Raw genomic sequence first — 52,951 nt, 5'->3', positions numbered from 1 at the left:
CGCGACGTGCTTGGCATCCCCCAGCCCCGCATCGGTCTTCTCAACATCGGCGAGGAAGCCTGCAAGGGCAATGAGCTCACCCTCAAGGCCTACGCCCTGCTCGCCGCCGAGAAACGGCTGCGCTTCGCCGGCAACTGCGAAGGCCGCGATGTCCTCTCCGGCCGCTTCGATGTGGTGGTCTGCGACGGCTACACCGGCAACGTGCTGCTCAAGTTTCTGGAATCGGTGGGCAGCGTGCTGCTCGACGTGCTGCGGGCGGAGCTGCCCCGGGGCAGGCGCGGCAAGGTGGGCTCGGCCTTCCTGCGCAGCAATCTGGTACGGATCAAGAAACGCCTTGACCATGCCGAGCACGGCGGCGCCCTGCTGCTCGGCGTCAATGGGGTCTGCGTGATCGGCCATGGCAGCAGCAAAGCGCTGTCGGTGGTCAGCGCGCTGCGGCTGGCGCACCTGGCCGCCAGCCATGGGGTGATGGACGATCTGCACAAGCTCAGCAGCGAGGAGAGGTCCGTTCCTGCCTGTGGTTGACTGAGCCGAACCGTGGGTGAGTCGGTGGCGCTTGGCCGGATGGGCGCAGGCATGGCGCTGGTGGGATGCGGCAGCTCGCTCCCCGCTCTGATCGTCAGCAATGACGCGCTGAGCCAGCGCGTCGACACCAACGACGAATGGATCCGCAGCCGCACCGGCATCGCGGCGCGCCGGGTGGCCGGGCCCACGGAAACGGTCACTTCGATGGCCACCGCCGCGGCCCGCTCCGCCCTCGCTCACGCCGGCTGGTCGGCGGATTCAGTGGATCTGATCCTGCTGGCCACCTCCAGCCCAGACGACCTGTTCGGCACCGCCCCGCGGGTGCAGGCGGGCCTGGGGGCCACCAACGCCGTGGCCTTCGATCTCACGGCCGCCTGCAGCGGCTTTCTCTTCGCCCTGATCACCGCAGCGCAGTACATCCGCGCCGGCAGTGCGCGCAAGGTGCTGGTGATCGGGGCCGACCAGCTCAGCCGCTGGGTCGACTGGGACGACCGGCGCACCTGCGTGCTGTTCGGCGACGCCGCCGCCGCCGTCGCCGTGGAAGCCTGCGACGGCGAGCGCGATGGCCTGCTGGGCTTCCGCATGCGCTCTGACGGCCGGCGGGCCGCCTGCCTGACGCTGGCGCAACGGGAGGAGCGCCAAGTGCTGCTCGACGGCCACACGGCCCAGCGCGGCGGCTTCGCGCCGATCCACATGAACGGCCAGGAGGTCTACAAGTTCGCTGTCAAGGAAGTGCCGGCGGTGCTGCAGGAGCTGCTGGCGGCCACCGGCACCGCCGCTGCCGAGCTCGACTGGCTGTTGCTCCACCAGGCCAACCAGCGCATCCTCGATGCGGTGGCCCAGCGTTTCGCCATCCCCAACGCGCGGGTGCTGAGCAACCTGGCGGCCTACGGAAACACCTCTGCCGCCACAATCCCGCTGATGCTCGATGAGGCGGTGCGTGATGGCCGCATCCAGCCCGGCCATCTGATCGCCAGCAGTGGCTTCGGTGCCGGGCTGAGCTGGGGGGCAGCCCTGCTCCGCTGGAGCGGCCCCGCCCTCTGAGCAGAACCAGCCTGGGGGCGGCCTGGGTGGCGCAAGGCGTCGCCGTAATCTCGGCTGCGGTTCAAGGTGAACAGGATGGGCATTGCCTGGGTGTTTCCCGGCCAGGGATCGCAGAAGCTGGGAATGGTGGGGGATCTGCTCGAACTGCCTGGGGCGCGCGCGCGATTTTCCGCCGCCTCGGAGCTGCTGGGCAGGGATCTGCTGGCGATCTGCGCCGGTGAACCGCTCAGGGATCCCCAGGCGCCCGCCGACCTGAACGACACCCGCAACAGCCAGCTGGCCCTGTTCGTGCTCGAAAGCCTGCTGGTGGATGCCCTCAAGGAGATGGGCCGCAGCGCCCACCTGGTGGCCGGCCACAGCCTCGGGGAGCTGGTGGCGCTCTACGCCGCCGGTGTCTTCGACCTTGAGGCGGGCCTGGCCCTGATGCGGCAGCGCAGTGAACTGATGGCCACTGCCGGTGGCGGCTCGATGACCGCCGTGATCGGCTTCGACCGGGCGGAACTGGACGAGCGCATCGCTGCCAGCGAAGGGGTGGTGATCGCCAACGACAACAGCGCCTCCCAGGTGGTGCTCTCCGGCAGCTCTGAGGCGGTGCAGGCCCTGTGCCAGAGCATCAGCTGCAAGCGGGCAATCCCCCTGGCCGTGTCAGGGGCCTTCCATTCCCCTTTCATGGCCGAGGCCGCCGCCGCCTTCCGTCACCTGCTGGAGCAGGTACCGTTCGCCCATGCGGCGATTCCAGTGCTGAGCAACACCGATCCCACGCCAGCCACCGATGGCGCCCTGCTCAAGGAGCGCCTGAGCGAGCAGATGGTCACAGGGGTGCGCTGGCGCGAAACCATGGATCAGTTCCCGCGGCTGGCGATCGACACCGTGGTGGAGATCGGCCCAGGCAACGTGCTGAGCGGCCTGCTGCGCCGGGCAGTCCCCGACCTCACCACCGCCCAGATCGGCGCGGCGGCGGACCTGGCGCTTTGAGCGAATCCGTGGCGCTGGCCCCCTCCGATCCGCTGGCGCTGCTGACCCCCCGCCCCAGCCTCACCTACCGGGTGATCAGCTATCTGCTGGTGTTTCCGCTCTACCGGATCCTGTTCCGCGGGCGCACCAACGGCAATCGCAACGTGCCCACGGAGGGGGCCCTGGTGGTGGTGGCCAACCACGGCTCCCACTTCGACCCGCCGCTGCTGGGCCACGCCCTGGGCCGCCCGGTGGCCTTCATGGCGAAGGCGGAGCTGTTCCGGGTTCCCCTGCTGGGCCCGATCATCCGCGCTTGCGGGGCCTACCCGGTGCAGCGGGGCGCCAGCGATCGCGAAGCCATTCGGGTTGCCACGGCACGGCTGGCCCAGGGGTGGGCCACCGGCGTGTTTATTGATGGCACCCGCCAGCAGAACGGCCGCGTGAACCAGCCCCAGGCAGGCGCGGCCCTGCTGGCGGCACGGGCCGGGGTGCCGCTGTTGCCGGTGGCGATCGTCAACAGCCACCGGGCCATGGGGGTAGGCCGCAGCTGGCCGCGCCTGGTGCCGATCCATATCCGCATCGGCCAGCCGATTCCGCCACCCGCCTCGCGCCGCCGCGAAGACCTGCTGGCCACCACCCAGGCCTGCCAGGACCAGATCAATGCCTTGCTGAACGAGGGCCTGATCAGTCCCGGCCCTGAGCGAGCCGCGCTTGCGCCCAGTTCTTCAGATCCCGCCCGCTGAGCACCCAGACCACCGCCCGCAGACCATCGCCCCAGCGCTTGGGCAGGCTCTCAGGGAAGCAGTGGTCCCCACAGGGCACCGCCACGGGCGTCAGCTGGATGCCGCGGCTGCCGGCCACCACCCGGCCCACCAGCAGCGCCCGGTCCATGTGATCGCTGCTGGTGACCAGCAGCACGTGGCGAATGCCGCTGCGGCGCAGATCATCCACCACGGTGGTGAAGTTGGTGAGCGTGTCGTGGGCGCGGTAATCCAGCCGGTATTGCTGCTGCCGCAGGCCTTCCTGGTCGAACAGCCAGCGGGCGTATTCCGGGTTGCTGCCGCCGCTCACCACCACCGGCAGGCTGTACTGGGCCGCCAACCGCCCTGCCGCCTTCTCGCGCTTCACATCGCCTCCCAGCACGAGGATGAGCTGGGGGGGCGAGGCCGCCGCCGGCGCCAGCAGGGAGCGCCCCAGCCAGAGGGAGCCCGCCGCCAGCAGCGTCAGCAGCAGCAGGCGGCGCTTCAACCCTCCGCCCCCACAGGACTGGTGGGGTAAAGCGGCAGCACGGTGGCCCAGGGCGCCGGCCCGCCGGCCGCCGCTGCCGCCTGGCTGAAGGCGAGCAACTGGGCCACATCGGCGCCGGCCTCCACCACCGCCGGCAGCTGCGGGCCAGGAGGCACGGCAGCGGCGGCGGCAAACAGGCGCGGCGGCTGGCGCTCCACCACCCCCCCGGGAGCGTGGGCATCAAGCGCGTAAGCCCCCGCCACCACACCTCGGCGTGGCAGCTCCTGCAGCAGCCAGAACGGATCAGCGGTCGTCAGCGGCTCCCCGGCCTGCCACAGGCGCCTCGCCACCAGCAGGAAACTGCTGACACCATCAAGGGGAAGGGCCAGCTGCTGGGCCAACGTGCGGGCCAGCACCACGGTGAGCCGGGTGCCGGTGAAGCCACCGGGCCCGGTGGCCACCGCCAACCGTGCCAGCTGCGGCCAGCTGGAGGCCGGCAGCACCTCCTCCACGCAGGCGAGCAGATCGTTGGAGAGCCGGCGGCCCAATGGGAAAGTGCGGATCAAGGGCGGCGCCTCCGGCTCCAGCAGCGACTGCAGCGCCACCCCCAGCACCTCGCTGCTGCTGTGCAGGGCCAGCCTCCATGCAGGAACTCCTGTCACCGCGGTACCGCCGCCAGGGGGCGCAGCCGTTGCCAACGGCCGGGCTCGGCCGTGAAGCTGGCGCAGGAACGCACATCCCATTCAACGCCCACGCGGTTCTCCGGCAGGTCCAGCACCTGCACGTGGATGCGCGGTTCGATCGGGCGGAAGTCGGGGGCAGCGGCAAGGTGCTCCACACCGTGCTGGCGCTCCACCGCGTGATAGGCCTGGCAGCGGTCCACCCAGTGGCAATCCACGCAGATGCACATGCCTGAGTGGTCTCCGAATCCCCCCATTCTGGCGGGCCAGGCCAGCGGGCCTGCGGATCTGGCCGCCGCCACGGCTCTGCTGCGCAGCCGCCTGGCGATGGAACGCTGGCCGGTGCCGGCGGCGGCCTTCCCGGCAGGCACCGCCCTGGTGGGTGGCGCCGTGCGCGATGGCCTGCTCGGGCGGCTGGGGGAGCGGCCCGACCTGGATCTGGTGGTGCCAGTGGAGGCCATCGCCCTGGGCGAGCGGCTGAGCCGGGAGCACGGTGGGCGCTGCGTGGTGCTGGATCGGGAGCGCTCGATCGCCCGGCTGGTGATCCGCGGCTGGAGCGTGGATCTGGCCCGCCAGGCCGGGGCGGATCTGGCCACCGATCTGCTGCGCCGTGATTTCCGCCTCAATGCCCTGGCCCTGCCCCTGCCGGCGGGCAGCGAGCTGCTCGACCCGAGCGGCGGCCTGGCCGACCTGGCGGCGGGGCTGATCCGGGCCGTGAGCGAGCAGAACCTGCTGGACGATCCGCTGCGACTGCTGCGGGGCGAGCGGCTGGCTGCGGAGTTGGGATTCCGCCTCGACGCCACCAGCGAAGCCTGGATCCGGCGCCATCACCGCCGGATCGATCAGGTGGCACCGGAGCGCGTGCGGGTGGAGCTGGAGAAGCTGGCGGCGTGCGCAGGCGGAGGCGAGGGGTTGGCCCGGGTGCAGGCGACCGGCCTGCTGGACGCCTGGTGCCGGCCGGCGCCGGTTGGCGAGGGAGCCGCCACCGCCGTCAAGGCAGCAGGCGGAGCAGCGCTGAGGCAGATCACCCCGGCCGCGGCCGAAGCCCGGGGTCTGAGCGAAGACGAAGCGCTCGCGGCCCTGCCCCTGGCGCGCCTGGCCACGCTGCTCGATGCCGCCAGCTGGGGGCGGCTGCATGCCAGCCGCGCGCTGCAGCGGCGCTGCGGGCAGCTGCGCAGTTGGCGGGCGCAGCTGCAGGGGGCAGGCGGGACCGGGGATCCCGCCAAGCCCTTCGCCACGGAACGGGAGCAGGTGCACTTTCACCGCGAAGTGGACCACGACCTGCCCGCCCTGCTGCTCATGCTGCCGCTGCCGTTTGCGCGGGCATGGCTGCCGCGCTGGCGCGAGCCGGGTGACCCGCTCTTTCACCCGAGGCCGCCGCTCGACGGCAAGGAACTGCAGCAGCGGCTGGGACTGGCCCCGTCACGGCGGCTGGGCGAACTGCTCGCCCACCTGACGATCGAGCGCGCCTTCGGCCGCCTGAAGAGCAGCGAGGAGGCCCTGGTGGAAGCGCGCCGCTGGCTGAAAGGACCCGCGCCGTGATTGACTGCTCGGTGTACAGGCATCTTCCATCGCTTCATCGAAGCCCGAACGGCAACGGTTGACGTTCAATTCCTGAACTTCAGAAACACCTCCCCGATCGCTCTTTGGCGCCTCCTGCGCTGCCCTGCGTTTCGCCGGTGCGTTCACCCGATGGCGCAGGCCGCCACCTCCCTTTCTCCCCCCTCCTCCCATGAGTGTCCGTCTTTACGTCGGCAATCTGCCGCAGACTTTCGATGCCGCCGAGCTCGATGCTCTGTTCACTTCCATCGGCGAGGGCGTGCGCTTCAAAACCGTTCAAGACCGGGAAACGGGTGCCTGCCGCGGTTTCGGTTTCGCCAATGTCGAGGATGAAAAGCTGGCCGACACCGTGATCGAGCAGCTCAACGGCCACGATTTCGGCGGCAACAGCCTGCGCATCGAGCGCTCCGAGCGTCGTGACAGCCGCCCCGGCACCGGCGACCGCCGGCCCGCCGCCGCCGGTGCCGCTCCTGTGGCGGCCCGTAAGGCCGTCAACAAAGTGGTCCACAGCGACACCATCACCGAAGGCGCCCCCGATCCCCGCTGGGCCGGTGAGCTCGCCAAACTGAAATCCCTGCTGGCCAACCAGACAGCCACCACGGTCTGAGCCAGCGCCCTGTGCCGCCGGTCGGCGGCGATGCTGCCTTGACCCACCCGCCGGCGTTCTCCACCAGCGTTCCTGCCTCGTCCAGCTGGACCTGGCGGGGGCACACCATTCGCTACCACTGCCTCGCCGGCCCCGAACCGGCGGACTTTCAACGTGTGGTGCTGATCCACGGTTTTGGCGCGAGCCTGGGCCACTGGCGCCACAACCTGCCGGTGATCGCCAGCCGCTTCTCTGCCTGCGCCATCGACCTGCTCGGCTTCGGCGGCAGCGACAAACCCCGCTCCCGCCTGGCCGATGAAGCCGAACAGCCTGGAGCGGTGCGCTACTGCTTCGATCTATGGGCGGAGCAGGTGGCGGATTTCGTGCAGCAGGTGGCCCTGCAGCACGCCCCCTCCGCCCGCGTGCATCTGGTCGGCAACTCCATCGGTGGCGTGGTGGCCTTGCGGGCGGCCCAGCTGCTGGTGGCCCGCGGCGTTCCGCTCGTCCAGGTGATCCTGATCGACTGCGCCCAGCGCACTCTCGACGAAAAGCGCGTGGCGGACCTGCCGCAGCTGGAACGCTGGAGCCGGCCGCTGGTGAAACAACTGGTGCGTCAGCGCTGGCTGGTGGGCCCCCTGTTCCGCGCGCTGGCCCGGCCCGCCTTCATTCGTCAGGTGCTGGGGCGGGCCTACCCCAGCGGCGCCAACATCGACGACGCCCTTGTGGAGCTGCTGCACCGGCCCAGCACCGATGGGGGCGCTTCCGAGAGCTTCCGCGGCTTCGTCAACCTGTTCGACGACCACCTGGCCCCGGAGCTGCTTGCCGAACTGACCGTGCCGGTGCGGATGCTGTGGGGAGCGGAGGATCCCTGGGAAGCGCCGGCAGAGGCCGAACGCTGGGCGCGCAGCTTCGCCTGCGTGCAGGAGCTGAAGGTGCTGCCGGGGTTGGGGCACTGTCCCCACGACGAAGCTCCCGAGCGCGTCAATCCGATCCTGCTGGACTGGCTGCAGGCCGGGGCCGACGCGGCAGCAGGGGCTCAGCGGGCCTGGGAAATCACGTAGGAGAGCGGCAGGTCGAGCAGCTTGAAGGGCTTGGGAACGTAAGCCCGGTGGTTGAAGACGTCGTAGTTGAGCCGCTCAATCACCGTGAGAATGCCGCGGTAGAGGCGCAGCGAAGCCCAGACCGGCCAGCGGGCATCCGCCGCCAGCCAGCGCACGCCCGCCTCGGAACGGCCGAACCAGTAGCGGGCGCGCTGCAGCTGAAAGGCCATCAGGGCCCGCCAGTTTTCATTGAGCAGGCCCGCCATCAGATCCGCTTCCGAGTAATTGAAGCGCTGCAGGTCTTCCTGGGGCAGATAGATGCGGCCGCGGCTGCGGTCTTCGCCCACATCGCGCAGGATGTTAGTGAGCTGGTTGGCGATGCCCAGCGCCACCGCCGCCTCTGAAGTGTCGGGCCGTTCGCTCCAGGGGGCCGTGGTGTAAGCCGGATCGAGCCCCATCACTTCCTGGGTCATCAGGCCCACGGTGCCGGCCACCCGATAGCAATAGAGCTGCAGCTCATCAAAGCTGGCGTAGCGGTGGCAGACCAGATCCATGCGCTGCCCCTCGATCATGTCGAGGTAGGGCTGGAGCGGTTGGGGATAGCGCTGGAAGGTGTCGACCATGGCCAGATCGAGCGCATCGTGCACGTCGCCGGCGAACAGGCGACGGGTGCGGGCCTCCCAGCGATCGAGCCGCTCGGCGAGTTGCTCGGTGGGCAGCCGCTGCGCCTGGGGGCTGTCCATCAGCTCATCGGTGCGGCGGCACCACACGTAGATCGCCCAGATCGCCCGCCGCTTGGCGGGGGGCATCAGCAGCGTGCCGAGATAGAAGGTCTTGGCCCATTGGGCGGTTTCCTGGCGGCAGGCTTCGTAGGCGTGCTCCAGGTTCAGGCCAGAGCGCAGGGAAGCAGTGGTGGGTGTGGCGGCCAGCACGCTCACACCGCCACCGGCTGCGCCAGCGCGGACGCCTGCCGGCTGACCGCCTCAGCGCAGAGCTTGCCGCTCAACACCGCCCCCTCCATCGACGCCAGGTAACGCTGCATCGTGTAATCGCCCGCCAGGAAGAAGTTGGCGATCGGCGATTGCTGCGACGGCCGCAGCTGCTGGCAGCCCGGCACCGTCTTGTAGACGGAGAGAGGGGTTTTCACTACCCGGGCCTTGCGCAGCTTGGCCTGGTCGTCGCCGGTGAAGTGGTTGGGGAAGAGGCGGCGCAGCTCCTCGAGCGTGGCGGCCACGATGTCGTCGTCGCTGCGGCCAATCCACTCCGCCGCAGGGGCGAAGACCAACTCGAGCATGGAGCGCTCGGGATCGGCGTACTCGCGGCAGGTGTTGCTCATGTCGGCGTAAACGCTGAGCAGGTCCGAACGACTGAACAGAAGATGGTCGATGGCGGTGAGTTTTCGATCGAACCAGAGATGAATGTTGATCACCGGCACCCCCTTGAGCCCGTCGAGCTTCTGGAAGTAGGGCAGCTGGCGCCAGGGATCCGGCAGCAGCAGCTTGAGCGGATCCACCGGCAGGGCGCTCACGTAGGCATCCGCCTCCACCTCACGGCCTGGCTGGCCCTGGATGCCGCCGATCCGGAAGCCGCGCACGCTGCCATCGTCCGCCAAACGGATCTCGCGAAGGGGGCTGTCGAGGTGCACCTCGCCGCCGCGCTCCCGAATCGAGGCCACGATCGGCTCACAAAGGCGCTCGGGAGGGTTGCCGTCGAGGAAAGCCATCTTTGAGCCGTTCTTCTCCTGCAGGAAACGGTTGAGAGCCGTGAGGATCACCGTTGCGGAGATTTCGTCGGGGTTGATGAAGTTGAGCGCCTTGCTCATGGCGATGAACACCTCATCGTTGACCCGCTGCGGGATGTTGTGAATCTCCAGCCATTGCGACCATGAGTATTTGTCGCAATCCTCGACGTAGTCCTGGCCGCGGAGCATGGCGGGCACCAGGCCGAGCCCGAAGGCGATCTTCTCGGGCCAGGTGAGCATGTCGTTGTTGCCGAGGATGGCGGCGACACCGTTCAGGGGGGCGGGCAGGTCGGGAAAATCAAAACGGCTGTAGGTACCCGGCGCCTCTTTCTGGTTGAAGATCATCGCGTGATCCTTCCATTGCAAGCGATCCTCGATGCCCAGCTCAGCAAAGAGCTGCAGCATGTTCGGGTAGGCCCCGAAGAAGATGTGCAGGCCGGTTTCGTACCAGTCGCCGTCCTCGTCCTGCCAGGCCGCCACCTTGCCGCCGAGCACGCTGCGCCCCTCGAGCAGCACCGGAGTATGGCCGGCATCGCAGAGGTATTTGGCACAGGACAGGCCGGCGAGTCCTGCTCCGGCAATAGCGACGCGCATGCAAAGACGAAAACCAGCCGCCAACCTAAAAGGATGCCCCCTGCCAACGTCGGGCGCCGGTCAGGCTCGGGGGCCCTCGCCGCGCTGGCGGTTCCTAGAGTTCCGTTGGCCCATCTCCGCCCGTTCGCCTTCGTTCCATGGCCGACGACCTGCTGCTCAAGTCCACCACCCGTCATGTGCGGCTGTTCACGGCGCGGCTGGAGGAGGGCGAACTGGTGCCAGACCCGCACCAGCTGACCCTCGACCTCGACCCCGACAACGAGTTCCTGTGGGACACCACTGCGCTTGAGAAGGTGCAGCAGCGCTTCCGTGATCTGGTGGCCGGGTTCGCCGGCGCCGATCTCACCGAATACAACCTGCGCCGCATCGGTTCGGAACTGGAGGGCACGATCCGCCAGCTCCTGCAGGCCGGCGAACTCCGCTACAACCCGGACGCCCGGGTGCTCAACTACTCCATGGGCCTGCCCCGCAGTGCCGCTTCCGCATGACCCGCTCCCGTGATGGCGGCAGCGCCTTTCCCAATGGCAATGGAAGAGGCAGCCGCAGCCGCCCCAGCGCCGATTACGCCAGCTCCGCTGACGCCTACGACCGGCGCAGCTCCCGCTACGACGCCGCCCGTTACGACGACGATGAACGGGATCCGGGCGAACGATCCCGCTCCGCACGCCCCACACGCAACGGTGGGGGCGGCGGTGGCGGTGGCACGCCCCCCGGCGGCCCTGGCAAGCCCGGTGGGGGGCCGTTGGTGTTCAACGTGGCCACCATGGCCGTGCTGGCCGGGGTGCTGGTGATCGGCATCGGCATCGGCACGGCGCTCTCCAGCAACACCGCTGGCAGCCAGGGCAACATCGCCAGCAGCCAGCAACTCGATCTGGCCGTGCCCGACCCCGAGTTCTGCAAGCAGTGGGGCGCAAGCGCCTTCGTGATGGATGTGGAGCTCTACACCACCATGAACCCAAGCAGCAGCTTCGTGACCCAGCCCACCCTGCAGCCGGGTTGCGTGATCCGCCGCGAGAACTGGAGCGTGCTGCAGAAGGAGGGGGCCGTCACCTCCGAGCAGATGCGCCAGTGCAAGCAGCGCATGAACACCTTCGCCTACATCGGCTCGATCCGCGACAAACCGGTCGTCCGCTGCGTCTATCAGACCGACATCAGCGGCAACAAGTTCCAGACCCGGGGCATCGCCGGTGCCGCCGATGACGCCGTGGGCATCACCCCGGAAGGCGACCAGTTCTAAGGCTGAGTCCAAGGGCCCGCCTGCAGGAGCCTCCGGGCTCGTGCAGGCGGGCTCAAGGGGCAGGCTGAAGCACCGTGGTGGCGGCTTCGGCGGGCGGGCTGGTGCGGGGGGCCTGGCGCAAGGGGCTGTCGGGGCTGGCGAACACGGGCAGCACCTCGCGGCGGAAGGCTTCCGAAGCCCTGGAGCAATAGCGGGCCGGATGGGTGATCAGCTTCAGCTGGCGGCGCACCAGCAGGTCGGTCACGTTGGGGCGATGCAGGGATCCTGCCGCCAGCTCCCGCTCGATCGACACCACCGGCAGGAAGGCGGCACCCAAGCCCGACTGCACGGCGTTCTTGATCGCTTCGAAGGAATTGAGCTCCATCTCGATCTTGAGCCGCTGCACCTCAAGGCCGGAGCGGGCCAGCAGCTGGTCCACCATCTTGCGGGTGGTGGACTGGGCATCGAGGCAGACAAAGCCGAGCCGGTAGAGGTCGTCCTTGTGGAGCTCCGGCAGGCGGGCCAGGGGGTGGTTCACCGGCAGCACCAGGGCCAGTTCATCGCTGGCGTAGGGAATCACCTGGAGCAGGTCGTTGAGCTCGCCGGGCAGCTCACCGCCGATGATCGCCAGATCCACCTGGCCGTTCGCCACGCTCCAGCCGGTGCGCCTGGTGCTGTGCACCTGCAGCTGCACTGACACATCGGGATACTTCTGCCGGAACAGGCCGATCATGCGCGGCATCAGGTAGGTGCCGGTGGTCTGGCTGGCGCCCACGATCAAAGACCCACCCTTGAGGTTGTGCAGGTCGTCGAGGGCGCGGCAGGCCTCCTGGCACTGGCCCAGGATGCGGTCGCAGTAGCTGAGCAGCAGGTGGCCGGCCTCGGTGAGCTGGGCCTTGCGGCCGCCCCGGTCGAACAGGGAAACATCGAGCTGCTTCTCCAGGTTCTGGATCTGCAGGCTCACCGCCGGCTGGGTCACATAGAGGCTGTCGGCCGCCTTCTTGAAGCTGCCTTCGCTGGCGATGGCCCGCAGAATGCGCAGCTGATCGAGGGTGAACGGCAGATCAGCCATGGAACGACCCCGGGGCTGGACGCCGGCATGAACGGCGAACTTTAGGAGCAAACGCCGGACCCCCGGCAGCGCCGTGCTGCGGCGGGCGGAGCAGAATCACCGCTGCAGCGCCCGACCCGTGCTTTCCCCGCTCCACCACACCAGCCTGGTGATGTTTGCCCTGCTGGTGGCCTTCGCGGTGTTGCACAGCGGCGGGGCCGCCCTGCGCGTGTGGGGGGAACAGCGGATCGGGGCCCGGGCCTGGCGCCTGCTGTTCGCGGCCCTGAGCATTCCCGCCGCTGTGGTGGTGGTGGGCTATTTCCTCGCCCACCGCTACGACGGCGTGCGGCTCTGGACCCTTCAGGGCACCCCCGGCCTGATTCCGGTGATCTGGGTGGGTACAGCGATCAGCTTCTTCTTTCTTTACCCCGCCACCTACAACCTGCTGGAGATCCCGGCGGTGCTACAGCCGCAGGTGCGCCTCTATGAAACCGGCATCATCCGCATCAGCCGCCACCCCCAGGCGGTGGGCCAGATCCTCTGGTGCGCCACCCACCTGCTCTGGATCGGCAGCAGCTTCATGGTGGTTACCTGCGCCGGGCTGATCGCCCATCACCTGTTTGCGGTCTGGCATGGCGACCGGCGCCTGCGGGCCCGTTTCGGGGAGGCCTTCGAGCGGCTCAAAGCCCGCACCTCCGTGCTGCCTTTCGTGGCGGTGATCGACGGGCGCCAGACCCTGGAACTCACTGAATTCCTGCGGCCTTCCCAGCTGGGGATCGCCCTCGCCATCGGCCTGCTCTGGTGGAGCCACCGCACCATCGGGCTTGCCGCCAGCGCCTTCCTGGCCGGGCCCCTGGGGCGGGCGCTGGGCTGATCGCACACCCACACACAGGCCGGGCGGGCCCGGGAAGCTGCCTACACTCGCTGGGCCGCTATCTGGAGCTGGATGACATCGGCCGCTGAAATCGCCTGGTTGATTCCTGTTCTGCCCTTGGCGGGGGCGGCGCTCACCGGTCTCGGGCTGATCAGCTTCAACCGCACCGTCAACCGGCTGCGCAAGCCCGTTGCCCTGTTGCTGATCACGCTGGTGGGAGCAGCGGCTGTGCTGAGTTACACCGTGCTGGCCGAGCAGTTGGCCGGGGCCCCACCCACTGAAGTGCTCTTCAACTGGGCCAGCGCCGGCACCTTCAATCTGCAGATGGGCTTCCGGGTGGATGCCCTCGGCGCCGTGATGCTGTCGTTGGTCACCACCATCGCCCTGCTGGTGATGGTGTATTCCGATGGCTACATGGCCCACGACAAGGGCTATGTGCGCTTTTTCACCTATCTGGCCCTGTTCAGCAGTTCGATGTTGGGGCTGGTGATCAGCCCCAACCTGCTGGAGATCTACGTGTTCTGGGAGCTGGTGGGCATGTGCTCCTACCTGCTGGTGGGCTTCTGGTACGACCGAGAGGCCGCCGCCCATGCCGCCCAGAAGGCCTTCATCGTGAACCGGGTGGGCGACTTCGGCCTGTTGCTCGGCATCCTCGGCCTGTTCTGGGCCACCGGCAGTTTCGGCTTCGAGGAGATCGGTGCCGGCCTCACCGCCGCTGTGTCGGAAGGTTCGCTCTCCAACGGCGTGGCAGTGCTGCTGTGTCTGCTGGTGTTCATGGGCCCCATGGCCAAGTCGGCCCAGTTCCCGCTCCACGTATGGCTGCCCGATGCGATGGAGGGTCCTACCCCGATCTCGGCCCTGATTCATGCCGCCACGATGGTGGCCGCCGGGGTGTTCCTGGTGGCACGGCTTCAGCCCGTCTACGAACCCTTCCCGTTGGTGCAGGCGGTGATCGCCGTGATCGGCACCATCACCTGCTTCCTGGGGGCCTCGATCGCCCTCACCCAGATGGATCTCAAGAAGGGCCTCGCTTACAGCACCGTGTCGCAGCTGGGCTACATGATCCTGGCGATGGGTTGTGGGGCGCCCGAGGCGGGCATGTTCCACCTGGTCACCCATGCCTTCTTCAAGGCGATGCTCTTTCTCTGCTCCGGCTCGGTGATCCACGCCATGGAAGAGGTGGTGGGCCACGAACCGGTGCTCGCCCAGGACATGCGCCTGATGGGGGGGCTGCGCCGCTTCATGCCGGTCACCTCCACCACCTTCTTGATCGGCTGCGTGGCGATCAGCGGCATCCCGCCGCTGGCGGGCTTCTGGAGCAAGGACGAAATCCTAGGCCAGGCGTTCAACGCGTTCCCGCTGCTCTGGGCGGTGGGCTTCCTCACCGCCGGCATGACCGCCTTCTACATGTTCCGGCTCTACTTCCTGACTTTCGAGGGCAGCTTCCGCGGCGGTGACCTCAGCATCCGCGGCGCCCTGCTCCAGGCCGCCGGCAAGGCCCCTGAGAGCCACGAGGAGGGCCATGGCTCCCATGCCTCCCATCCCCACGAGTCGGGCTGGCAGATGGCTGCACCGCTGGCGGTGCTGGCGGTGCCCTCCGTGCTGGTCGGCCTGCTGGGCACGCCGTGGAACAGCCGCTTCGCCACCCTGCTCAATCCCAGCGAGGCCGCCGAGATGGCCGAGCACTTCAGCTGGGGCGAGTTCCTGCCTCTGGCAGGAGCTTCGGTGACGATCTCCGTGGTCGGGATCACCATCGCGGTGCTGGCCTACGCGCTGCACAAGCTGGATCTGGCCACCGCCGTGGCGGCCCGCTTCCCCACCATCAATGCTTTCCTGGTCAACAAGTGGTACCTCGATGCGATCAACGACAGGTTGTTCGTGAAAGGCAGCCGCAAACTGGCTCGCCAGGTGCTGGAGGTGGACGCCAAGGTGGTGGACGGTGTGGTGAACCTCACCGGCCTGCTGACCCTCGGCAGCGGCGAGGGCCTCAAGTACTTCGAAACCGGCCGCGCTCAGTTCTATGCGCTGATCGTGTTCGGCGGCGTGATCGCCCTGGTGCTTCTGTTCAGCAGCTTCTGAGCCCGGCTCCTCCCCTGCCGGCGGGCTCTGTGTGTCATCCCATATCTGGGAGGGCCCGGGCAGTTGAGCATTTCTACACTCCGTCCAGACCCGAACTCCCTGGCCAGTGCCGCTTGACCCTGCCGTTGCTCCAGAGGCCCTCGCAGCCCTGGGCACAGCCTCCACCGGGGCCTTCCCCTGGCTGAGCGTTTCGATCCTGCTGCCGATCGGAGCGGCGCTGCTGATCCCCTTCATCCCCGACCCAGGCGACGGCAAGACAATCCGCTGGTACGCCCTCGGCGTGGCCCTGATCACCTTTCTGGTCACCGTCGGGGCCTACCTGAACGGTTACGACCCCTCGGTGGCGGGTCTTCAGCTGATCGAGCGGGTGGAATGGCTGCCCGATCTGGGGTTGGCCTGGTCGGTGGGCGCCGATGGGCTGTCGATGCCACTGATCCTGCTGACCAGCTTCATCACCGCCCTGGCGGTGCTGGCTGCCTGGCCCGTCACGTTCAAGCCGCGCCTGTTCTTTTTCCTGATCCTGGCCATGGATGGCGGCCAGATCGCCGTGTTCGCCGTGCAGGACATGCTCCTGTTCTTCCTGGCCTGGGAGCTGGAACTGCTGCCGGTGTACCTGCTGCTGGCCATCTGGGGCGCCAAGAAGCGCCAGTACGCCGCCACCAAGTTCATCCTCTACACCGCCGGCGGCTCGGTGTTCATCCTGCTGGCGGCCCTGGCCATGGGCTTCTATGGCGGCGGCACGCCCAGCTTTGAATTCACCACCCTGGCGGCAAAGGAATTCGGCACCCGCTTCCAGCTGCTGGCCTACGCCGGCCTGCTGATCGCCTTCGGCGTCAAGCTGCCGATCGTGCCGCTGCACACCTGGCTGCCGGATGCCCACGGCGAGGCCACGGCGCCGGTGCACATGCTGCTGGCCGGCATCCTGCTCAAGATGGGTGGCTACGCCTTGCTGCGCTTCAACGTTCAGCTGCTTCCCGAGGCCCATGCCCAGTTCGCGCCGCTGCTGGTGGTGCTGGGGGTGGTGAACATCATTTATGCGGCACTCACCTCCTTCGCGCAGCGCAACCTCAAGCGCAAGATCGCCTACAGCTCGATCAGCCACATGGGCTTCGTGCTGATCGGCATCGGCAGCTTCAGCGCCCTCGGCACCAGCGGCGCGATGCTCCAGATGGTGAGCCACGGGCTGATCGGCGCCAGCCTCTTCTTCCTGGTGGGCGCCACCTACGACCGCACCCACACGCTCCAGCTCGATGAGATGGGCGGCGTGGGCCAGAAGATGCGGAAGATGTTCGCCCTCTGGACGATCTGCTCGCTCGCCTCCCTGGCCCTGCCGGGCATGAGCGGTTTCGTTTCTGAGCTGATGGTGTTCGTGGGCTTCGTCAACAGCGAGGCCTATTCACTCAGCTTCCGCATCGTGATGGCGGCCCTCGCAGCGGTGGGGGTGATCCTCACGCCCATCTACCTGCTCTCCATGTTGCGCGAGATCTTCTTCGGCAAGGAAAACATGGAGCTGGCGGCCCACACCCGCCTGGTGGATGCCGAGCCTCGGGAGATCTACGTGATCTCCTGCCTGCTGGTGCCGATCATCGGCATCGGCCTTTACCCCCGCCTGGTGACGGACAGCTACCGCGCCTCCATTGAAGCGCTCGTGGCCCGCGAAGACGTCGCGCTCACCAAGGTGGTGGGCCCCACGCCCAAAGGCCTGATCCGTGGGGCGGTGGGACAGGAGCTTTCCTTTGCTCCAGCCTTCCTGCACGCGCCGGCCCTGGGCGGAGTGGGCTGAGCCCCTGCCGGCTCCACCAGCACCAGCAGCACTGTGCGAAGGCTTGCGCCCAATTCCGCTCAAGTGCCGCAAACTGGTCGGCGGGATCCCCTGGCGGTGGCCGGCACCGGCCATGACCCTGTGAGATCTCCATCCAGAGCCCCGACCCACCACGAGCCATGCGACAGCTGAATTTTCTGCTGATCTTCAGTTTCGGCCTCGCCACGGTGATGTTCACGCTGGAGAACACCGAGCCCACCACCGTGCGCTTCCTGCCAGGAGCTGCGGTCACCTTGCCGTTGGCAGCCCTGTTGCTGGTGGTGTGTGGCGTCGGCGCCGCCGCTGCCTGGGTGTTCGCCGTGTGGATCGGCGTGGTGAAGAAGGTGGAATTGATGCAGGACCGCACCGAGATCGATGCCCAGCAGGTGCGGATCCGCGAGCTGGAGGACGACCTGCAGCGCTATCGGGCCACGGTTGATGCCCAGCTCGCCCTGTTGCCGGCCGCCGGAGAAAGTTCAGGGGCAACGGCCGCGGCTGATTCTGCTGGCTGAGCAACCTCAGACCGGGTACGTTTCCGGCAGATCGGGGGAAACTGTGCCGAACGCAGGCGCCAGGCTGGCGATCCGCCTGCTTCAGGAGGCGGCCGAGCGGGGTGACCTCGACCCCTGGGATGTCGATGTGATTGCCGTGGTGGACGGCTTCCTCGATCAGCTGCGTCAACGCATCGAGGTGCCGCGCCTGGTGGCCCTCAACGCTGGCCAAGGCGGAAGCTACGAGCAGGATCTCGCCGCCACCAGCGAAGCGTTTCTGGCGGCGTCGGTGCTGGTGGGGCTCAAGGCCGAGGTGCTGGAACGTCAGACCTTTCCGCCCATTGCCCTGATCAACGATCCCTGCGAAGGCGAAGATCCGGGCGAGGAGGGCTGGTTGCTGGGCATCCAGCTGCCCCACCGCCTGGAGCGGCACCTCTGGCGCCGGCCGGTGGCGCCGCCGCCGCTGCAGCGGCCGGTGAGCCTCGGTGAGTTGATCCGCCAGCTGGAAGATATCGCCGAGCGGCTGGAGAGCGACGGCGGCCAGCGGCGCCACAAGCCGCGCAGCCGCCCTTACAGCGAACGCGACGCGATCGAGCAGGTGAGCGCGCTGGCCCACCGGGAAAAACTGCCGGAAACCACCGCCGCCCTCAGCCTTTTCCTGCAGCGATGGCCAGTGGCTTTGGAGTGGGTGAACTTCGAGGCGTTGGTGGAGGCCTGGAAAGGCGCAGCGCCGCCCGATCTTGATCACGACCGGGTGGGGGTGTTCTGGGCGCTGTTGTTCCTCTGTTCGCAGGGACACATCGATCTGCAGCAGGAGGAGGGCCTGTTCGGGCCCCTGCACCTGCGCCGTGCCCTTGAGGCCGACGGCGCCCTCCCCGCCGAAGCCATCGCCGCGCATGGTGTCGAACCAGCTGCCGCCACAGCCACCTGGCCGGCCGTGCCAGCTCCGTTGCCGGCTCGGCCAGCACTGGCAGCCTGACACCCTTACTTAAGGTGCATGCAGAACCAACCGAGCAGTAAAGCGCCCATGAAGGCGATGATCCTCGCAGCCGGCAAGGGGACACGGGTGAGGCCCATCACCCACACGATCCCCAAGCCGATGATCCCGATCCTGCAGAAACCCGTGATGGAGTTTCTGCTGGAGTTGCTCCGGGAGCATGGGTTCAACGAGGTCATGGTCAATGTGTCGCACCTGGCGGCAGAGATCGAGAACTATTTCCGCGATGGGCAGCGCTTCGGCGTGGAGATCGCCTACAGCTTCGAAGGCCGCATTCAAGACGACGGCGAACTGATCGGCGAAGCGATGGGTTCTGCGGGCGGCATCAAGAAAATTCAGACCTTTCAGCCCTTCTTTGACGACACCTTCGTGGTGCTTTGCGGTGACGCCCTGATCGACCTCGACCTCACGGAGGCGGTGCGGCGGCACAAGGAGAAAGGGGCCGTGGCCAGCCTGATCACCAAGCGGGTGCCGAAAGATCAGGTGAGCAGCTACGGCGTGGTGGTCACCGACGACAACTCGCGGGTGCTCTCTTTCCAGGAGAAGCCTTCTGTGGAAGAGGCTGCCAGCGACATGATCAACACCGGGATCTACATCTTTGAGCCCCAGGTGCTCGACCACATTCCTGCTGGCGTGCCCTTCGACATCGGCGCAGATCTGTTTCCTCGCCTCGTGGCAGCAGGGGCCCCGTTCTACGCCCTGCCCATGGATTTCGAATGGGTCGACATCGGCAAGGTGCCGGATTACTGGCAGGCGATCCGCAGCGTGCTGCTGGGCAAGGTTCGCAAGGTTTCAATCCCAGGCCGGGAGGTGCGGCCCGGGGTGTTCACCGGCCTGAATGTGGCCGCCGACTGGGACAAGATCAACGTGCAGGGGCCGATTTACGTGGGCGGGATGAGCAGGATCGAAGCGGGGGTCACGATCATCGGCCCGGCCATGATCGGCCCGAGCTGCCACATCTGCGAGGGGGCCACGATCGACAACTCGATTATCTTCGATTACTCCCGCATCGGGGCCGGGGTCCGGCTCACCGAAAAGCTGGTGTTTGGCCGTTACTGCGTGGATCGCAACGGTGATCATTTCGACCTCCAGGAGGCCGCCCTCGACTGGCTGATCACTGATGTGCGCCGCCAGGACGTGGCCCTGCCCTCCCCTGAGCAGAAGGCCCTCGCCGATCTGCTGGGCAACGATCTCACCGCCAGCCAGCGCGGCGACTGAGCCGGAGGCAGAGACGGAGACGGAGGCGCCAACCTCATCAGGCACCAGCGGCCAGGCCTCCAGCCTCAAACCGAGCCCCCAGCCTCAAGCCGATGGGCAGGCCGTGACCGGGTCGATCGCCTCGATGCCGGCGAGGCTGAGGATGCTGGGGATCCGCTCTTCGGCCTTCACGGCCATCAGGTGGACCCCTTGGGCGATCTCGCGGAAGCTGGTCACCTGCTCCGCCGCGATTCGGATCCCCTCGCTGGCCGGATCGGCCGCCGCCGCCAGACGATCGATCACGTGCTGGGGGATAGAGGCGCCGGGCACCACGCGGTTGATGAATTCGGCGTTGCGGGCGGATTTGAGCAGGAACACCCCTGCCAGCACCGGCAGGCCCAGCGGCGCGGCGATCTCGTCGCAGAAGCGGCGCAGCACACTGGCCTCCATCACCATCTGGGTCTGAAGAAACTGCGCGCCGGCAGCCTGCTTGCGGCCTAGGCGACGGCGCAGACCGCTCCAGCTGGGGGACTGGGGATCGGCGGCGGCACCGGCGAACAGGGCGGTGGGGCCATCGGGGAGTGCGCCCCCCAGCGGGTCGCGGCCAGCATTGAAATCACTCACCTGCTGCAACAGCCGCACCGCCTCCAATTCATTCACCGGCCTTGCCTTCGGCTGATCGCCGGCCCGCACTGGGTCGCCTGTGAGGCAAAGCAGGTTGCGGATGCCCAGGGCATGAGCGCCCAACAGCTCCGCCTGCAGGGCAATGCGGTTGCGATCCCTGCAGGCCAGCTGCAGCACCGGTTCGAGCCCCGCATCGAGCAGCAGCCGGCAGAGGGCCAGGCTGCTCATGCGCATCACCGCCCGGCTCCCGTCGGTGACATTGACCGCATGGACCCGCCCCTTCAGCAGCTTGGCCACCGCCAGGGTGCGGCTGGGATCTCCGCCCCTGGGCGGCATCACTTCCGCCGTGACCGTGAACGCTCCACGCGCGATGGCCCGTTGCAGCAGCACGACAACCGGGAAACAACCAGCGCCCATCATGCGTGAGGGGAGGCCCGTCAAGGGCTGTCTAGGATGTGTCCAATCAGGCGGAGTGCGTTGATGTCCGTTCGAGACGACCTCAGCGCACCGCGATCCGGCTTATCCGAACGGGAGCTCGAGATCATCAGCCTGGTGGCCACCGGCCTCACCAATCAGGAAATCGGTGAGCAGCTGATGATCAGCAAGCGCACCGTCGACAATCACGTCAGCAACATCTTCACCAAAACCGGCGCGAAGAACCGGGTAGCGTTGCTGAACTGGGCGATGGACAACGGCAAGATCTGCCGGGACGGCTTCAACTGCTGCCACCTGCCGGTCCCATCGCCGGGTCACTGAGGTCCATCGCCACCAGCACGGCCCGGCGCTCGGCCGCAGGCCACTGCGACAGCGGGGTGATCGACAGGGAGGCATTGCTCAGCTCCAGGCGGCCAGTGACTTCCAAGGAGCACCAAGGCGGCACCACAAGCGGTTGATCGGCCCGCTCCAGCTCTACTTCCGCCAGCACCAGCGGTGCATTCGGAGGCTCGAAAACATCCACTACCCAGTCACCGCCAGGCAGATCAAGGCGATGGCGGGTCTTGCTGAGGCGGTGGGCCGCCAAGGCCAGCAACGCCTCCCCATCGGCGGCAGGAATCGGGTATTCGAACTCATGGCGGGCGATGCCGGCGGCCGCGGCCTTGATCGTCAGGCGGGCCTGGCCGCTGCCGGTGTCTTCCCCCAGGCGCACCCGCACGGTGACACCCGCAGCTGCTCGCGTGAGGTACCCCTGTTGCAGCTGGCGGCTCCAACGCAGCTGATGCCGCCAGCCGTCGCCACGCACCAGGAAGCGCCGCTCGATCTCCAGGGCCAACGCTGTGCTCCGGGGCCAACGCCTCCAGCATGGGCCGCCGCAGGCACTTTGGGCGATCCTCTCGTTGGACGGCGGCCTGGTCGGGCCGCCACCAGGTGGAGCGGCGGCCTAGTTCGGCGAGGGCTCCGCAGCGGTGAGGTCGCCGGCCCAGTGCAGCTTGTGGCTGAGGGTGCGGTAGTAGGAGGGGCTCTGATCGAGCACCACCATCAGCGCGTCGTGGCTGGAGCGCTGCACCACACAGCGGTCGCCGGGCTCAAGCACGGTGGCGTGGGCGCCGTCTTTCCACAGCTTCACCCGCCGGCTGGTTTCCCCCAGCGGCCACACCGCCAGCAGCGCCCGTGGCGGCACCACGATCGGCCGGCTGGAGAGGCTCATCGGGCAGATCGGGTTCACCACGATCACATCGATGCCGGGATGGAGGATCGGGCCGCCGGCCGCCATCGAATAGCCGGTGGAGCCGGTGGGGGTGGCAATGATCAGGCCATCCCCGCGGAACTGGTCCACCACTTCGCCGTCGATCTCCAGCTCCAGGACGCAGGTGGGCGACACCTCATCGAGGCTGGGCCGGAAGTAGAAGTCATTGAGGGCGCGGTGCGTCGGGTCGCCATCCACGCTGCCGTCGCTGCGCACCACCCGGCCCTCCAGCATCATGCGCCGCTCCATCGCGAAGCGGTCGTCGCGGAGCCGCTGCCAGAGGCTGTCTTCGCTGGGGACAGAGCTGAGCACCAGGCGCTTGCGCTCGTGGGTGAGGAAGCCGAGGTGGCCGCCGATGTTGAAGCTCAGGATCGGCACCTGCATGGGCGCCAGATGGCGGGCCGCTCCGAGCACCGTGCCGTCGCCGCCGAGCACCACCGTGAGGTCGGGCAGGTGGGGTTCGGTGGCCAACAGACCGGGAAAGGGGTTGGTGGCCAGGCCGCTGGCGGCCACTGCCACATGCACGCCCTGGTTGCGCAGATCCTCCGCGCACATGCGGGCCTTGCGCTGAGCAGCCTGGCTGCCGGCACGAACAATCAGCCAGACCCGCTGGAGCTCCATGAAAAACCAGCCGTTACCAGCGCAGCAGGTTGAAGCGCTCCATGTCGACGGTTTCGCGGTTGCGGTAGAGGGAAAGCAGGATGGCCAGCCCCACCGCCGCTTCTGCGGCTGCCACGGTGATCACGAAGATGGCGAACACCTGGCCACGGATTTCCAGGCCATCGATGTAGCTGGAGAAGGCCATCAGATTGATGTTGACCGCATTGAGCATCAGCTCGATGCTCATCAGCACCCGGACGGCGTTGCGGCTGTTGATCAACCCCCACACCCCCGTGCAGAACAGAACGGCCGCCAGCACCAGATAGGCCTGAAGGGGAACGTCGATGGGCGTTTCGATCGGCATCAGATGGTCTCCTGCAGGGCGGAGGGGGATGGGGTGGTGGGATCCAGGAGCAGGGGGGGGCGCACCTTCTCGATCAGCCCCTGATCCACGTCTTCGCCGGTGATCAGATCGCTGCCGAACACATCGCGGCGCGCCAGCACAATCGCGCCGATCATCGACATCAGCAGCAGCACCGAGGCCAGCTCAAACGGCAGCAGGTAATCGCTGAACAGATGCTCGCCGATCCGGATCGTGGCGCCTTCTCCAATCCCAACCGGACCGGGAACGGCCCAGGGGGTGGTGAGGTCAACCCGGAGCAGCAGCAGGAAAAGCCCGAGGCAGACACCACCGGAAAGCAGGCGCCTCAAGGCAAGACGGGGAATCTCGGCCAGATCTTCCTTCTTGTTGACAAGCATGATCGCGAACAGGATCAGCACATTCACCGCGCCCACGTAAACAAGCACCTGGGCGGCGGCCACGAAGCTGGCATTCAGCAGCAGATAGAGACCCGCCACCGACAGGAAGACACCGCAGAGCAGGAAGGCGGAATAAACAATGTTCGGCAGCAGGACCACGCCGAGGGAGCCGACCACCAAGGTGATGGAGAGCGCCGCAAAGCAGATCAGCTGGGTGAGGGAGGCGATCGTCATCAGATCCCCTCCTCGCTGGTGGTGGCGGGGCTGGACGCGGCCAGCACCTGCTCCGGAAGTTTTCCTGCCCGGGGGCTGGCGGCATCCACGGTGTGGGGGTCAAGCTCGCCGGCGGGCAGATAGGCCAGCTCACGGAGGGCCACCACAGCAGGATCACTGGTGACGCTGGTGGGCAGGCGACCGAGCGCGACGTTGTCGAAGTTGAGGCTGTGGCGATCAAACGCCGCCAGCTCATACTCCTCGGTCATGGAGAGGCAGTTGGTGGGGCAATACTCAACGCAATTGCCGCAGAAGATGCAGACTCCGAAATCGATCGAATAGTTGCGCAGTTCCTTCTTCTTCGTTTGCTTGTTCATCGCCCAATCCACCACCGGTAGGTTGATCGGACAAACCCGCACACACACTTCGCAGGCGATGCACTTATCGAACTCGAAGTGGATGCGGCCGCGGTAGCGCTCCGAGGGAATCAGCTTTTCGTAGGGATACTGCACCGTGATCGGCCGCCGGCGCAGGTGATCGAAGGTGACCGAGAGCCCCTGGCTGATGGCGCTGGCGGCGCCGACGGCGTCCTTGGCGTAGTCGCCGACCTTTTGGAGAAAACCGAACATGGTCGTGGCGGAATTCGAGGGGGAGGGACGGAGGAGAAAGCGTTGGGCCCGGCGGGCAAGGGGCCTGGATCAGGGCATGAACCCGGTGGACCCATGATGGACCGCCCCAGGCTCAACCGCCGAAAAAGCCAGGGAAAGCGAGCTTGAGGCCGGCGGTGGCCAGGAGATTGACCAGGGCGATCGGCAGCAGGAACTTCCAGCCCAGATCCAGCAGCTGGTCGATCCGCACGCGCGGCAGGGTCCAGCGCAGCAGGATGGCGGTGAACACCAGCAAATAGGCCTTCAGCACGGTCATCACGATGCCGACCGAGCCGGTGATCACCTGCACCAGCGGAGCCTCCACCGACTGGCCAAGGGTGCCGGCCAGCCATTCGACCGGGACAGGGAAGCCCCAGCCGCCCAGGTAGAGCACCGCCACCAGCAGGGCGGAAAGCACCAGGTTGATGTAGCTGCCCAGGTAGAAGAGGGCAAACTTCATGCCGGCGTACTCGGTTTGGTAGCCGGCCACCAGCTCCTCCTCCGCCTCGGGAAGATCGAAGGGGAGGCGCTCGCATTCCGCCAGGGCACAGATCCAGAAGATCACGAAGCCCACTGGCTGGCGCCAGATGTTCCAGCTGAGGATGCCGGCGCCGCTCTGCTGGTTGACGATATCGACGGTGCTGAGCGAATTGCTCATCATCACCACGGCCAGCACGGCCAGGGCGAGGGGGATCTCATAACTGATCGACTGGGCCGCCGCCCGCAGGCCGCCCAGCAGGGAATATTTGTTGTTGCTGGAGTAGCCGCTCATCAGCAGGCCGATCGGCTGGATGCTGCTGAGGGCGATCCAGAGGAAGATGCCCACCCCCACATCGCTGATCACCAGGTTCTGGCCGAAGGGCACCACCAGCCAGGAGAGGATCACGGGGATCAGCACCAGCACCGGGCCGAGCGTGAACAGCAGGCCATCGGCCCGCTTGGGGATCACGTCTTCCTTGAAAAGCAGCTTGAGGCCATCGGCCAGGGGCTGCAGCACCCCGAGGGCGCCGGCGTACTCCGGGCCGATGCGCTGCTGAACGGCGGCGGAGATCTTGCGCTCCAGCCAGACGTTCACCAGCACACCCACCACGGCGGCCACCAGCACCAGCAGCATCGGCAGGGGCAGCCAGATGAGATGGGCCGCAGCGGGGCTGAGGCCGAAACCTTCCAAGATGGTGGTGAAACCGCTCTGCAGGTCGAGGCCGGGGGTGACCGCCGCCTCAAGAACCGGGGGAGGCGACAGGGTCGCGGCTGTGGTCATGATCTCCACGGCGTCCGAACTCGAAACCGAACCGACGAGGGCAAGTTAAGCGCCCCCACCGCTGGATCGGGTGTCGATGGGCAGCCAGGTCCTGCCGGAGGCCCCCGTGTAGATCTGCGTGGGCCGGTAGATCCGGTTGGCACCGAGCTGCTCCTTCCAGTGCGCCAGCCAGCCGGCCACCCGCGCGATCGCGAAGATCGGCGTGAACAGGTCGCGGGGGATGCCGAGCTTGCGATACACCAGCCCGGAATAGAAATCCACGTTCGGGTAGATCCCCTTGGCGCCCAGGCGGCTTTCAGCCGCCTTCTCGAGCCGCCGGGCCACGTCATACATGTGGTCGTGGCCGAAGCGGTCGAACAGCTCCTCGGCCAGCTCCTGCAGGATCACGGCACGGGGATCTTTGACGCGGTATTCGCGGTGGCCGAAGCCCATGATCTTCTGCTTCTCGGCCACCGCCCGCTCCAGGTAGGCCTCCACCCGGTCTTCGCTGCCGATCTGGTCGAGCATGGTGAGCACGTCCTCGTTGGCGCCGCCGTGCAGCGGGCCGGCCAGGGTGCCCACCGCCGAGGCCACCACCGCATAGGGATCGGTGAGGGTGCTGGCGGTGACCCGGGCACTGAAGGTGCTGGCGTTGAGCGAGTGTTCGGCGTGCAGGATCAGGCAGGCATCGAAAATGCGGGCCGCCATCGGGTCGGGCACACGCTCGGTGATCATGTACAGGAAATTGGCCGAATAGGACAGATCGTCGCGGGGCTGGATCGGGTCCTGGCCTTTGCGGATCAGCTGGAAGGCCGCCACCATCGTGGGGATCTTGGCGATCAGCCGCACCACCGCCCCTTCGATGTACTGGGGGTCGTCGAGGGCGCGGCGCGAATAGAACAGGCCCAGCGAGGCGGCGCTCGACTGCAGCGCGTCCATGGGGTGCCCGTCGGCCGGGAAGCACTTCATCATGTCGCGGATGCGGAAGCTCACCCGCCGGTGCATCTGCACCTCGTACTCGAAGCGCCGCAGTTGTTCCCCCGTGGGCAGCTCGCCCCAGATCAGCAGGTAGGCGGTTTCCAGAAAGCTGCTGTGGTTGGCGAGCTGCTCCACCGGATAGCCGCGGTAGGTGAGCACGCCGTTGCGGCCGTCGATGTCGCAGATGGCGGACTGGGTGGCCGGCACCCCTTCCAGACCGGGGCGGAACGCCGGCACAGCCTGCTGGGCCACAGCGGATTCACTGGCCGTGGCAGTGACCGCCGGGGTGGCCGCCGGGGTGGCCGGAGGCTCTGCGGCCGCTGAAAAATCCGTGACCGCCGGCGCCCCATCCGTTGCCATGCCGAGCTTCCACGCTGTTGAGCGAAACCTAGATCCATTCATTGCCGCCGCGCCGTAACACCGCCGACCGGCCACCCGAGCCGCCTGGGGCAGCGGTCGCCGCGCCTCAGATTTCCCCCAGCAGGGCGCGCGGCGAGAGCAGCAGGCTGAGCCGCGTGCGGCCCAGGGCAGCCTCCCAGCCGCGCGCTTCCCCAGAACCCCCCGGCGGCACCGGGGCCTGCCAGGGCAGCGCCAGCAGCACCACACCGGCCTTGCGCAGGCGCAGGGCGCCGGGAGGGGCGCCACAGAGGCGGCAGGCCAGCAGGCTGAGGTCGGGTTCATGCCCCACCAGCGCCAGGCGCCGCCAGGGACTGGGCCGCCCGCCGCCATCGCCCCCGGCTGTGAACCAACGCTCCAGCAGCGGCGCCGGATCACCGCCCGGGGCCAGCTCCGGGCAGACCTCGAAGCGGTGGGGGGCCAGCCCGCCCTCCCGGGCCAGGTCCGCCGTCTGGCACGCCCGCAGCAAGGGGCTGGTGAGCAGCGGATCCACGGCCAGTCCGAGCGCCTGAAGGCGGCGCACCACGGCGGCGGTGCGCCGGCGACCGGCGGCGGTCAGCGCACGCTCTTCGTCTGCCAGGCAGCGATCCGCCGCCAGCTGGCGATCGAGCGCAACGCCGTGACGCAACAGCAGCAGTTCGGCAGTGGCCATGCCCTCAGCCCAGCTCCAGGCGCCCATGCAGGCGCAGCGCCGGGGCCGCCGGCGCTGTCGCGGAATCCTCCTCCAGGCTCAGAGCCAGGCCCTGCACGGAGGGCGCAAGCGACTCGCCCGCCAGGCCGGTGAGCAGCTGCCAGGGGTCCCAGCGGGCCAGCAGGGAGCGGGCCGGCGCTGCCGCCATGCCCCACTGCAGCGGAGCGGCCCGATCCTCCAGGCCCTGGAGTTGGGCCAGTCGCTCGCTGGGGGGCGCGGCCTCCTCCAGCAGACCGCTGAGGGCGGTGATGCCCTCACTCCACCAGGCCACACCGCGCTGGTCGAGGCGGGCGCCGGCGATCGCGGCGTCCAGTTGATCGGGATGGCTGCGGGAACTGCCGGCGGTCAGCCTGGTCCAGAGCTGCAGCGTCTTGCCGTTGCGGCGGAGCGGCGCAGCGATCAGGCCATCGCGCGCCACCACGTCGCTGAGCGGCGCGATCGCAGGGGTGTCAGGAGCGGTGGCCAGCAGCCAGCCGCGGGAGCTGTGGCTCCACAGCAGGGGGCCGGGATCCTGAGCGATCACCAGCGCGGGCAGCACCCCCGGCAGGGTGGCGACGGTCGGGGCGAGGGCGGGGGCCACCAGCTCCGACCAGAGGTCTGGAACGTCCTCTGGAACGTCGTCGGGGACGGTGGTGGCTGCGCGCCCAGGTGGGGCCGCCGTGAGCAGGGCGGGGTTCTGGATCAGCGCCAGGCTGTCCGAGGGGCCCTGCAGGCCCGCCAGCAGATCCGGCGTGGATTCCAGCACCAGTGCCGGCGGAGCATGGCGCAGCTCGAGGCGGGCGTTGAGGTCGAGGGTGCGGCCCCGGGGCGCCAGAGCTGCCACCAGGCCGAGCACCTCCCGCTGCGCCGCCAGGGCAGGGGAGGCGCCCAGCCAAGGCGTGAAGCTGTCGGGGCGGGCCGCCACCAGGGCCACACCCTGGCCAAGGGCCGCCACCGCGGTGACGAGGCGGGGATCACCGGCCTGGTTGAGTTCATCGATCTGGGAGACATCCAGCGCCTGCTCCAGCACCCCCCGGCCCGAGGCGATCAGCACCAGCCGGTCGTCAATCAAGGCGGTGGCCAGCGGCAGGGCGTTCTGACCCAGCAGGGCACCACGGCCGCTGATCAACCCCATGCCCCGATAGGTGCTCACCTGCAGTTCGTTGCCGGCCAGGCTGCGGGTCTGCCAGAAGCGCTGCAGAAAGCGCCGAGCCCCTTCCGACTCACGGCTGCGCAGGGCCAGCAACCAGCCCGCCGGCTGGGCCGCTCCAGGCGGGGTGAGCAGCGCGAAGCTGGACTCCTCTCCCACCCAGCTGGCCAATTCCTCGGTGTAGTCGAGGCCGGCAGCGGCGAAGGCTCCATCGCGCAATTGCTCAAGGGCAGCGGCGGCTCGGCGGCGTTGACGGGGGGGCGCCACCGCCCGGGCGTAGGCACCGAGCTGGTCGGGCGGGATCAGCAGGTGCAGGCTCAGCGAGGCCTGCCGGGGGATGAAGCGAGCCGCCAGCGGCAGCGTGAGGGGCTGGTGTTGCAGAGCGAGCGGGCTGCTGCGCCAAATCACCACCCATCCCGCCGCTCCGATCAGCAGCAACGTGACGGCCACGGCCAGGATCGCCGCCAGGAATGGGCGGATCTTCATGCGTAGCGCGCAGGAATGGCCTCATCCTTATGCATGGAGCCGCCTCCGTGCATCGTCAACGCACACCCAGCCAGCCACTACACCCATGCCCGCGCCCATGACCCAGGAACACCCCACTCCCCCGACCCCGGCCCCGCTCCAGGCGCGGGAGCTGCTGCAGCGGCTCAGCGAGGGTGCCGATCTGCAGCTCGTGGATGTGCGGGAACCGGCAGAGCTGGCCATGGCCGCACTGCAGCAGCCAGTGATCCATCTGCCCTTGAGCCACTCCTCTGAATGGGTGAACCGGATCGATGCGCTGCTCGACCGCGACCGCGAGGTGGTGGTGCTCTGCCATGCCGGCATGCGCAGCTGGCAGTTCGGCTGCTGGTTGATGGAGCAGCAGGGTTTCGAGCGGGTGTGGAACCTGGAGGGGGGCATCGACGCCTGGAGCGTCAAGGCCGATCCTTCGGTGCCGCGTTACTGAGCCTGGGTTGGTGAACGGATTCAGCGCCTGCCTGACCCCGAGGATCCGCCCCAGATCCGCTGCCAGAAGCCAGGTTCCTTGGCAGCGCCAGGGGCTCTTGGACGCTTTGACCCCGGTCGGGCTCCACTCCAGAGGCGGCTGAAGGGCGAGGGTGTCCTGGACCCGGAGGAGCGGGGCGGAGCAGAGGAGGGAGAGGCCCAGGCGGCTCGCTTCGAAGCCAGCGGTACCACCAGGTCGGCGCGGAAATAGGAGCGGGCGGCCCGCCCGGAGGCCCGGATCGGCTCCAGCACCTGGGCCCTGAGCAGGTTAAGGAACGTGGCCGTGATGGTGGTGAGCAGCACGGTGAGCACGGTGCGGCCCACCAGACCGGTGCGGGCCCCGCTCATCTGTTGGCCTTGCTGGCTCTGGAGATCGGTAACGGCGCGGTCGAGCGTGCCGGTCAACGACTGCTTGATCTTGTCGATCGAATCGCTCTGATTGATGCGGGCGTTGATGACCGGAAACTTCTGAAGCGCCGTCACCAGCTGGGGAATCGTGGTGACGGGCTCGATGGCCGTCAGCACTTGCTGACGGAAAGCGACCGCCTGCTCCAGCCGGGCCGCACCCTGTTGATCGGCACCCTGGTAGACACGCAGGGCATCGGTGATCACCAGAGGGCCCAGCAGGGCATAGCCGAGCACGAGCGGGAACAGCAGGGCCTTGAGGGCCACCAGCGGAGCCACTTCAAACCTGCGGCGCTTTCCATTGCCGCCCAAGAAGATCAGGCCGATGGCGATCAACAGGAACGGGGCCGTGTCGCTGAGCAACGTGGCCAGCTCGAGGCGTCGCAGCGGCACCGTGGCCATGGCCGGCGACAGACTGGTGCCCAGCCGGGCGGCCAGTAGCAGCAGCAAGGCATATCCAACGAGCCGCATGGGCCCGCTGATCGGCGGCGTCGCGGCGATCCGGGGTGCGCTGGAGCTCGTCGGGGCCAGACCGGATTCGCTGCCGGCATCGGCATTCGCCGGCGTGTCACTGGCTATTGCCATGCAAGCGATACGCAAATCGGCCCGAATCTACGCGCAGCAGTTTGTTTCCCAGGTGGTTTTGGTGATCCTGCTGGCCAGTGCCACCGCGGGAATCGGTTACGGTTCGCGGACTATCCCTTGACTTGGCCTGTCGTTGCCTCACCTCAGCCGCCGCCATCAGCAGGTGTTGCAGGCAACGGTGCAGCATTACGTGGACACGGTCGAACCTGTCGGGAGCCGCACGTTGGTGCAGCGCTTCGGCTTCCAGGCCTCGGCGGCCACAGTGCGGTCGGCGATGGGGGCACTGGAGCAGCAAGGCCTGCTCGTTCAACCCCACACCTCCGCTGGGCGCATTCCCAGCCAGCGTGGCTACCGCCTCTACGTGGACAGCCTGCTGCCACCGCCCGGTGCCGGGGCCCTGCAACTGGAGCAGGAACTGCTTGGGCTGAGCTTGCGCTGGGCCGCCCTTGACGACCTGCTGCTGCATCTGACGCGGCGCCTGGCCGATCTCACCGGCCTGCTGAGCCTGATCACCCGCCCCCAGGGCGACCGGTCCGCCCTCCAGGCCGTGCGCCTGGTGCCCAGCGGCGACCGTCTGCTGGTGTTCCTGGTGGAGAACGCCGTGATGACCAGTTGCCTGAACCTGCACCTGCCACCGGAAGCGGCCCCAGAACTGCTGCCGCTCGAGCGCTGGGTGATCGATCAGCTCGCCCTGCACCCAGGCCAGCCGATCCCCTGGAACGCCCTGCCGCCCCAGTTGCAGCGCAGTGGTTGGCTGCTGCGCGAGGCCCTGCGCAGCCACCGCATGGCCCGGCCGAGCGATGCCGAGGGCGCCCTCGCGCTCGGATTGGGGGGATTGCTGGGCCAACCGGAATTCAGCCGCACCGCCACATTGCGGCCGCTGGTGCAGCTGGTGGAGGAAGATCCCCATCTGCTCCTGCAGCCCGACGGCGTGCCGAGCCGAGGCGTGTGGATCGGTGCCGAAAACCCCCATCCCGCCCTGCAGGACTGCGCCTTGGTGCAGGCCACCTATCGCACCGGCGATGGCAGCAAGGGGCATGTCGCTCTGGTGGGGCCGATGCGGATGGCCTATGCCACCGCCCGGGCGGCGGTGCGCTCGGTGGCCGCCAGCCTGCAGCGGTTGCTCAGTTGAGCTGCCGACGGCTTGAGAGCATGGCGTCATGACTTACTGCGTCGGTTTCCTGCTCAAGGAGGGTCTGGTGATGTGCGCCGACTCCCGCACCAATGCGGGGGTCGACTACATCTCCAGCTACCGGAAGCTGCACGTGTTCCAACCGGCTCCTGACCGGCTGTTCATCCTGCTGGCGGCGGGCAACCTGGCCACGACCCAGGCGATTCTCAACTGGATCCGCCGCGACCTCAACGCCGCCGCTGACGGCCGGCCCGCCGGACCGGATCTGCTCACCTGCAGCCATCTGTTCGAAGCCGCCGCCTACATCGGCCGCCTGAGCGTGGCGGTGCAGAACGAGAACGAGAGTGCCCTCAAGCAGGTGGGCGCCAGCGGCGAGGCCACCTTCATCCTTGGCGGCCAGATCGCCGGCCACGACCACGGCCTTTACCGGATCTATGCCCAGGGCAACGCGATCATGGCCACGCCGGAAACCCCGTTTCTGCAGATCGGCGAGAGCAAATACGGCAAGCCTCCCCTCGACGTGGTGGGCCACTACGAGATGTCGCTCGAAGATGCCACCCGCCTCTGCCTGATTTCCCAGGTGATCACCCGGCGCTCCAACCTCACCGTGGGGCCGCCATTTGAGGTGGCGCTCTATCCGCGCAATTCCCTGGCCATCTCCCAGCACCTGCGGCTGGAGCGGGGCTCCAAACTGCTCGGCGAGATGGCCCGCATCTGGGCGGACAGCCAGCGCGAGGCGCTCAGCAGCCTGCCCCGGCTGCCCTGGGAGCCTCAACCGCTCAGCTGATCCCCCAGCCGGTCGGCCACGGTGTTGACGTCCTTGTCGCCGCGGCCGGAGAGGTTCACCACCACCTCGGTACCCGGTGCCAGGGTGGGGCAGAGCTGCTCCAGCCAGGCGAAGGCATGGGCGGTTTCCAGCGCCGGGATGATCCCCTCGAGTTCGCACACCAGGCGCAGGGCAGTGAGCGCCTCGTCGTCGGTGACGGCGGCATACTCCGCCCGGCCCACATCACGCAGGTAGCTGTGCTCAGGGCCGACGCCCGGGTAGTCGAGGCCGGCGCTGATCGAATGGGCCTCCTGCACCTGGCCTTCGCCGTCCTGCAGCAACAGGCTCATGGCGCCATGCAGCACGCCGATCCGCCCTTCGGTGATCGTGGCGGCATGGCGGCCCGTGGCCACGCCCTCGCCCGCCGCCTCCACGCCGATCAGCCGCACGCCTGTGTCTTCCACGAACGGGTGGAACAGGCCCATGGCATTGGAGCCACCACCCACGCAGGCCAGCAGCACATCAGGCAGGCGGCCGAAGGCCTCCAGGCACTGGCGGCGGGCTTCCTGGCCGATCACGGCATGGAAATCACGCACCAGCATCGGGTAGGGGTGCGGCCCGGCCACCGAGCCGAGGATGTAGTGGGTGGATTCCACATTCGTGACCCAGTCACGGATCGCTTCACTGGTGGCGTCCTTGAGGGTGGCGGTGCCGGCGGTGACCGGCTGCACCGTGGCGCCCAGCAGGCGCATGCGGAACACGTTGAGCGCCTGGCGGCGCATGTCTTCGGCGCCCATGTAGACCACGCACTCGAGGCCGAAGCGGGCACAGACGGTGGCGGTGGCCACGCCATGCTGGCCGGCACCGGTTTCAGCGATGACCCGCTTCTTGCCCATGCGAAGGGCCAGCAGGGCCTGACCGAGCGCGTTGTTGATCTTGTGGGCACCGGTGTGGTTGAGGTCTTCGCGCTTCAGCCAGAGGCGCGGGCCGCCTTCCGGACGGGCGTAGTGGGCGGTGAGCCGCTCGGCTTCGTAGAGCGGGGTGGGGCGGCCCACATAGGTGCGCAGCAGGTGGTCGAGCCGGCTGGTGAAGGCGGGATCGGCCCAGGCCTCCGCGGCTGCCTGCTCCAGCTCCGCCAGGGCGGGCATCAGCGTTTCCGGCACGTACTGCCCGCCGAAACGGCCGAAGCGGCCCTGGGGGGTGGGCCGCACGGACACCTGGAGATCGGCGGGATCGGGCCGGGGCGTCCCCGGCGCCGCGGCCTCCGGCGTGGCGGAATCAGACGAGAGCGGGGAAAAGGTACGGGTCACCGGTGCCGGGCGGGATCGGGCCAGCCTAGGAAGCGGGCGCCGTCGTGCCCGGCAGGTGCGCTGTGATGGGAGCGTCGCCACCACGATCGCCATGGCCAAGGGAAGCTGGCAGGAATTCAGCCGCGCCGAAAGCACCGCACGCCCCGCGGGCCCGGCGGCGCCGGCCACCACCCGCAGCCAGCAACGGGTGCGGGTGCAGCGCACCAAGGCGGGCAAGGGCGGCAAGACCGTCACCGCCATCACAGGTCTGGAGCTGCCGGAGGACGACGCCCGCACCCTGCTGAAGCAGCTCAAGGCCCGTGCCGGCACCGGCGGCACCCTCAAGGACGGTGTGATCGAACTGCAGGGCGATCAGGTGGCGCCGGCGCTGGAAGCGCTCACGGCAGCGGGCTTCCGGCCGAAGCAGGCGGGGGGGTGAGCGGCTGGGGCTCCGGCAGCCCCAGCCGCCGGGCCAGTTCATCGAGAAAGGTTTTCAGGCAGCTGGCCACCGGCACCGCCAGCAGCAGGCCCAGCAGCTCGCCGAGCCCGAGCAGGCTGCCCACCCGGGCGCCCACCGGCAGGCTGAGCAGCAGCCAGGCGGGCTGCAAGCCCACGATCTGGCCCATCAGGCGAGGCTGAATCACCTGATCCACCACCTGCCCCACGCTGATGGCCGCCACCAGCACTTCCACACCCGTGCGGGGGTCTTCCAGCACCAGCAGGCCGCTCACCAGCAGGATCGTGAGCGCGCTGGCATAGGGAATCAAGGTGGTGAAGCCGATCGCCACGGCGAACAGCACGCCATAGGGAATCCCCAGCAGGGTGAACACCACGATCTGGGCGGCGCTGAGGATCAGGGCCAGCACCACCTGGCCGCCGAAGTAGCCGCGGAACGTGGTGGCCAGGGTGTTCAGCACCATCGCCCGCCAGCCGGAGGGCAGCCAGCGGGCCAGGCCGCGGGGGATCGCCTCGCCGCCCACCAGCAGGAAGATCGCCAGCACCACCACGATCAAGGTGTTGATCGTGAGGTTGAGCGTGGCGCCGAGCAGCCCCAGCAAGCGCTGGCTGAGCTGGCTGGCGACCCTGGTGGAACCGGTGAGCAGCTCGCTGCTGAAGGTGCTGAAGTCGGCGGGCAGGCCATGGGCAGCGGCCCACAGCTGGGTCTGGTCGAGCAGCATCTGCCCCTGCGCCAGCCAGCCCGGCAGGGCATTGAGCAGATCGCCGAGCTGCTGCACCAGCCGCGGCAGCAGCCACAGGCTCGCCAGCACCAGCAGCGCCAGCCCCAGGCCAAGCACCAGCAACAACGCCAGCATGCGCGGCATGCCGCGGCGGGTGAGCCAGCGGCTGGGGATGTCGAGCAGAAAGGCGATCAGGGCGGCGCCCAGGAACAGGGAGGGGAAGGGCGCCAGCGGCACCAGCACCTGGCGCAGCACAAACACGTTCAGCACCAGCAACGGCAAGGTGAGCCCCAGGCGGACCCAGATCGGCAGCAGCGCGGCGAATGGTGCGGCCATCATTCAGCTCCCCATGCCCTGCAGGTAGGCCGCGCTGCCCAGCTCCTGCAGACGTTGATCTTTGGTGGTGACCTGGTCGCGAAGGGCGCGGCGATGCTCTTGCAGACGGCCCGCCAGCTCGGCATCGGCGGTGGCCAGGATCTGCACCGCCAGCAGGCCGGCGTTGGTGCCGCCACCGATCGCCACGGTGGCCACCGGAATGCCGGCCGGCATCTGCACGATCGAATGGAGTGAATCCACCCCAGACAGGGCGCGGCTGTGCACCGGCACGCCGATCACCGGCAAAGGCGTGAGCGCCGCCACCATGCCGGGCAGGTGCGCGGCACCGCCTGCGCCGGCAATGATCACCTTGAGCCCGCGGCCGGCGGCGGCTTCAGCGAACGCCACCATCTCCAGCGGCGTGCGGTGGGCGGACAGCACCCGCACCTCCACCGCCACCTTGAACTGCTCCAGCACGGCCACCGCCTGCTGCATGGTGGGCAGGTCAGAGTCGCTGCCCATCACCACGGCCACCCGAGGGCAGGCGTCCTCCCCGAGGCCGGCGGCAGCAGCGAAGGCAGAGACGGCAACCAAAGGGGAAAGGGCAGCGAGGATGGCATTCTCCCGCCGACCGCGGCCCGCCGCTGACGTTGATGCGCTGGCTCAGCAACGTTCGCCTCCCGGAGGCCGTACTGCCCTGCAGCGCGAAGCGCTGGCGCGTCGGCGTGGACACGGCCGATACGATCGCTGGCCTTGAACCACTGGAGGCCGGCAGCGCCGCCGCCGGCGACGACTGGAACGGCGACTGGCTCAGCCCGGCCGGGGTGGATCTGCAGATCAACGGCGGGCTGGGGCTGGCCTTTCCAGAGCTCACCGACGCGGATCTGCCCCGCCTGCTGGAGCTGCTGGAGCTGCTGTGGCGCGATGGCGTGGAGGCGATCAGCCCCACCCTGGTGACCTGCGCCGTGGCGCCGCTGCGCCAGGCACTGGCGGTGCTGCGGGCGGCCCGCTCCCAGCCCGCCCCTGGCCGGGCCCGGCTGCTGGGGGCGCACCTGGAAGGTCCATTCCTGGCGAAGGCGCGGCGGGGCGCCCACCCGGAGGCACACCTGGCGCCGCCCAGCCTCGCGGCTCTGCAGGAGCGAATCGAGGGGTTCGAATCCGAGATCGCGCTGATGACCCTGGCGCCGGAGCTGGCCGGGGCCGAGGCGGTGATCGCCGCCCTGCGCACGCAGGGGATCGTGGTGAGCCTGGGCCACAGCGAAGCCAGTGAGCAGCAGGCGCAGCGGGCCTTCGAAGCAGGAGTGGGCATGCTCACCCATGCCTTCAACGCCATGCCCGGCCTGCACCACCGGGCGCCGGGGCCGGTGGCGGCGGCGGTGCACCGTGGCGACGTGGCCATGGGCCTGATCGCCGATGGGGTGCATGTGGCGCCGTCGCTGGCGGTGCTGCTGCAGCAGCTGGCACCCCAGCAGGTGGTGTTGGTGAGCGATGCCCTGGCGCCCTACGGGCTGCCGGAGGGGCTTCACCGCTGGGACAGCCGCAGCCTGCTGGTGGAAAACGGCAGCTGCCGGCTGGAGGACGGCACCCTGGCCGGCGTGACCCTGCCGCTGCTGGAGGGCGTGGTGCGGCTGGCGGCCTGGAGCCGGGCGCCGGGTGCGGCGATCGCGGCGGCCACCGTGCTGCCCCGGCGCGTGCTCGGTGATCACCGCCCCGTGCGGGAGCTGCTGCTGGGCCAGCCGCTGGCGGAGACCCTGCGCTGGAGCGGCGGCGACGGGGATCCCCTGCGCTGGTGCCGCGCCGGCGGCGCCGCCCGCACTCCTTAGGATCCGGCCACCCACACCCCCCCTGAGCGCATGGCCGCCGAACCGCTGCTGGACACCGACGCGGCGCCCACCACCAGCGAGAAGGCGGCCGAAAAGCTGGAAGTGCGCGACTACTTCAACAGCTCCGGCTTCGAGCGCTGGAATCGCATCTACAGCGACAGCGACGACGTCAACAAGGTCCAGCGCAACATCCGCATCGGCCACCAGAAGACGGTGGATCAGGTGCTGGCGTGGCTGCAGGAGGAAGGCGACCTGGCGGGCCGCAGCTTCTGCGACGCCGGCTGCGGGGTGGGCAGCCTCAGCCTGCCGCTGGCCCGCCTCGGCGCCGGCCAGATCTCGGCCAGCGACCTCTCGGACGCCATGGTGCAGGAGGCCAGCCGCCGCGCCGCCGCCGCCGGCATCGACCCCGCCCGGCTGACCTTCCACGCCTCCGATCTGGAGAGCCTCACAGGCCGCTACGACACGGTGGTGTGCCTCGACGTGTTCATTCACTACCCCCAGGCCGCCGCCGAGGAGATGGTGCGCCATCTGGCCGGCCTGGCGGAGCGGCGGCTGATCGTGAGCTTCGCCCCCTACACCCCCCTGCTGGCGTTACTCAAGGGCATTGGCCAGCTGTTCCCCGGCCCCAGCAAGACCACCCGCGCCTACACCCTGCGGGAAGACGGCATCGTGGCCGCCGCCGCCGCCGCCGGCTTCCAGCCGCTGCGCCGCAGCCTCAACCAGGCACCCTTCTACTTCTCCCGTCTGATCGCCTTCGAGCGGGCATGAGCGCCGCCGGGGCCGCGCCGCCAGCGCCGCCGCTGGAGCCGGTGGCGTTCATCGGCCTCGGCGCCCTGGGAGCGCCGATGGCGGCCCGCTTGCTGCAGGCGGGCCACCCGCTCACCGTGCACAACCGCAACCGCGAGCGGGAGCTGCCGCTGGCGGCCGCTGGGGCCCGCCGGGCCGCCTCGGTGCCGCAGGCGGTCGCCGGCACGGCGGTGCTCTGCCTCTGCCTCAGCGACGACCGGGCCGTGCAGGCCGTGCTGCTGGAGCAAGCGCTGGCGGCCCTGGCCCCCGGCGCGCTGGTGATCGACTTCTCCACGATTGCCCCCGCCACCAGCCGCGCCCTTGCCAGCCACCTGGAGGTCGCTGGGATCACCTACCTCGACGCACCGGTGACCGGCGGCACTGAGGGGGCCCGCGCCGGCACATTGGCGGTGCTGGTGGGCGGCAGCGGGGCGGCGCTGGAGCGGGCCCGGCCGCTGCTGGAGGCGGTGGGCAGCTCGATCAGCCATTTCGGGCCCGTGGGTGCCGGCCAGCAGGCCAAGGCGGTGAACCAGGTGCTGGTGGCCGGCAGCTATGCCGCCGTGGCGGAAGCGATCGCCCTGGGCCACCGGTTGGGGCTGCCGATGGCGCAGGTGTGCGCCGCGCTCGAAGGCGGTGCGGCCGGCTCCTGGGCCCTGCGCCACCGGGCCGCCAACATGCTCAGCGATCACTTCCCGCTGGGCTTCCGGCTCGCCTTGCACCGCAAGGATCTGGCCATCGCCCTGGCGGAAGCGGCCGCCGCCGGGCTGGAGCTGCCGCTCACCACCCAGGTAGCCGCCATGGAAGACACGCTCATCGCCGGCGGCCATGCGGATGAAGATGTGTCGGTGCTGGCCCGCTGGTTCGAGGCCGGCCACTGAGCACCGGCCACTGAGGATCAGCCGCCCGGCTCCAGCTCCAGGGCCGGCGGCAGCGGCGCCTCCAGCTCCAGCCAGGTGCCTTCGGGCCGGGGCAACACAAGCCGGTGGGCATGCAGCTGGTAGCCGCCCAGGCCCGGCAGGGCCTCGGGGCGGGCCAGGCCGCCGGGCAGGTAGAGGGGATCACCCAGCAGGGGCGTGCCGATGCAAGCGGCATGGATGCGGATCTGATGGGGGCGGCCGCTGCGGATCGCCACCTCCACCAGATGGGCCTGGGGGCGCACCTGCAGCAGGTGCAGCTCGCTCCAGGCCGGCAGGGGTGCCGCGGCAGGGCCCGAAGAGGCGGCGCCAGGGGCCTCGCCCGCAGGGGAAGCGGCCGCCCACACCTGGCCCAGCAGCGGGTGGGGCCAGCGGCCGATCGGCGTGTGAATCTCCAGCTGTTCGCCCGCCGCGATCGGCAGGGGGCCGGCCTGGGTGAGCGCGCGGTAGAGCTTGCGACAGCCATGGTTGCTGGCCGTACCATCGGCCGCCGCTGAGCCGGCCGGCGCCGCGGTGCTCTCGCGCAGCAGGGCGCTGAGCCAGGCGCGGGTGCCGGGGCGGCGGGCCAGCACCAGCAACCCGGAGGTGAAACGGCCGAGCCGATGAACCGGCCGGGGCACGCCGGTGGTGGCAGTGGCGGCCGCGTCCCGCTGTCTCCGCTCGATCAGACGCAGCACGGTGTGCTCAAGGAAGCCGCCCGCCGGCAGCACCGGCAGGCCGCTGGGCTTGTCGATCACCAGGATGTCGCCGTCGTCATGGACGACCTGCCACTGATCCGGCACCGGCGGTTCGTGCCAGGGGGGCCGATGCCACGCCAGCCGATCCCCCGGCGCGAGGCTGCCATCGGCCCGGAGCTGCTGGCCGTTCCTGTGGATCTCGCCGGCCTCCAGCCGCAGCTGCCACACCCGCCGCTCGGAATGGCGGTAGCGGGCGGCGTAGAAGGCGGAGATCGTCTGGCCCGCTGCGGCGCTGCCGGCCCGGTCGGTGTAGATCCAGCCGTGGTTGAGCGAGCCTGCAGGCACGGGCTTGCGCGATTGAGGAGAAGGACACCCTGCCCGGGCCACGGGCGGTGCTGGAGTGGGCGGTGCTGGAGCTGCCGATGCTGGAGCGGGCGGTGCTGGAGCGGCTGGTGGCGATCTATTCCACCAGGTTGTTTTCGAGGGCGTAGCGGACCAGTTCGGTGCGGCTGGTGGTGCCGGTCTTGGTGAACAGGCGGCTCACGTACTTCTCGACGTTGCGGATCGAGGTTTCCAGCCGGCGGGCGATCTCCTTGTTCATCAGCCCCTCGGCCACCAGTTGCAGCACGCTCGCCTCGCGGGGCGTGAAGTCGAGCCTGACGCCGGTCGGCGCCTTCTTGGCGCCACCCACCTGCAGCAGCGAGCGGATCTCGGTGATCTGGCGGGCCATCTGGCCGATGTCGGCGTCGGCGTAGCGGGCGGCTTCGGCCAGCAGCCGCTCCTGGCGGCGCACCATGTTGCGCACGCGGGCCACCAGCTCGTCGGGATCGAACGGCTTGGGGATGTAATCGTCGACGCCCGCCTGAAAGCCCTCGATACGGTCGGCGGTCATGCCCTTGGCGGTGAGGAAGATCACCGGCGTGCCCCCCAGCCGCTCGTCGCCCCGCAGGCGCTTGAGCAGGCCATAGCCATCGAGGCGGGGCATCATCACGTCGGTGAGCACCACATCCGGCACCATCTCCTGGGCCACTTTCCAGCCCTCTTCGCCGTCGTTGGCGGTGACCACCTCGAAGCCCTCGTCCTGCAGGTAGGCCTGCACCGCCGTACGCAGTCCCGGTTCGTCGTCGACGAGCAGCAGGCGCGGCGGCTGGACGGGCACCGGGGTGGCGGAGCCGGCCTCGCCGGTGCTGAGCTCGCCGCTGGGGGTGGACTCCTGACCCTCCGCCAGGTGTTGGTTCGGGGCTTGGTCCTGGGCGGCGTCGCCGTCGGGTGAGGCTGCTGGGATGGCTTGGCTCATGGACCCACCGATGGTGCCGGAAATCTATCCAGGGCCGCCAACCCGGCTGCGGCGTGGCGTCAGAGCGATCCAGCCGGCAGGAATTGCTCCCGTTCCTGCAGGTTGCCGCTGTAGCCCAGCTGCAAGGCCACGGCACGCAGCCCGGCCGGGTCCTGGCCCGCGTGCTGCGGGTGGCAGGAGGCCCACCAGACCAGATGGTCTTTGCGGTTGACGCTGCTGATCGCCCCACCGGGATTGAGCTGGCGCAGGATCAGCTGGCGGCCGTCGTTGGTGACCCGCATCGGCGCGGTGGTGGTGCAGCCGATCGTTTCGGTGCGCACCTTGACATCATTGGGCAGCTCCTCCCACACCTTGATGCGCAGCAGCTGGGGCCGGGCCGGATCGGCGGTGACGGCATAGACCCCCAGCGCCTGCACACCACCAGGCACCACCCGTTCGAACACCAGGGCCATGCCCGGCGGGCGGTTCTGGGAGGGGATCAGCACCGGCGCCCCCTGGCCGTGGGCCGCACTCGCCAACAGGAACACGGAGCTGAAAGCCAGTGCGCAGCGAGGCATCACAGAAGAGCGCAGGGGCAGGACAGCAAGCCAAAGGTCTGGCGCCTGCCGCCATTCTCCACGCTTCTTCCCGGCCAGCGCGCCCACACCGATGCAGCGGGCTCGCTGTGATCGTGCGGTGCCACTGCTACAAGGGAACAGGGGCCGCAGCAGCGCCCCGACCCGTGTTCCCAGCCCCAGGCGATCCCGTGACCCATCCCTACCTGGACTACCAGGCCACCACCCCCTGTGAGCCGGCGGTGGTGGAAGCGATGGCGCCTTACTGGAGCGAGCTGTTCGCCAATCCGTCGAGCCGCCTGCATCGGCCGGGGCTGGAGGCGGCCACGGCGGTGGAGCGGGCGCGCGAGCAACTGGCGGCGCAGCTGGGGGTGGCCATTGAGCGGGTGGTGTTCACCAGCGGCGCCACCGAGGCCAACAACCTGGCCCTCAAAGGGCTGGCGGAAGCGCGGCAGCACCTGGGCCGCCACCTGATCACGGTGGCCACCGAGCACAAGGCCGTGCTCGACACCATGCGCGAACTGGAGCGGCGCGGCTTCGATCTGACTGTGCTGCCGGTGGGCGCCGATGGGCTGCTTGATCTGGGCGATCTGGTGGCAGCGCTGCGCCACGACACGATCCTGGTGAGCGTGATGGCCGCCAACAACGAAATCGGCGTGCTGCAGCCGCTGGCGGCGATCGGGTCGCTCTGCCGCGCCAGCGGTGTGGCGTTTCATTGCGATGCCGCCCAGGCCTTCGGCCACCTGGCCCTGCAACCCGACGCCCTCAGCATCGATCTGCTCAGCATGAGCGCCCACAAGTTCTACGGGCCCAAGGGCATCGGCGTGCTGGTGGTGGGCGAGGGGATCACGCTCAACCCCCAGCAGCACGGCGGTGGCCAGGAAGGGGGCCTGCGGGCCGGCACCCTGCCGGTGCCGTTGATCGTGGGCATGGCCAAGGCCGCCACACTCGCCCTGGCTGACCGGGAGGAACGCGAGGAGCGGCTGGGGGCCCTGCGGCAGCGGCTGCTGCAGGGATTGCTCGCCATCGAGGGCGTGGCGGTGAACGGCAGCCTCGAGCAGCGCCTGGCCCACAACCTCAACGTGCGCATCGCCGGCGTGGATGGCAACCGGCTGCACAGCCTGCTGCGGCGCCAGCTCACGGTGAGCGGCGGCTCGGCCTGCAGCGCCGGCAGCCCCTCCCATGTGCTCGCCGCCCTGGGGCTCGACCGCGCGGCGGCGGCGGCCTCGGTGCGCTTCGGGCTGGGCCGCGGCACCACCACGGGCGACATCGATCAGGCGATCGCCGCCGTGGCTGCGGCCGTGGCGGAGCTGCGCCAACCGCCCGCCGCCCCCGCTCCAGCACCACCGCCGTTGGAGGTGGAGGCGCTCAGGGCGCCAGCACCGTGCTGAGCAGCACGAAGCCCGCCACCCCCAGCAGCGCCAGCAGGAACTGAGCCGCCCGGCTCACAAGCATGCCGGCCACCACTGCCAGCCCCACCAGCAGCGCGCGGCGCAGCCGCTCCAGCCCCAGCGGCCCCAGCGCCGACGTCGCCGATACCAGCTCGCCAAGGGTGGCCCCCAGCAGCGGCCCCACCAGAGCACCCAGCAGCGGTCCGCCCACCGGCAGGGCGGGCAGCAGCCCCAGCAGGCCCACCACCAGCCCGAGGCCGGCGCCGATGTAGGCCCAGCGGGTGGCCTGCAGCCGGGCCGCCCCCAGCAGCACCCCGAGCGCGTCGGCCACCCAGCCCAGCAGCAGGATCAGGCAGGCCAGCAGCAGGGTGGGCCAGGCGGTGATCCAGCCCGCCGCCCACACCCACAGGCCGGCCCCGAGCGGCAGGAAGATCAGCCCCGGCAGCACGGGCAGCAGGGTGCCGGGAATGGCCACCAGCTGCAGCGTGAGCGCCAGCCACCAGAGCGCATCGAGCGAAGACATCAGCGCCGTGCCGCCACCCGCAGCTTGGCGGAGCGGCTGCGGGGATTGGCCTCCTGCTCTGCCTCCGTGGCGGTCAGCGGCTTGCGCGTGCGCCGCTCCAGGCGCTCATCGCCCAGAAAGGCCGTCTTGACGCGGCGATCTTCGAGCGAATGGAAGCTGATCACCGCCAGCACGCCGCCCGGCAGCAACCACTGAGGTGCCTGCTGCAGGAAGCGCTCGAGGGCGCCAAGCTCATCGTTGACGGCGATGCGCAGGGCCTGGAAGGTGCGGGTGGCGGGATGCAGGCGGCCGCGCCGTGCCGCCGGTGGGTAGCAGCCGGCCACCAGGTAGGCAAGGGCGCTGGTGCCGCCGCCCGTTCGGTCAGCGGGGCTCCAGGGGCGCTGCTCGACGATGCGGCGGGCGATCCGCCGGGAGAGGCGCTCCTCCCCGTAGGCATAGATCAGATCAGCCAGCGCCTTCTCCTCCAGGCGGTCGAGCAGCTCGGCGGCACTCTCGCCGGCGCTGGTGTTCATGCGCATGTCGATCGGCCCGTCGGCGCGGAAGCTGAAGCCGCGCTCCGCCACATCCAGCTGCGGGCTGCTCACCCCCAGATCGGCCAGCACCCCATGCACAGGGGCGGCGGGAGCGAAGGCGGCGAAATTGGTGGCGATCAGGCGCACCCGCTCGCCGAACGGGGCCAGCCGCGTGGCGGCGGCGGCCAGGGCGGTGGGGTCCTGATCCAGGCCGATCAGCTGCAGATCCGGGTGCGCCTCCAGCAGCAGGGCGCTGTGGCCGCCGCCGCCCACGGTGGCGTCGATCACGGTGGCGCCGGCGGGCAGGCCGCTGAAGGCCGCCAGCACGGGATCGGCAAGCACCGGCAGATGGTGGAACCCGGGCGAAGCGTCTGGCGGCAAAGGCCCTTGTTGCGGCCATCCCTTCCTAAGATCCGGCGGACCGCTCGCCCGCCCCGGCGCCATGACGCAGCTCGAAACACGCACCGAGCCGATGGTGGTGAACTTCGGGCCCCACCACCCTTCGATGCACGGGGTGTTACGGCTGGTGGTGACCCTCGACGGCGAGGACGTGGTGGATTGTGAGCCGGTGATCGGCTACCTGCACCGCGGCATGGAGAAGATCGCCGAGAACCGCACGAACGTGATGTTCGTGCCCTATGTGAGCCGGTGGGACTATGCCGCCGGCATGTTCAACGAAGCGATCACGGTGAACGCCCCTGAGAAACTGGCCGACATCCCGGTGCCCAAGCGGGCCAGCTACATCCGGGTGCTGATGCTGGAGCTCAACCGCATCGCTAATCACCTGCTCTGGCTGGGCCCCTTCCTGGCGGATGTGGGCGCCCAGACCCCGTTCTTCTACATCTTCCGCGAACGGGAGATGATCTACGACCTCTGGGAAGCGGCCACCGGCCAGCGGCTGATCAACAACAACTACTTCCGCATCGGTGGCGTCGCTGCCGACCTTCCCTACGGCTGGCTGGAGAAGTGTCTCGACTTCCTCGATTATTTCGGCCCGAAGATCGATGAATACGAAAAACTGATCACCAACAACCCGATCTTCAAGCGCCGCATCCAGGGCCTCGGTGTGATCAGCCGTGAGATGGCGATCAACTGGAGCCTGTCGGGGCCGATGCTGCGCGCCTCCGGGGTGCCGTGGGATCTGCGCAAGGTGGATCACTACGAGTGCTACGACGACTTCGAGTGGGACGTGGCCTGGCGCACGGAAGGCGATTGCTATGCGCGCTATCAGGTGCGCATCGAGGAGATGCGGCAGTCGCTGAAGATCCTGCAACAGGCCTGCAAGGCCATCCCGGGCGGCCCCACCGAAAATCTGGAAGCCAAACGCCTGAGCGAAGGCAAAGGGGGTGAATCCTTTGGCTTTGATTATCAGTACATCGCCAAGAAGGTGGCTCCCACCTTCAAGATTCCCGGCGGTGAGCTCTATGCGCGGCTGGAATCAGGCAAAGGGGAGCTGGGCGTGTTCATCATGGGCAACGACGATGTCACCCCCTGGCGTTGGAAGATCCGCGCCGCCGATTTCAACAACCTCCAGATCCTGCCCCACATCCTCACCGGGGCCAAGGTGGCCGACATCATGGCGATCCTCGGCTCGATCGACGTGATCATGGGCTCGGTGGATCGCTGAACGCCTCCCGCCGCCGTGATCCCCAGCGGAGCCGGCGTCAGCGCTGGCTCGATCAGTTGCGCCGTTGCGGTGTGGCCCTGCCGGCGCTGCTCACCGGCTACCTCTGGCTGAAGGGTTGGCACGGCGGCCTGCCGGGGTTCTCCTGCCCGCTGCGGGAGCTCACGGGTGTTCCCTGCCCCACCTGCTTCCTCACCCGCGCCACGGCCCAAGCCCTCAACGGGCAGTTCGCCGCCTCAGTGCAGTTGCACGCTTTCGGGCCGATCGCCGCGGCCGCCCTGGTGGTGTGGTCGGTGGCGGCGTTGCGCAGCGGCCGGCTGGTGCCCTGGGATCTAAGCGGGCGCCAGCTGGTGCTGGCTGGCGCCGCCTTGCTGCTCTATTGGGCCGGGCGGATGGGGCTTGCTTACGGGCTCGGCCTGCCGGCGTTTCCGAGCGGTTAGGCCGCCTCACCTCAGCGGGTGCGTGCGTGAGGCGGTTGTAGGCGCGATGACGTTCCGGGTCTAACTGATGGCTCCCTGGTGATAAGCGGAGTTCTGGATGTAGAAGGTGGCCACCGGCACGGCCACCAGGGCGCCAAGGCCGCAGGTGCAGACGGAAACGACGACCACCACCAGCCAGGTAAGCAGCTGAATGCCGGCAAAGGTGCGCCCGCGCGGTGAGCGATACACCGCCTGGAACGAGGCCGTGAACGCCTCCACGATCGGCTGATCACTGAGGAAGATCCTGTTCACGAAGACGGGCGTCACCAACGCCACCGCGATGCCGGGCAGGATGCAGAGCAGGAAGCCCACGGTGGTCACCACCGAGAACAACACACCGGCAAGCAGATAACGCAGAGGCCGCTGCAACAGGGCACGGAAGGCCACCTGGGAGGAAATGTTCTCGCCGCTGTCGTAATGCATGGCGGGCACGGCCACGAACAGCACCCCCACCAGATTGGAGAGGATCGCAAACGGCACCTGCGAGAGGTTGCCCAGCCACACCGCCAGTGTCCCGACGACTTCGGCATCGGTGTTGCCGCCGGCCAGACCGATCCCCACCAAAGAAAAGATCACCGACACAACAAAGCCGATCACGGCGATGACGATCGTGGCCACCCAGATCAGCAGGATGGTGGGGATGTGAGCCACAAAGGCAATCCAGGCCTTGTTGATGCTGGGCGGCTCGTAAGCGATCTCGGCGGCCAAAAGAAAAACAACGCACTGGAGGAAACGTAGTCGTGGAGACCACGGCCGACAACAGACCTGTCATGAACGCCGGAAATCTCCGGCCAGCGAGCGAGCAAGGGGCGGTGCCGCAGGGCGGCCCACCAGGATGGGCAGATGGCGGGAAGGCGGGAGGAAGGTGATGCAGCCAGGGGATGAGGCGATCCGCCTGGAGTTGGGGCACGTGGCCTGCGGGCAGGGGCTGGAGGGAGAGCCCGGCGCTCCCCCGGATCCCGCCGACTGGCTGGTGCTGCGGCGCACAGTGCGCTTCGGCGACACCGATGCCGCCGGCGTGATGCATTTCCATCAGTTGCTGCGCTGGTGCCACGAAGCCTGGGAAGAAAGTCTGGAGCGCTTCGGCGTTCCGGCCGCAGAGATCTTTCCAACCCCCGCCGCCATGCCCGCCCGCGCCCTGCCGGTGGTGCACTGCGACGCCGACTACCGGCGGCCGCTGGTATGCGGCGCGCCCCTGACGATCAGGCTGGAGCCGCAACGCCTGGAGCCGTCAAGCCTCGAAGTGGGGTATCGCTTCCATTGCGAGGGGCGTGAAGTGGCTCGAGCCCGGCTGCAGCACGTGGCGATCGATCCAGCGACCCGGCAACGGCAACCGCTGCCGGACGTGATCGAACGGTGGCTGGTGGCCTCAGCTCCGGATTAGCGGCCGAAGACCCACAACAGTCCCGCCAGCTGCAGTGGCAGCAGGGAGGCAAACAGCGTGAGGGGGTGGAGCGGTTCCAGCGCGAGGCCGGGGGCCAGGCTGACGCTGGCCACGCCGCCCACACCGAGCACCACGAGCAGCAGGGCTCGACGGACTGCGCCGGCGCGTTGCGGCGCCATCAGAACCACTCCTTCTGGGCGTCGATGTAGGAGGCCTTGAAATCCTGGGGGGTGGCGGCGAGATAAATGATGCCTTCGATCAAGCCGATCACACCCATCACAAAGCCGCCGAAGCCGCAGGTGAGCACGGTGACGAGCAGCATGATGATGCCGGCTTTGGTGTAACCGAGCACGAACTTGTGTATGCCCAGCGCACCGAGAAACAGCCCCATCAGCCCCGCGACCAGTTTCTTGTTGGCGATTTCGGAATCGGTCAGTTCGGCCATTGGGGGCAGTCAACGCGCACCCTCTTTAGCGGGGTTCGGGGTTGATTTCATGCTGTTGCCGCAACCATTCATGCCAGCGCGGCCGCTGCCACTTGCCCGTGTCGGTGCGCGCCAGTGAGGAGCAGGTCCACCAGTGCAGCGGCCGCTGTGCCGGCGGCAGGCGGCGGGCGAGCGCGATCAGGCCCTCGCGCAGCGGCGGATCAGCTCCGGCAACACCTGAGCTGCCCCCATCACCGCCTTCGGGCAGAGGACGGAACAGAGCCACCAGCCGCTCGCCCCAGAGCGGTTCGGTCACCGGCAGCAGCAACAGATCCGCCAGCGGCAGGCCGGCGGCGGCCGCCAGCGCCTTCAGCCGCTGCTCCACCTGTTCGGGAAACACGGTTTCGCCGCCGCTGTGGATGGCGCCGTCGAGCCGACCCAGCACCTGCAGGCCGGCCGCTGTGAGCTGCCCGGCATCGCCGCTGGCCCACCAGCCCTCACCGCCGGGTTCAGCGAACGGCCGCAGGCCGCTGCCGTCGGCGGCCAGCCAGCCCGGGCTGAGTCGCCCGCAACGCAGCTCGATCGCGCCATCGGCGGGGTTCAGGCGCAGGGTCACGTCGTCGAGGGGATGGCCGCAGCCCCCATCGCCGGCCAGGAAGCGCTCAGGCGCCAACGCCGTGACCATGGCGGCGGTTTCGGTGGCCCCGTAGCAAGGGGAGAGGCGGATGTCCTCGCGCCGGGCCCAGGCGGCCAGATCCGGCGCCAGGGGGCCACCACCGGTCCAGATCACCGCCACCCCCCGCAACCAGCGCCGCGCCGCCGGATCCGCCAGCAGGCGCTGCAGCTGGGTGGGCACCAGCGACAGCAGCACCGGGCGATCCGTCGGCAGCGGCACCGCCTGCGCCAGCTCGGCGGGCGCACGCAGCAGCTGGGGCGGCAACCAGCGCCACTGGCCGCCCCACTGGCGGGCGCGCAGCACCGGCATCAGGCCGCTGGTGTGCTGCAACGGCAGCGGATTGAGCTGCAGGCAGGCGGCGGGGTCGAGGCCCAGCGCCTGCAGCCAGGCGGCTGTGGCGCGGGCCGAGGCCTGCAGGTGGGCCAGCGGCTGCACGCACCAGCGGCGCCCGCCGCGGCTGCCACCGCTGCCGATCACCACCCCCGGCGCCGCCAGCGGCGGGCAGCCAGCCATCGCCGCCGCCAGCCGCTCCCCTTCCCCCACGCCGCACACCCCCACCAGCTGCCCCTGCTGCCAGGCGTCCAGCAGCCGGGCCAGCTGCGGCTCAGGCGCCAGCTCGGCGCGCACTTCAAGGCTGAGGGCCATCGTCTGCCCGATCAGGCGTCACAAGCTATGGCCTCCCTCGTGCTGCAGGGCGGCGCCAGCGGCCTGCCACACCGCTTCCGGATCGGCGGCGCGCAACGCTGACGCCGCCTGCCAGCCGGGCGCCAGGCCGGGGGCGGCGGGGGTGGCACCCCGGCTCTGCAACGTCGCCAGATGCCCCACCAGCCGCTGGGCGATGCCCGTTTCGAAGGCCGTGCTCAGCACCACCGCTCCGCTGGGGCTTGCACCGCCGCCAGCCTTTGCGCCGACGCTGGCTTGCTGCAACGCCAACAGCAGCGGCCGGGGATCCCCTTCCACGGCCGGTCGCCGCACCTGCCAGCCCGGCCAGTGGCGGCGCAGGTCGGGATCGTGCTGCAGCGACTCATCCAGCGCCACCGGCACCCGCCGGGCCAGCGCCTGCAGACCGGAAAGGTCAGCGGGAGCCAGGGGCTGCTCCAGCCAGTCCAGGCGCGGATCCTGCGCGAGCCGCTCGGCCCACTGCCAGGCCGTGGCGCGGTCCCAGCCGCCGTTGGCATCCAGGCGCAGGCGGCTGCCGGCGGGCAGGCGCGCCAACAACTGCTCCAGCACCTGCCGCTCGGCGTGATCACCCGCAGCGGCCACCTTCCATTTGCAGGTGAGGGGCGTCGCGTCTGGCCGATCGAGCGCCGCGGCCAGGGCCGCCACCGCCGCCTCCCCCGCCGGCAGGAGCACGGCGGAGGGGGGCGGCGCCAGCCAGCCGCCGCCGGCCGCGCCCACCAGCCCATCGGCTTCCGCCAGGGCCAGGCCCAGCGCGAAAGCCAGCTCGGGCGGCAGCCCCGGCAATGCCGCCTCCAGCTTCTGCCGGGGCAGAGCGCCGCCGAAGCTCTCGATCGCCTCGGCCAGCTGGCGGTGGCGCTTCTGGGCGGTGGCTGGGTTGAAACAGAGCGGCGCCGCCTCTCCCCAGCCAAGGCCGGCGGGGGCGGATCGGCCAACGCCGGTCTCAAGGCGCAGCAACCAGCCGCGCTTCTCGATCAAGGCGCCCTGGGCCGTAACGAGCGGACGCTTCAGCGGCAGCCGGAAGGGCCGCCAGGTGAGGATTACCAGCGGCTCAACCATGGCCCCACCGCCAGCCCACAGGCCAGGCCGAGCCCATTGAAGGCCTGAAACTGAAGCGCCAGGAACTTGCTGCCGCTGATCTGCTCCGGGGCGGCGTGGTGCTCTCGCAGCAACTGGATCAGGGCGCGGGCCGGCGGCAGCCCCACCACCCCGAACAGGGCCGTGAGCGGCCAGCGGCCCAACAGCACCGGCGCCCACTGCAGGGCGAGGGTGAGCGCCACGAACCAGGGCACCAGCGCCGCCGCCGGCGCCGTGCCCAGCCGCACCACCGGCGACTGCTTGCCATGGGCGGCGTCTTCCGCCACCTGGTGGAAATGGGAACAGAAGAGAACCAGGCTGGTGGCGATGGCGGGGCCGCCGCCGAGCAGCAGGGCCGTGCGCCACGGGATCGCCGTGGCCGGTGCGGCGGGGGCGAGGGCCAGCAGGGCGGCGGCGGTGGCAAGCGGCCCGAACGCCAGCCAGCACAGCGGTTCCCCCAGCCCCCGGTAGCCCAGCCGCAGTGGCGGCCCCTGGTAGGCGTAGCCGAGCCCGCAGCAGGCCAGCACCAGCGCCAGCACCGCCGGGCTGCTGCGGGCGGCCACCACGGCAATCAACACCAGACCCAGCCCCAGGCAGCCATTGGCCAGCACCGCCACCCGGTCGCGGCGGCCGGTGAGGTTCACCACCGAATGGGGCTTGCCGAGCCGGTCCACGCCGGTGTCGGCATCGAACACATCGTTGGCGAGGTTCTCCCAGGCGAGCAGCAGCACCGCCGCCAGCAGGAAAGCCAGCAGCTGCCCCCAGCGCAGCGCCTGGCCCTGCCCCAGCAGCCAGCCGGCCGCCAGCAGCACCGGCATCACCGCCACCGAATACATCGGCCACTTGATCGCCGCCTTCCACAACTGCCGGCGGGCGGGGGCGGGCGGGGCGTAACGGCTTGCGACGACCTGGGGGTCGGACATGGGCGACGGGCGCCTCAGGCAGGAAGGGGCCCATACATTTGAGCAGCCTTTCCCGCCCGCCCCTCGGCACCCTTCCTGGTGCAGGTTCCTCCCTCCTTCACCGAGCTGCTGGCCAGCTCCGCTGCTGCCGCCCGCCGGCTGGACGAGGAGGGCGTGCTGAGCCTGGCGCTGCCGATCGCGCCACGCGATCCGCTGGCGGTGCTGCCCGAGCTGGGCAGCGGCCTGCCCTTCCGCTTCCTCTGGGATGGAGCGCCGGGCCTGTGCCTGGCGGCCAGCGGCGTCGCCAACGTGCTGGAGCTGAGTGGCCCGCGGCGCTTCGAGCTGGCCCAGCGCTTCAGCGCCGTGAGCCTGAGCCGGCTGGCCTGCGCCGCTGGCCCCTGTCCGCCACTGGCCCGCCCGCGGGTGCTGCTGGCCTTTTCCTTCTTCGACACACCGTTGCAGGAGGGCACCGGCGTGCCCGGCGTGCAGGCGGTGCTGCCCCGCTGGCAGCTGAGCCGGCAGGGCCGCCACTGCTGGCTGCGGCTGCAGCGCCCGCTGGGGGGCGGCATCACCGCCCGCAGCGTGGCCGAGGAGCTGTGGGAGCAGGCCCAGCGGCTGGAGCGTGCGAGCGAACACGCCACCGCTGAAGCCTGGCGGGCCCGCCGCCCCGACATCGCCGGACGCTCCAGCTGGGAGACGGGCTACCGCCTGGCCGTGCAGCGGGCCATGGAGCTGGTGGACAGCGGCGATCTGCGCAAGCTGGTGGTGGCAGTGCGCCAGCAGTTGCAGCTCGACCGCCCGCTGGATCCGCTCGTGCTGCTGCATCAGTTGCGCCAGCACCAGCCGGGCAGCTGCCGCTTCCTGTGGCAGCAGCGCCAGGGCGACGCCCTGATCGGCGCCTCACCGGAACGCCTGCTCACCGTGCGCCAGGGCCAGCTGCGCAGCGATGCCCTGGCCGGCACCGCCCCTTGCGGCCCGCAGGCCGAGGCGCTGAGCCGCTCCGTCAAAGACCGGCACGAGCATGAGCTGGTGGTTGAGGCGATCACCGAGGTGCTGGCCGGCGCCGGGCTGGCACCGCGACGGCCGCGCCATCCACGGCTGGCAAGGCACGGCAACCTGGTGCACCTGCACACACCGATCACGGCCGCGCTCGGCGCCCATCAGCCGCTGGCCGTCGCTGCAGCGCTCCATCCCACCCCGGCGGTGGCGGGGCTGCCCCGGCGGGCGGCGATGGCCTGGCTGCGCAGCCTCGAACCGTTCGAGCGGGGCCATTACGCCGCACCGATCGGCTGGATCGACAGCGCCGGTGACGCGGAACTGCGGGTGGCGATCCGCAGCGGCCGGTTGCGGGGCGACCAGCTGGAGCTCACCGCCGGCGCCGGTCTGGTGAAGGGGTCGGAGCCGGAGCGGGAGCTGCAGGAGGTGGCGTTGAAGCTGGGGGTGCTGCAGCAGCAGCTCAGCCTGCCGCTCACCCCCTCAACAAACGCTCCATGGTGAGATCGGCCACGGGCACACCGCCCAGCCGTTCGATCTCGCGGATGCCGGTGGGGCTGGTCACGTTGATCTCGCTGAGGCGGCCATCGATCACATCGATGCCCACGAAGAACAGGCCTTCGGCCTGAAGCACCGGCGCCAGTTCGGCGCAGATGGCGGTTTCGGCGCTGGTGAGGGCCGTGGGCTCGGGCGCACCGCCCACCGCCAGGTTGCTGCGGAACTCACCAGGAAGCGGCCGGCGGTTGATCGCCCCCAGCGGCTCACCGTTCACCAAGAGGATGCGTTTGTCGCCGGCGGTGACAGCCGGCAGGAAGGCCTGCACCATCACCGGCAACGTCTGCTGATGGGTGACCAGCTCCAGCAGGGCGCGCAGGCCGGGGGCAGCGGCGGCGGTACGCACGACGCCCTGGCCGGCGCGGCCCCCCAGCGGCTTGAGCACCACCTCATGATGCTGGGCAGCG

The 52,951-nt window shown here is 69.3% G+C and carries 61 protein-coding genes (2 of these 61 running past the window's edge); 29 read left to right on the top strand and 32 right to left on the bottom strand.

Features of this window, described 5'->3' with window-relative positions:
* The 4 genes from plsX to KBY97_RS06800 all read left to right on the top strand — a co-directional run.
* Positions 1 to 525: the final stretch of a phosphate acyltransferase PlsX gene (plsX, locus tag KBY97_RS06815; RefSeq protein WP_255145934.1), read on the top strand. 849 nt of this gene lie to the left of the window's left edge; only the last 525 of its 1,374 coding nucleotides appear in the window; its start codon lies beyond the left edge, outside the window; it ends in the stop codon at positions 523 to 525.
* Between the two features lie 51 nt (positions 526 to 576).
* Positions 577 to 1,569: a beta-ketoacyl-ACP synthase III gene (locus KBY97_RS06810; protein ID WP_255145962.1), complete on the top strand. Its 993-nt coding sequence runs from the start codon at positions 577 to 579 to the stop codon at positions 1,567 to 1,569.
* Positions 1,570 to 1,644: 75 nt separating this feature from the next.
* Positions 1,645 to 2,544, top strand: a complete 900-nt coding sequence (gene fabD, locus KBY97_RS06805; protein ID WP_255145933.1) for an ACP S-malonyltransferase — start codon at positions 1,645 to 1,647, stop codon at positions 2,542 to 2,544.
* A complete protein-coding gene (locus KBY97_RS06800; RefSeq protein ID WP_255145932.1) occupies positions 2,541 to 3,266 on the top strand; it encodes a 1-acyl-sn-glycerol-3-phosphate acyltransferase in 726 nt (241 codons plus the stop codon). The genes fabD and KBY97_RS06800 overlap by 4 nt, the downstream gene beginning before the upstream one ends.
* Here the strand turns inward: KBY97_RS06800 and KBY97_RS06795 are convergent.
* Genes KBY97_RS06795 through KBY97_RS06785 form a run of 3 tightly spaced genes read right to left on the bottom strand, consistent with a single transcriptional unit; the run spans position 3,208 to position 4,660 of the window.
* On the bottom strand, positions 3,208 to 3,771 hold the full coding sequence (locus tag KBY97_RS06795) for a YdcF family protein (protein ID WP_399217416.1): 564 nt from the start codon (positions 3,769 to 3,771) through the stop codon (positions 3,208 to 3,210). The genes KBY97_RS06800 and KBY97_RS06795 overlap by 59 nt on opposite strands.
* Entirely contained in the window at positions 3,768 to 4,412 is a 645-nt protein-coding gene (tsaB, locus tag KBY97_RS06790) for a tRNA (adenosine(37)-N6)-threonylcarbamoyltransferase complex dimerization subunit type 1 TsaB (RefSeq protein ID WP_255145931.1), read from the bottom strand. The genes KBY97_RS06795 and tsaB overlap by 4 nt, the downstream gene beginning before the upstream one ends.
* A complete protein-coding gene (locus KBY97_RS06785; protein ID WP_255145930.1) occupies positions 4,409 to 4,660 on the bottom strand; it encodes a Ycf34 family protein in 252 nt (83 codons plus the stop codon). The genes tsaB and KBY97_RS06785 overlap by 4 nt, the downstream gene beginning before the upstream one ends.
* Between KBY97_RS06785 and KBY97_RS06780 the strand changes: the two genes are divergently transcribed.
* The 3 genes from KBY97_RS06780 (at position 4,659) to KBY97_RS06770 (ending at position 7,637) form a co-directional block, all read left to right on the top strand.
* On the top strand, positions 4,659 to 5,972 hold the full coding sequence (locus KBY97_RS06780) for a CCA tRNA nucleotidyltransferase (RefSeq protein WP_255145929.1): 1,314 nt from the start codon (positions 4,659 to 4,661) through the stop codon (positions 5,970 to 5,972). The genes KBY97_RS06785 and KBY97_RS06780 overlap by 2 nt on opposite strands.
* Positions 5,973 to 6,162: 190 nt before the next feature.
* Positions 6,163 to 6,597 carry an RNA-binding protein gene (locus KBY97_RS06775; RefSeq protein WP_255145928.1) on the top strand — a complete coding sequence of 145 codons (435 nt, stop codon included), beginning with the start codon at positions 6,163 to 6,165 and terminating at the stop codon, positions 6,595 to 6,597.
* Between the two features lie 38 nt (positions 6,598 to 6,635).
* Positions 6,636 to 7,637 (top strand): alpha/beta fold hydrolase, encoded by a 1,002-nt coding sequence (locus tag KBY97_RS06770; protein ID WP_261356343.1) that lies wholly within the window; start codon positions 6,636 to 6,638, stop codon positions 7,635 to 7,637.
* Here KBY97_RS06770 and KBY97_RS06765 read toward each other — a convergent pair.
* Entirely contained in the window at positions 7,613 to 8,554 is a 942-nt protein-coding gene (locus tag KBY97_RS06765) for a phytoene synthase (protein WP_255145927.1), read from the bottom strand. The two genes, KBY97_RS06770 and KBY97_RS06765, sit on opposite strands and share 25 nt — an antisense overlap.
* Positions 8,551 to 9,951, bottom strand: a complete 1,401-nt coding sequence (gene pds / locus KBY97_RS06760; RefSeq protein ID WP_255145926.1) for a 15-cis-phytoene desaturase — start codon at positions 9,949 to 9,951, stop codon at positions 8,551 to 8,553. Before pds ends, KBY97_RS06765 begins: the two co-directional genes overlap by 4 nt.
* Before the next feature lie 137 nt (positions 9,952 to 10,088).
* On the opposite strand from pds, the gene KBY97_RS06755 reads away from it, so the two are divergent.
* The gene (locus KBY97_RS06755) at positions 10,089 to 10,439 is read left to right on the top strand and encodes an NAD(P)H-quinone oxidoreductase subunit M (RefSeq protein WP_255145925.1); all 351 of its coding nucleotides are present in this window, start codon (positions 10,089 to 10,091) and stop codon (positions 10,437 to 10,439) included.
* Entirely contained in the window at positions 10,436 to 11,188 is a 753-nt protein-coding gene (locus tag KBY97_RS06750) for a DUF3172 domain-containing protein (protein WP_255145924.1), read from the top strand. The genes KBY97_RS06755 and KBY97_RS06750 overlap by 4 nt, the downstream gene beginning before the upstream one ends.
* 52 nt (positions 11,189 to 11,240) lie before the next feature.
* On the opposite strand, the gene KBY97_RS06745 is transcribed toward KBY97_RS06750, so the two are convergent.
* Positions 11,241 to 12,239: a LysR family transcriptional regulator gene (locus KBY97_RS06745; protein WP_255145923.1), complete on the bottom strand. Its 999-nt coding sequence runs from the start codon at positions 12,237 to 12,239 to the stop codon at positions 11,241 to 11,243.
* Positions 12,240 to 12,390: 151 nt separating this feature from the next.
* On the opposite strand from KBY97_RS06745, the gene KBY97_RS06740 reads away from it, so the two are divergent.
* The 6 genes from KBY97_RS06740 to KBY97_RS06715 all read left to right on the top strand — a co-directional run bounded on the left by KBY97_RS06740 (position 12,391) and on the right by KBY97_RS06715 (position 19,678).
* The gene (locus KBY97_RS06740) at positions 12,391 to 13,092 is read left to right on the top strand and encodes an NnrU family protein (protein WP_255145959.1); all 702 of its coding nucleotides are present in this window, start codon (positions 12,391 to 12,393) and stop codon (positions 13,090 to 13,092) included.
* 72 nt (positions 13,093 to 13,164) lie between these two features.
* The gene (locus KBY97_RS06735) at positions 13,165 to 15,171 is read left to right on the top strand and encodes an NAD(P)H-quinone oxidoreductase subunit 5 (RefSeq protein ID WP_255145922.1); all 2,007 of its coding nucleotides are present in this window, start codon (positions 13,165 to 13,167) and stop codon (positions 15,169 to 15,171) included.
* A gap of 148 nt (positions 15,172 to 15,319) precedes the next feature.
* Positions 15,320 to 16,954 carry an NAD(P)H-quinone oxidoreductase subunit 4 gene (locus tag KBY97_RS06730; RefSeq protein ID WP_255145958.1) on the top strand — a complete coding sequence of 545 codons (1,635 nt, stop codon included), beginning with the start codon at positions 15,320 to 15,322 and terminating at the stop codon, positions 16,952 to 16,954.
* Positions 16,955 to 17,112: 158 nt separating this feature from the next.
* The gene (locus tag KBY97_RS06725) at positions 17,113 to 17,484 is read left to right on the top strand and encodes a lipopolysaccharide assembly protein LapA domain-containing protein (RefSeq protein WP_255145921.1); all 372 of its coding nucleotides are present in this window, start codon (positions 17,113 to 17,115) and stop codon (positions 17,482 to 17,484) included.
* 43 nt (positions 17,485 to 17,527) lie between these two features.
* Positions 17,528 to 18,442 (top strand): segregation/condensation protein A, encoded by a 915-nt coding sequence (locus KBY97_RS06720; protein ID WP_255145919.1) that lies wholly within the window; start codon positions 17,528 to 17,530, stop codon positions 18,440 to 18,442.
* Between the two features lie 48 nt (positions 18,443 to 18,490).
* A complete protein-coding gene (locus tag KBY97_RS06715; RefSeq protein WP_255145918.1) occupies positions 18,491 to 19,678 on the top strand; it encodes an NDP-sugar synthase in 1,188 nt (395 codons plus the stop codon).
* Between the two features lie 84 nt (positions 19,679 to 19,762).
* Here KBY97_RS06715 and KBY97_RS06710 read toward each other — a convergent pair whose 3' ends face one another.
* Complete coding sequence (locus tag KBY97_RS06710) at positions 19,763 to 20,698, bottom strand: methylenetetrahydrofolate reductase (protein ID WP_255145957.1); 936 nt, start codon at positions 20,696 to 20,698, stop codon at positions 19,763 to 19,765.
* Positions 20,699 to 20,761: 63 nt separating this feature from the next.
* Between KBY97_RS06710 and KBY97_RS06705 the strand changes: the two genes are divergently transcribed.
* Positions 20,762 to 21,037, top strand: a complete 276-nt coding sequence (locus KBY97_RS06705) for a response regulator transcription factor (protein WP_255145917.1) — start codon at positions 20,762 to 20,764, stop codon at positions 21,035 to 21,037.
* On the opposite strand, the gene KBY97_RS06700 is transcribed toward KBY97_RS06705, so the two are convergent.
* From KBY97_RS06700 to KBY97_RS06660, 9 genes are all read right to left on the bottom strand, one after another.
* The gene (locus tag KBY97_RS06700) at positions 20,997 to 21,551 is read right to left on the bottom strand and encodes a CYTH domain-containing protein (RefSeq protein WP_255145916.1); all 555 of its coding nucleotides are present in this window, start codon (positions 21,549 to 21,551) and stop codon (positions 20,997 to 20,999) included. The two genes, KBY97_RS06705 and KBY97_RS06700, sit on opposite strands and share 41 nt — an antisense overlap.
* A gap of 108 nt (positions 21,552 to 21,659) precedes the next feature.
* The gene (locus tag KBY97_RS06695) at positions 21,660 to 22,586 is read right to left on the bottom strand and encodes an NAD(+) kinase (protein ID WP_255145915.1); all 927 of its coding nucleotides are present in this window, start codon (positions 22,584 to 22,586) and stop codon (positions 21,660 to 21,662) included.
* A 13-nt stretch (positions 22,587 to 22,599) separates the two neighbouring features.
* Positions 22,600 to 22,929, bottom strand: coding sequence for an NADH-quinone oxidoreductase subunit NuoK (gene nuoK, locus KBY97_RS06690; RefSeq protein ID WP_255145914.1), 330 nt, complete (start codon positions 22,927 to 22,929; stop codon positions 22,600 to 22,602).
* Positions 22,929 to 23,558 carry an NADH-quinone oxidoreductase subunit J gene (locus tag KBY97_RS06685; protein WP_255145913.1) on the bottom strand — a complete coding sequence of 210 codons (630 nt, stop codon included), beginning with the start codon at positions 23,556 to 23,558 and terminating at the stop codon, positions 22,929 to 22,931. The genes nuoK and KBY97_RS06685 overlap by 1 nt, the downstream gene beginning before the upstream one ends.
* Positions 23,558 to 24,166, bottom strand: coding sequence for an NAD(P)H-quinone oxidoreductase subunit I (ndhI, locus tag KBY97_RS06680; protein WP_255145912.1), 609 nt, complete (start codon positions 24,164 to 24,166; stop codon positions 23,558 to 23,560). The genes KBY97_RS06685 and ndhI overlap by 1 nt, the downstream gene beginning before the upstream one ends.
* 112 nt (positions 24,167 to 24,278) lie before the next feature.
* Entirely contained in the window at positions 24,279 to 25,445 is a 1,167-nt protein-coding gene (gene nuoH / locus KBY97_RS06675) for an NADH-quinone oxidoreductase subunit NuoH (RefSeq protein ID WP_255145911.1), read from the bottom strand.
* A gap of 45 nt (positions 25,446 to 25,490) precedes the next feature.
* Positions 25,491 to 26,762 carry a citrate synthase gene (locus KBY97_RS06670; RefSeq protein WP_255145910.1) on the bottom strand — a complete coding sequence of 424 codons (1,272 nt, stop codon included), beginning with the start codon at positions 26,760 to 26,762 and terminating at the stop codon, positions 25,491 to 25,493.
* 106 nt (positions 26,763 to 26,868) lie between these two features.
* Positions 26,869 to 27,450: a histidine phosphatase family protein gene (locus tag KBY97_RS14660; RefSeq protein ID WP_261356342.1), complete on the bottom strand. Its 582-nt coding sequence runs from the start codon at positions 27,448 to 27,450 to the stop codon at positions 26,869 to 26,871.
* Between the two features lie 4 nt (positions 27,451 to 27,454).
* Positions 27,455 to 29,104, bottom strand: a complete 1,650-nt coding sequence (locus tag KBY97_RS06660) for a DUF3352 domain-containing protein (protein WP_255145909.1) — start codon at positions 29,102 to 29,104, stop codon at positions 27,455 to 27,457.
* Positions 29,105 to 29,201: 97 nt separating this feature from the next.
* Here KBY97_RS06660 and KBY97_RS06655 point away from each other — a divergent pair, with 97 nt between their 5' ends.
* Positions 29,202 to 29,567 (top strand): rhodanese-like domain-containing protein, encoded by a 366-nt coding sequence (locus KBY97_RS06655; RefSeq protein ID WP_255145908.1) that lies wholly within the window; start codon positions 29,202 to 29,204, stop codon positions 29,565 to 29,567.
* A gap of 20 nt (positions 29,568 to 29,587) precedes the next feature.
* On the opposite strand, the gene KBY97_RS06650 is transcribed toward KBY97_RS06655, so the two are convergent.
* Entirely contained in the window at positions 29,588 to 30,481 is an 894-nt protein-coding gene (locus tag KBY97_RS06650; RefSeq protein WP_255145907.1) for a hypothetical protein, read from the bottom strand.
* Between KBY97_RS06650 and KBY97_RS06645 the strand changes: the two genes are divergently transcribed.
* The 3 genes from KBY97_RS06645 to KBY97_RS06635 are packed head-to-tail and all read left to right on the top strand — an operon-like array spanning position 30,480 to position 32,514.
* Entirely contained in the window at positions 30,480 to 30,716 is a 237-nt protein-coding gene (locus KBY97_RS06645; protein WP_255145906.1) for a hypothetical protein, read from the top strand. The two genes, KBY97_RS06650 and KBY97_RS06645, sit on opposite strands and share 2 nt — an antisense overlap.
* Before the next feature lie 6 nt (positions 30,717 to 30,722).
* Positions 30,723 to 31,727, top strand: coding sequence for an HrcA family transcriptional regulator (locus tag KBY97_RS06640; protein WP_399217428.1), 1,005 nt, complete (start codon positions 30,723 to 30,725; stop codon positions 31,725 to 31,727).
* Positions 31,728 to 31,755: 28 nt separating this feature from the next.
* The gene (locus tag KBY97_RS06635; protein WP_255145904.1) at positions 31,756 to 32,514 is read left to right on the top strand and encodes a 20S proteasome subunit A/B; all 759 of its coding nucleotides are present in this window, start codon (positions 31,756 to 31,758) and stop codon (positions 32,512 to 32,514) included.
* On the opposite strand, the gene trpB is transcribed toward KBY97_RS06635, so the two are convergent.
* Entirely contained in the window at positions 32,499 to 33,803 is a 1,305-nt protein-coding gene (trpB, locus tag KBY97_RS06630) for a tryptophan synthase subunit beta (RefSeq protein ID WP_399217405.1), read from the bottom strand. The two genes, KBY97_RS06635 and trpB, sit on opposite strands and share 16 nt — an antisense overlap.
* A 91-nt stretch (positions 33,804 to 33,894) precedes the next feature.
* On the opposite strand from trpB, the gene KBY97_RS06625 reads away from it, so the two are divergent.
* Positions 33,895 to 34,221 carry a translation initiation factor gene (locus KBY97_RS06625; protein ID WP_255145903.1) on the top strand — a complete coding sequence of 109 codons (327 nt, stop codon included), beginning with the start codon at positions 33,895 to 33,897 and terminating at the stop codon, positions 34,219 to 34,221.
* On the opposite strand, the gene KBY97_RS06620 is transcribed toward KBY97_RS06625, so the two are convergent.
* Together KBY97_RS06620 and purE are read right to left on the bottom strand one after the other, a co-directional pair.
* The gene (locus tag KBY97_RS06620) at positions 34,181 to 35,296 is read right to left on the bottom strand and encodes an AI-2E family transporter (RefSeq protein WP_255145902.1); all 1,116 of its coding nucleotides are present in this window, start codon (positions 35,294 to 35,296) and stop codon (positions 34,181 to 34,183) included. The two genes, KBY97_RS06625 and KBY97_RS06620, sit on opposite strands and share 41 nt — an antisense overlap.
* 3 nt (positions 35,297 to 35,299) lie before the next feature.
* The gene (gene purE, locus KBY97_RS06615; protein ID WP_399217426.1) at positions 35,300 to 35,797 is read right to left on the bottom strand and encodes a 5-(carboxyamino)imidazole ribonucleotide mutase; all 498 of its coding nucleotides are present in this window, start codon (positions 35,795 to 35,797) and stop codon (positions 35,300 to 35,302) included.
* A gap of 131 nt (positions 35,798 to 35,928) precedes the next feature.
* Here purE and KBY97_RS06610 point away from each other — a divergent pair, with 131 nt between their 5' ends.
* The 3 genes from KBY97_RS06610 to KBY97_RS06600 are packed head-to-tail and all read left to right on the top strand — an operon-like array spanning position 35,929 to position 38,762.
* A complete protein-coding gene (locus KBY97_RS06610; RefSeq protein ID WP_255145900.1) occupies positions 35,929 to 37,098 on the top strand; it encodes an N-acetylglucosamine-6-phosphate deacetylase in 1,170 nt (389 codons plus the stop codon).
* Between the two features lie 30 nt (positions 37,099 to 37,128).
* Positions 37,129 to 37,866: a magnesium protoporphyrin IX methyltransferase gene (bchM, locus tag KBY97_RS06605; protein WP_255145899.1), complete on the top strand. Its 738-nt coding sequence runs from the start codon at positions 37,129 to 37,131 to the stop codon at positions 37,864 to 37,866.
* Complete coding sequence (locus KBY97_RS06600) at positions 37,863 to 38,762, top strand: NAD(P)-dependent oxidoreductase (protein WP_255145898.1); 900 nt, start codon at positions 37,863 to 37,865, stop codon at positions 38,760 to 38,762. Before bchM ends, KBY97_RS06600 begins: the two co-directional genes overlap by 4 nt.
* Before the next feature lie 17 nt (positions 38,763 to 38,779).
* Here the strand turns inward: KBY97_RS06600 and KBY97_RS06595 are convergent, their stop codons facing one another.
* From KBY97_RS06595 to KBY97_RS06585, 3 genes are all read right to left on the bottom strand, one after another.
* On the bottom strand, positions 38,780 to 39,820 hold the full coding sequence (locus KBY97_RS06595) for a pseudouridine synthase (protein ID WP_255145897.1): 1,041 nt from the start codon (positions 39,818 to 39,820) through the stop codon (positions 38,780 to 38,782).
* Between the two features lie 115 nt (positions 39,821 to 39,935).
* On the bottom strand, positions 39,936 to 40,772 hold the full coding sequence (locus KBY97_RS06590; RefSeq protein ID WP_255145896.1) for a response regulator transcription factor: 837 nt from the start codon (positions 40,770 to 40,772) through the stop codon (positions 39,936 to 39,938).
* 59 nt (positions 40,773 to 40,831) lie between these two features.
* Positions 40,832 to 41,329 (bottom strand): hypothetical protein, encoded by a 498-nt coding sequence (locus tag KBY97_RS06585; protein WP_255145895.1) that lies wholly within the window; start codon positions 41,327 to 41,329, stop codon positions 40,832 to 40,834.
* Between the two features lie 188 nt (positions 41,330 to 41,517).
* Here KBY97_RS06585 and KBY97_RS06580 point away from each other — a divergent pair, with 188 nt between their 5' ends.
* On the top strand, positions 41,518 to 42,717 hold the full coding sequence (locus KBY97_RS06580) for a cysteine desulfurase family protein (protein WP_255145894.1): 1,200 nt from the start codon (positions 41,518 to 41,520) through the stop codon (positions 42,715 to 42,717).
* Here the strand turns inward: KBY97_RS06580 and KBY97_RS06575 are convergent.
* Positions 42,695 to 43,240 (bottom strand): DUF456 domain-containing protein, encoded by a 546-nt coding sequence (locus tag KBY97_RS06575; RefSeq protein WP_255145893.1) that lies wholly within the window; start codon positions 43,238 to 43,240, stop codon positions 42,695 to 42,697. The genes KBY97_RS06580 and KBY97_RS06575 overlap by 23 nt on opposite strands.
* On the bottom strand, positions 43,240 to 44,100 hold the full coding sequence (rsmH, locus tag KBY97_RS06570; protein WP_255145955.1) for a 16S rRNA (cytosine(1402)-N(4))-methyltransferase RsmH: 861 nt from the start codon (positions 44,098 to 44,100) through the stop codon (positions 43,240 to 43,242). Before rsmH ends, KBY97_RS06575 begins: the two co-directional genes overlap by 1 nt.
* A 94-nt stretch (positions 44,101 to 44,194) precedes the next feature.
* Between rsmH and KBY97_RS06565 the strand changes: the two genes are divergently transcribed.
* Positions 44,195 to 45,379 carry an NAD(P)H-quinone oxidoreductase subunit H gene (locus KBY97_RS06565; RefSeq protein ID WP_255145892.1) on the top strand — a complete coding sequence of 395 codons (1,185 nt, stop codon included), beginning with the start codon at positions 44,195 to 44,197 and terminating at the stop codon, positions 45,377 to 45,379.
* Between the two features lie 56 nt (positions 45,380 to 45,435).
* Positions 45,436 to 45,816 carry a DUF2752 domain-containing protein gene (locus KBY97_RS06560; protein WP_255145891.1) on the top strand — a complete coding sequence of 127 codons (381 nt, stop codon included), beginning with the start codon at positions 45,436 to 45,438 and terminating at the stop codon, positions 45,814 to 45,816.
* A gap of 60 nt (positions 45,817 to 45,876) precedes the next feature.
* Here the strand turns inward: KBY97_RS06560 and KBY97_RS06555 are convergent, their stop codons facing one another.
* Positions 45,877 to 46,563, bottom strand: a complete 687-nt coding sequence (locus KBY97_RS06555) for a hypothetical protein (RefSeq protein WP_255145890.1) — start codon at positions 46,561 to 46,563, stop codon at positions 45,877 to 45,879.
* A 160-nt stretch (positions 46,564 to 46,723) separates the two neighbouring features.
* On the opposite strand from KBY97_RS06555, the gene KBY97_RS06550 reads away from it, so the two are divergent.
* Positions 46,724 to 47,239: a thioesterase family protein gene (locus KBY97_RS06550; RefSeq protein WP_255145889.1), complete on the top strand. Its 516-nt coding sequence runs from the start codon at positions 46,724 to 46,726 to the stop codon at positions 47,237 to 47,239.
* Here KBY97_RS06550 and KBY97_RS06545 read toward each other — a convergent pair.
* From KBY97_RS06545 to menA, 5 genes are read right to left on the bottom strand one after another with little or no spacing between them, the layout of a single operon-like run.
* Positions 47,236 to 47,418 (bottom strand): hypothetical protein, encoded by a 183-nt coding sequence (locus KBY97_RS06545; RefSeq protein WP_255145888.1) that lies wholly within the window; start codon positions 47,416 to 47,418, stop codon positions 47,236 to 47,238. The genes KBY97_RS06550 and KBY97_RS06545 overlap by 4 nt on opposite strands.
* The gene (locus KBY97_RS06540; RefSeq protein WP_255145887.1) at positions 47,418 to 47,684 is read right to left on the bottom strand and encodes a TM2 domain-containing protein; all 267 of its coding nucleotides are present in this window, start codon (positions 47,682 to 47,684) and stop codon (positions 47,418 to 47,420) included. The genes KBY97_RS06545 and KBY97_RS06540 overlap by 1 nt, the downstream gene beginning before the upstream one ends.
* 25 nt (positions 47,685 to 47,709) lie before the next feature.
* Complete coding sequence (locus KBY97_RS06535; RefSeq protein ID WP_255145886.1) at positions 47,710 to 48,984, bottom strand: AMP-binding protein; 1,275 nt, start codon at positions 48,982 to 48,984, stop codon at positions 47,710 to 47,712.
* A gap of 18 nt (positions 48,985 to 49,002) precedes the next feature.
* Positions 49,003 to 50,076, bottom strand: a complete 1,074-nt coding sequence (locus KBY97_RS06530; RefSeq protein ID WP_255145885.1) for an o-succinylbenzoate synthase — start codon at positions 50,074 to 50,076, stop codon at positions 49,003 to 49,005.
* The gene (gene menA / locus KBY97_RS06525; protein WP_255145884.1) at positions 50,058 to 51,017 is read right to left on the bottom strand and encodes a 2-carboxy-1,4-naphthoquinone phytyltransferase; all 960 of its coding nucleotides are present in this window, start codon (positions 51,015 to 51,017) and stop codon (positions 50,058 to 50,060) included. Before menA ends, KBY97_RS06530 begins: the two co-directional genes overlap by 19 nt.
* Before the next feature lie 78 nt (positions 51,018 to 51,095).
* Between menA and KBY97_RS06520 the strand changes: the two genes are divergently transcribed.
* Positions 51,096 to 52,493 carry an isochorismate synthase MenF gene (locus tag KBY97_RS06520; RefSeq protein ID WP_255145883.1) on the top strand — a complete coding sequence of 466 codons (1,398 nt, stop codon included), beginning with the start codon at positions 51,096 to 51,098 and terminating at the stop codon, positions 52,491 to 52,493.
* Here the strand turns inward: KBY97_RS06520 and gshB are convergent.
* On the bottom strand, positions 52,465 to 52,951 hold the 3' end of the coding sequence (gshB, locus tag KBY97_RS06515; RefSeq protein ID WP_255145882.1) for a glutathione synthase. 530 nt of this gene lie beyond the right edge of the window; 487 of the gene's 1,017 nt are visible here — the last part of the coding sequence; its start codon lies off the right edge, out of view; its stop codon occupies positions 52,465 to 52,467. The two genes, KBY97_RS06520 and gshB, sit on opposite strands and share 29 nt — an antisense overlap.

The sequence above is a fragment of the Synechococcus sp. ATX 2A4 genome, assembly GCF_024346375.1.
GTDB lineage: Bacteria > Cyanobacteriota > Cyanobacteriia > PCC-6307 > Cyanobiaceae > MW101C3.
The sequence above is the reverse complement of the archived record's forward strand: the minus strand, read 5'-3'. Positions and strand labels throughout refer to the sequence as shown.

What these genes read in the sequence shown, in the direction of transcription:
- KBY97_RS06670 (WP_255145910.1), bottom strand. Translation starts at nt 26,762, where the DNA reads ATGGCAACGGATGGGGCGCCGGCGGTCACGGATTTTTCAGCGGCCGCA.
- KBY97_RS06740 (WP_255145959.1), top strand. Translation starts at nt 12,391, where the DNA reads ATGTTTGCCCTGCTGGTGGCCTTCGCGGTGTTGCACAGCGGCGGGGCC.
- KBY97_RS06625 (WP_255145903.1), top strand. Translation starts at nt 33,895, where the DNA reads ATGGCCAAGGGAAGCTGGCAGGAATTCAGCCGCGCCGAAAGCACCGCA.
- KBY97_RS06600 (WP_255145898.1), top strand. Translation starts at nt 37,863, where the DNA reads ATGAGCGCCGCCGGGGCCGCGCCGCCAGCGCCGCCGCTGGAGCCGGTG.
- KBY97_RS06530 (WP_255145885.1), bottom strand. Translation starts at nt 50,076, where the DNA reads ATGGTTGAGCCGCTGGTAATCCTCACCTGGCGGCCCTTCCGGCTGCCG.
- KBY97_RS06650 (WP_255145907.1), bottom strand. Translation starts at nt 30,481, where the DNA reads ATGCGGCTCGTTGGATATGCCTTGCTGCTGCTACTGGCCGCCCGGCTG.
- KBY97_RS06745 (WP_255145923.1), bottom strand. Translation starts at nt 12,239, where the DNA reads ATGGCTGATCTGCCGTTCACCCTCGATCAGCTGCGCATTCTGCGGGCC.
- KBY97_RS06645 (WP_255145906.1), top strand. Translation starts at nt 30,480, where the DNA reads ATGGGCCCGCTGATCGGCGGCGTCGCGGCGATCCGGGGTGCGCTGGAG.
- KBY97_RS06735 (WP_255145922.1), top strand. Translation starts at nt 13,165, where the DNA reads ATGACATCGGCCGCTGAAATCGCCTGGTTGATTCCTGTTCTGCCCTTG.
- KBY97_RS06535 (WP_255145886.1), bottom strand. Translation starts at nt 48,984, where the DNA reads ATGGCCCTCAGCCTTGAAGTGCGCGCCGAGCTGGCGCCTGAGCCGCAG.
- KBY97_RS06540 (WP_255145887.1), bottom strand. Translation starts at nt 47,684, where the DNA reads ATGGCCGAACTGACCGATTCCGAAATCGCCAACAAGAAACTGGTCGCG.
- KBY97_RS06750 (WP_255145924.1), top strand. Translation starts at nt 10,436, where the DNA reads ATGACCCGCTCCCGTGATGGCGGCAGCGCCTTTCCCAATGGCAATGGA.
- KBY97_RS14660 (WP_261356342.1), bottom strand. Translation starts at nt 27,450, where the DNA reads ATGGCCACTGCCGAACTGCTGCTGTTGCGTCACGGCGTTGCGCTCGAT.
- KBY97_RS06725 (WP_255145921.1), top strand. Translation starts at nt 17,113, where the DNA reads ATGCGACAGCTGAATTTTCTGCTGATCTTCAGTTTCGGCCTCGCCACG.
- nuoK (WP_255145914.1), bottom strand. Translation starts at nt 22,929, where the DNA reads ATGCCGATCGAAACGCCCATCGACGTTCCCCTTCAGGCCTATCTGGTG.
- KBY97_RS06810 (WP_255145962.1), top strand. Translation starts at nt 577, where the DNA reads ATGGCGCTGGTGGGATGCGGCAGCTCGCTCCCCGCTCTGATCGTCAGC.
- KBY97_RS06655 (WP_255145908.1), top strand. Translation starts at nt 29,202, where the DNA reads ATGACCCAGGAACACCCCACTCCCCCGACCCCGGCCCCGCTCCAGGCG.
- KBY97_RS06575 (WP_255145893.1), bottom strand. Translation starts at nt 43,240, where the DNA reads ATGTCTTCGCTCGATGCGCTCTGGTGGCTGGCGCTCACGCTGCAGCTG.
- nuoH (WP_255145911.1), bottom strand. Translation starts at nt 25,445, where the DNA reads ATGACCACAGCCGCGACCCTGTCGCCTCCCCCGGTTCTTGAGGCGGCG.
- KBY97_RS06775 (WP_255145928.1), top strand. Translation starts at nt 6,163, where the DNA reads ATGAGTGTCCGTCTTTACGTCGGCAATCTGCCGCAGACTTTCGATGCC.
- KBY97_RS06585 (WP_255145895.1), bottom strand. Translation starts at nt 41,329, where the DNA reads ATGCCTCGCTGCGCACTGGCTTTCAGCTCCGTGTTCCTGTTGGCGAGT.
- pds (WP_255145926.1), bottom strand. Translation starts at nt 9,951, where the DNA reads ATGCGCGTCGCTATTGCCGGAGCAGGACTCGCCGGCCTGTCCTGTGCC.
- KBY97_RS06755 (WP_255145925.1), top strand. Translation starts at nt 10,089, where the DNA reads ATGGCCGACGACCTGCTGCTCAAGTCCACCACCCGTCATGTGCGGCTG.
- menA (WP_255145884.1), bottom strand. Translation starts at nt 51,017, where the DNA reads ATGTCCGACCCCCAGGTCGTCGCAAGCCGTTACGCCCCGCCCGCCCCC.
- bchM (WP_255145899.1), top strand. Translation starts at nt 37,129, where the DNA reads ATGGCCGCCGAACCGCTGCTGGACACCGACGCGGCGCCCACCACCAGC.
- KBY97_RS06620 (WP_255145902.1), bottom strand. Translation starts at nt 35,296, where the DNA reads ATGGCCGCACCATTCGCCGCGCTGCTGCCGATCTGGGTCCGCCTGGGG.
- KBY97_RS06545 (WP_255145888.1), bottom strand. Translation starts at nt 47,418, where the DNA reads ATGGCGCCGCAACGCGCCGGCGCAGTCCGTCGAGCCCTGCTGCTCGTG.
- KBY97_RS06685 (WP_255145913.1), bottom strand. Translation starts at nt 23,558, where the DNA reads ATGACGATCGCCTCCCTCACCCAGCTGATCTGCTTTGCGGCGCTCTCC.
- KBY97_RS06550 (WP_255145889.1), top strand. Translation starts at nt 46,724, where the DNA reads ATGCAGCCAGGGGATGAGGCGATCCGCCTGGAGTTGGGGCACGTGGCC.
- KBY97_RS06610 (WP_255145900.1), top strand. Translation starts at nt 35,929, where the DNA reads ATGCGCTGGCTCAGCAACGTTCGCCTCCCGGAGGCCGTACTGCCCTGC.
- KBY97_RS06780 (WP_255145929.1), top strand. Translation starts at nt 4,659, where the DNA reads ATGCCTGAGTGGTCTCCGAATCCCCCCATTCTGGCGGGCCAGGCCAGC.
- fabD (WP_255145933.1), top strand. Translation starts at nt 1,645, where the DNA reads ATGGGCATTGCCTGGGTGTTTCCCGGCCAGGGATCGCAGAAGCTGGGA.
- KBY97_RS06695 (WP_255145915.1), bottom strand. Translation starts at nt 22,586, where the DNA reads ATGGAGCTCCAGCGGGTCTGGCTGATTGTTCGTGCCGGCAGCCAGGCT.
- KBY97_RS06565 (WP_255145892.1), top strand. Translation starts at nt 44,195, where the DNA reads ATGACGCAGCTCGAAACACGCACCGAGCCGATGGTGGTGAACTTCGGG.
- KBY97_RS06705 (WP_255145917.1), top strand. Translation starts at nt 20,762, where the DNA reads ATGTCCGTTCGAGACGACCTCAGCGCACCGCGATCCGGCTTATCCGAA.
- KBY97_RS06660 (WP_255145909.1), bottom strand. Translation starts at nt 29,104, where the DNA reads ATGAAGATCCGCCCATTCCTGGCGGCGATCCTGGCCGTGGCCGTCACG.
- KBY97_RS06710 (WP_255145957.1), bottom strand. Translation starts at nt 20,698, where the DNA reads ATGGGCGCTGGTTGTTTCCCGGTTGTCGTGCTGCTGCAACGGGCCATC.
- KBY97_RS06715 (WP_255145918.1), top strand. Translation starts at nt 18,491, where the DNA reads ATGAAGGCGATGATCCTCGCAGCCGGCAAGGGGACACGGGTGAGGCCC.
- KBY97_RS06785 (WP_255145930.1), bottom strand. Translation starts at nt 4,660, where the DNA reads ATGTGCATCTGCGTGGATTGCCACTGGGTGGACCGCTGCCAGGCCTAT.
- KBY97_RS06590 (WP_255145896.1), bottom strand. Translation starts at nt 40,772, where the DNA reads ATGAGCCAAGCCATCCCAGCAGCCTCACCCGACGGCGACGCCGCCCAG.
- purE (WP_399217426.1), bottom strand. Translation starts at nt 35,797, where the DNA reads ATGGGCAGCGACTCTGACCTGCCCACCATGCAGCAGGCGGTGGCCGTG.
- ndhI (WP_255145912.1), bottom strand. Translation starts at nt 24,166, where the DNA reads ATGTTCGGTTTTCTCCAAAAGGTCGGCGACTACGCCAAGGACGCCGTC.
- KBY97_RS06635 (WP_255145904.1), top strand. Translation starts at nt 31,756, where the DNA reads ATGACTTACTGCGTCGGTTTCCTGCTCAAGGAGGGTCTGGTGATGTGC.